General features: G+C 71.5%; 49 protein-coding genes and 1 pseudogene (2 of these 50 running past the window's edge). 35 read left to right on the forward strand and 15 right to left on the reverse strand.

Annotated features, from left to right (window positions below; genetic code table 11):
• The 4 genes from glgC to ACIRU3_RS07710 form a co-directional block, all read left to right on the forward strand.
• A protein-coding gene (gene glgC, locus ACIRU3_RS07695) for a glucose-1-phosphate adenylyltransferase (RefSeq protein ID WP_404052793.1) crosses the window boundary here: on the forward strand, nt 1–717 show its 3' portion. 504 nt of this gene lie to the left of the window's left edge; the window shows 717 of its 1,221 coding nt (coding positions 505–1,221); its start codon lies off the left edge, out of view; it ends in the stop codon at nt 715–717.
• A 135-nt stretch (nt 718–852) separates the two neighbouring features.
• Nucleotides 853–3,174 carry a GH92 family glycosyl hydrolase gene (locus tag ACIRU3_RS07700; RefSeq protein ID WP_404052796.1) on the forward strand — a complete coding sequence of 774 codons (2,322 nt, stop codon included), beginning with the start codon at nt 853–855 and terminating at the stop codon, nt 3,172–3,174.
• A gap of 144 nt (nt 3,175–3,318) precedes the next feature.
• Nucleotides 3,319–4,650, forward strand: a complete 1,332-nt coding sequence (locus ACIRU3_RS07705) for a wax ester/triacylglycerol synthase family O-acyltransferase (RefSeq protein ID WP_404052798.1) — start codon at nt 3,319–3,321, stop codon at nt 4,648–4,650.
• 99 nt (nt 4,651–4,749) lie between these two features.
• Entirely contained in the window at nt 4,750–6,252 is a 1,503-nt protein-coding gene (locus ACIRU3_RS07710) for an SDR family NAD(P)-dependent oxidoreductase (protein WP_404052801.1), read from the forward strand.
• Between the two features lie 157 nt (nt 6,253–6,409).
• Here ACIRU3_RS07710 and ACIRU3_RS07715 read toward each other — a convergent pair whose 3' ends face one another.
• Nucleotides 6,410–7,210, reverse strand: coding sequence for an SDR family oxidoreductase (locus ACIRU3_RS07715; protein ID WP_404052804.1), 801 nt, complete (start codon nt 7,208–7,210; stop codon nt 6,410–6,412).
• Between the two features lie 58 nt (nt 7,211–7,268).
• Nucleotides 7,269–7,691 carry a hypothetical protein gene (locus ACIRU3_RS07720; protein ID WP_404052805.1) on the reverse strand — a complete coding sequence of 141 codons (423 nt, stop codon included), beginning with the start codon at nt 7,689–7,691 and terminating at the stop codon, nt 7,269–7,271.
• 409 nt (nt 7,692–8,100) lie between these two features.
• Here ACIRU3_RS07720 and ACIRU3_RS07725 point away from each other — a divergent pair, with 409 nt between their 5' ends.
• From ACIRU3_RS07725 to ACIRU3_RS07735, 3 genes are all read left to right on the forward strand, one after another.
• Nucleotides 8,101–8,274, forward strand: coding sequence for a hypothetical protein (locus ACIRU3_RS07725; RefSeq protein ID WP_107407368.1), 174 nt, complete (start codon nt 8,101–8,103; stop codon nt 8,272–8,274).
• Nucleotides 8,275–8,331: 57 nt separating this feature from the next.
• Complete coding sequence (locus tag ACIRU3_RS07730) at nt 8,332–8,832, forward strand: GNAT family N-acetyltransferase (RefSeq protein WP_404052807.1); 501 nt, start codon at nt 8,332–8,334, stop codon at nt 8,830–8,832.
• 71 nt (nt 8,833–8,903) lie between these two features.
• On the forward strand, nt 8,904–9,449 hold the full coding sequence (locus ACIRU3_RS07735; RefSeq protein ID WP_404052810.1) for a hypothetical protein: 546 nt from the start codon (nt 8,904–8,906) through the stop codon (nt 9,447–9,449).
• Here ACIRU3_RS07735 and ACIRU3_RS07740 read toward each other — a convergent pair.
• Complete coding sequence (locus ACIRU3_RS07740; RefSeq protein WP_404052812.1) at nt 9,440–10,795, reverse strand: amidase; 1,356 nt, start codon at nt 10,793–10,795, stop codon at nt 9,440–9,442. The genes ACIRU3_RS07735 and ACIRU3_RS07740 overlap by 10 nt on opposite strands.
• A gap of 211 nt (nt 10,796–11,006) precedes the next feature.
• Between ACIRU3_RS07740 and ACIRU3_RS07745 the strand changes: the two genes are divergently transcribed.
• Nucleotides 11,007–13,343 (forward strand): alpha-L-fucosidase, encoded by a 2,337-nt coding sequence (locus ACIRU3_RS07745; RefSeq protein ID WP_404052813.1) that lies wholly within the window; start codon nt 11,007–11,009, stop codon nt 13,341–13,343.
• Nucleotides 13,344–13,389: 46 nt separating this feature from the next.
• Here ACIRU3_RS07745 and ACIRU3_RS07750 read toward each other — a convergent pair whose 3' ends face one another.
• Nucleotides 13,390–13,824, reverse strand: coding sequence for an Lrp/AsnC family transcriptional regulator (locus tag ACIRU3_RS07750; RefSeq protein WP_404052815.1), 435 nt, complete (start codon nt 13,822–13,824; stop codon nt 13,390–13,392).
• A 97-nt stretch (nt 13,825–13,921) separates the two neighbouring features.
• Between ACIRU3_RS07750 and ACIRU3_RS07755 the strand changes: the two genes are divergently transcribed.
• Nucleotides 13,922–14,854: an SMP-30/gluconolactonase/LRE family protein gene (locus ACIRU3_RS07755; RefSeq protein WP_404052818.1), complete on the forward strand. Its 933-nt coding sequence runs from the start codon at nt 13,922–13,924 to the stop codon at nt 14,852–14,854.
• 230 nt (nt 14,855–15,084) lie between these two features.
• Here the strand turns inward: ACIRU3_RS07755 and ACIRU3_RS07760 are convergent, their stop codons facing one another.
• Complete coding sequence (locus tag ACIRU3_RS07760) at nt 15,085–16,161, reverse strand: LacI family DNA-binding transcriptional regulator (protein ID WP_404052820.1); 1,077 nt, start codon at nt 16,159–16,161, stop codon at nt 15,085–15,087.
• A 237-nt stretch (nt 16,162–16,398) separates the two neighbouring features.
• Here ACIRU3_RS07760 and ACIRU3_RS07765 point away from each other — a divergent pair, with 237 nt between their 5' ends.
• From ACIRU3_RS07765 to ACIRU3_RS07795, 7 genes are all read left to right on the forward strand, one after another.
• The gene (locus ACIRU3_RS07765; protein WP_404052823.1) at nt 16,399–17,688 is read left to right on the forward strand and encodes an ABC transporter substrate-binding protein; all 1,290 of its coding nucleotides are present in this window, start codon (nt 16,399–16,401) and stop codon (nt 17,686–17,688) included.
• 6 nt (nt 17,689–17,694) lie between these two features.
• On the forward strand, nt 17,695–18,591 hold the full coding sequence (locus ACIRU3_RS07770) for a carbohydrate ABC transporter permease (RefSeq protein ID WP_404052826.1): 897 nt from the start codon (nt 17,695–17,697) through the stop codon (nt 18,589–18,591).
• Nucleotides 18,588–19,499, forward strand: coding sequence for a carbohydrate ABC transporter permease (locus ACIRU3_RS07775; RefSeq protein WP_404052828.1), 912 nt, complete (start codon nt 18,588–18,590; stop codon nt 19,497–19,499). The genes ACIRU3_RS07770 and ACIRU3_RS07775 overlap by 4 nt, the downstream gene beginning before the upstream one ends.
• Nucleotides 19,500–19,535: 36 nt before the next feature.
• Nucleotides 19,536–20,792 carry a glycosyl hydrolase gene (locus ACIRU3_RS07780; RefSeq protein ID WP_404052830.1) on the forward strand — a complete coding sequence of 419 codons (1,257 nt, stop codon included), beginning with the start codon at nt 19,536–19,538 and terminating at the stop codon, nt 20,790–20,792.
• Nucleotides 20,789–22,795: an endo-beta-N-acetylglucosaminidase gene (locus tag ACIRU3_RS07785; RefSeq protein ID WP_404052833.1), complete on the forward strand. Its 2,007-nt coding sequence runs from the start codon at nt 20,789–20,791 to the stop codon at nt 22,793–22,795. Before ACIRU3_RS07780 ends, ACIRU3_RS07785 begins: the two co-directional genes overlap by 4 nt.
• A 30-nt stretch (nt 22,796–22,825) precedes the next feature.
• Entirely contained in the window at nt 22,826–25,846 is a 3,021-nt protein-coding gene (locus tag ACIRU3_RS07790) for an alpha-mannosidase (RefSeq protein ID WP_404052836.1), read from the forward strand.
• Between the two features lie 303 nt (nt 25,847–26,149).
• A complete protein-coding gene (locus tag ACIRU3_RS07795; RefSeq protein WP_404052838.1) occupies nt 26,150–26,551 on the forward strand; it encodes a hypothetical protein in 402 nt (133 codons plus the stop codon).
• Here the strand turns inward: ACIRU3_RS07795 and ACIRU3_RS07800 are convergent.
• Nucleotides 26,541–27,242, reverse strand: coding sequence for a FadR/GntR family transcriptional regulator (locus ACIRU3_RS07800; protein WP_404052840.1), 702 nt, complete (start codon nt 27,240–27,242; stop codon nt 26,541–26,543). The two genes, ACIRU3_RS07795 and ACIRU3_RS07800, sit on opposite strands and share 11 nt — an antisense overlap.
• Nucleotides 27,243–27,406: 164 nt before the next feature.
• On the opposite strand from ACIRU3_RS07800, the gene ACIRU3_RS07805 reads away from it, so the two are divergent.
• From ACIRU3_RS07805 to ACIRU3_RS07840, 8 genes are read left to right on the forward strand one after another with little or no spacing between them, the layout of a single operon-like run.
• Complete coding sequence (locus ACIRU3_RS07805; protein WP_404052843.1) at nt 27,407–28,480, forward strand: sugar ABC transporter substrate-binding protein; 1,074 nt, start codon at nt 27,407–27,409, stop codon at nt 28,478–28,480.
• A complete protein-coding gene (locus tag ACIRU3_RS07810) occupies nt 28,477–29,976 on the forward strand; it encodes a sugar ABC transporter ATP-binding protein (protein WP_404052846.1) in 1,500 nt (499 codons plus the stop codon). The genes ACIRU3_RS07805 and ACIRU3_RS07810 overlap by 4 nt, the downstream gene beginning before the upstream one ends.
• Nucleotides 29,969–30,997, forward strand: a complete 1,029-nt coding sequence (locus ACIRU3_RS07815) for an ABC transporter permease (protein WP_404052849.1) — start codon at nt 29,969–29,971, stop codon at nt 30,995–30,997. The genes ACIRU3_RS07810 and ACIRU3_RS07815 overlap by 8 nt, the downstream gene beginning before the upstream one ends.
• A gap of 39 nt (nt 30,998–31,036) precedes the next feature.
• On the forward strand, nt 31,037–32,377 hold the full coding sequence (locus ACIRU3_RS07820; protein WP_404052851.1) for an L-fuconate dehydratase: 1,341 nt from the start codon (nt 31,037–31,039) through the stop codon (nt 32,375–32,377).
• The gene (locus ACIRU3_RS07825; protein WP_404052853.1) at nt 32,374–33,129 is read left to right on the forward strand and encodes an SDR family NAD(P)-dependent oxidoreductase; all 756 of its coding nucleotides are present in this window, start codon (nt 32,374–32,376) and stop codon (nt 33,127–33,129) included. The genes ACIRU3_RS07820 and ACIRU3_RS07825 overlap by 4 nt, the downstream gene beginning before the upstream one ends.
• A complete protein-coding gene (locus ACIRU3_RS07830) occupies nt 33,126–34,094 on the forward strand; it encodes an aldo/keto reductase (RefSeq protein ID WP_404052856.1) in 969 nt (322 codons plus the stop codon). Before ACIRU3_RS07825 ends, ACIRU3_RS07830 begins: the two co-directional genes overlap by 4 nt.
• The gene (locus ACIRU3_RS07835; RefSeq protein ID WP_404052859.1) at nt 34,091–34,408 is read left to right on the forward strand and encodes an L-rhamnose mutarotase; all 318 of its coding nucleotides are present in this window, start codon (nt 34,091–34,093) and stop codon (nt 34,406–34,408) included. Before ACIRU3_RS07830 ends, ACIRU3_RS07835 begins: the two co-directional genes overlap by 4 nt.
• Nucleotides 34,405–35,244, forward strand: a complete 840-nt coding sequence (locus tag ACIRU3_RS07840; protein WP_404052861.1) for an amidohydrolase family protein — start codon at nt 34,405–34,407, stop codon at nt 35,242–35,244. The genes ACIRU3_RS07835 and ACIRU3_RS07840 overlap by 4 nt, the downstream gene beginning before the upstream one ends.
• On the opposite strand, the gene ACIRU3_RS07845 is transcribed toward ACIRU3_RS07840, so the two are convergent.
• Nucleotides 35,232–36,653, reverse strand: coding sequence for a lipase maturation factor family protein (locus tag ACIRU3_RS07845; protein ID WP_404052864.1), 1,422 nt, complete (start codon nt 36,651–36,653; stop codon nt 35,232–35,234). The two genes, ACIRU3_RS07840 and ACIRU3_RS07845, sit on opposite strands and share 13 nt — an antisense overlap.
• A gap of 199 nt (nt 36,654–36,852) precedes the next feature.
• Between ACIRU3_RS07845 and ACIRU3_RS07850 the strand changes: the two genes are divergently transcribed.
• From ACIRU3_RS07850 to ACIRU3_RS07860, 3 genes are read left to right on the forward strand one after another with little or no spacing between them, the layout of a single operon-like run.
• Entirely contained in the window at nt 36,853–37,977 is a 1,125-nt protein-coding gene (locus ACIRU3_RS07850) for a DUF6777 domain-containing protein (protein WP_404052866.1), read from the forward strand.
• A gap of 50 nt (nt 37,978–38,027) precedes the next feature.
• Complete coding sequence (locus tag ACIRU3_RS07855; RefSeq protein ID WP_404052869.1) at nt 38,028–40,115, forward strand: SpoIIE family protein phosphatase; 2,088 nt, start codon at nt 38,028–38,030, stop codon at nt 40,113–40,115.
• Nucleotides 40,116–40,146: 31 nt separating this feature from the next.
• Nucleotides 40,147–41,010, forward strand: coding sequence for an Fpg/Nei family DNA glycosylase (locus ACIRU3_RS07860; protein ID WP_404052872.1), 864 nt, complete (start codon nt 40,147–40,149; stop codon nt 41,008–41,010).
• A gap of 7 nt (nt 41,011–41,017) precedes the next feature.
• On the opposite strand, the gene ACIRU3_RS07865 is transcribed toward ACIRU3_RS07860, so the two are convergent.
• From ACIRU3_RS07865 to ACIRU3_RS07875, 3 genes are all read right to left on the reverse strand, one after another.
• Nucleotides 41,018–41,671 carry a zf-HC2 domain-containing protein gene (locus ACIRU3_RS07865; RefSeq protein ID WP_404052875.1) on the reverse strand — a complete coding sequence of 218 codons (654 nt, stop codon included), beginning with the start codon at nt 41,669–41,671 and terminating at the stop codon, nt 41,018–41,020.
• Nucleotides 41,672–41,822: 151 nt separating this feature from the next.
• The gene (locus ACIRU3_RS07870; protein WP_404052877.1) at nt 41,823–42,338 is read right to left on the reverse strand and encodes a hypothetical protein; all 516 of its coding nucleotides are present in this window, start codon (nt 42,336–42,338) and stop codon (nt 41,823–41,825) included.
• 149 nt (nt 42,339–42,487) lie between these two features.
• Complete coding sequence (locus ACIRU3_RS07875; RefSeq protein WP_404052880.1) at nt 42,488–43,036, reverse strand: sigma-70 family RNA polymerase sigma factor; 549 nt, start codon at nt 43,034–43,036, stop codon at nt 42,488–42,490.
• A gap of 241 nt (nt 43,037–43,277) precedes the next feature.
• Between ACIRU3_RS07875 and ACIRU3_RS07880 the strand changes: the two genes are divergently transcribed.
• Nucleotides 43,278–44,429, forward strand: coding sequence for a CapA family protein (locus ACIRU3_RS07880; RefSeq protein ID WP_404052882.1), 1,152 nt, complete (start codon nt 43,278–43,280; stop codon nt 44,427–44,429).
• On the opposite strand, the gene ACIRU3_RS07885 is transcribed toward ACIRU3_RS07880, so the two are convergent.
• Together ACIRU3_RS07885 and ACIRU3_RS07890 are read right to left on the reverse strand one after the other, a co-directional pair.
• Complete coding sequence (locus tag ACIRU3_RS07885) at nt 44,430–45,854, reverse strand: amino acid permease (protein ID WP_404052884.1); 1,425 nt, start codon at nt 45,852–45,854, stop codon at nt 44,430–44,432.
• Nucleotides 45,855–46,378: 524 nt separating this feature from the next.
• Nucleotides 46,379–46,849, reverse strand: a complete 471-nt coding sequence (locus tag ACIRU3_RS07890; protein ID WP_404052886.1) for a universal stress protein — start codon at nt 46,847–46,849, stop codon at nt 46,379–46,381.
• A gap of 89 nt (nt 46,850–46,938) precedes the next feature.
• Here ACIRU3_RS07890 and lysX point away from each other — a divergent pair, with 89 nt between their 5' ends.
• Both lysX and ACIRU3_RS07900 read left to right on the forward strand, forming a co-directional pair.
• On the forward strand, nt 46,939–50,217 hold the full coding sequence (gene lysX, locus ACIRU3_RS07895) for a bifunctional lysylphosphatidylglycerol synthetase/lysine--tRNA ligase LysX (RefSeq protein WP_404052888.1): 3,279 nt from the start codon (nt 46,939–46,941) through the stop codon (nt 50,215–50,217).
• Between the two features lie 103 nt (nt 50,218–50,320).
• Nucleotides 50,321–51,157: a polysaccharide deacetylase family protein gene (locus tag ACIRU3_RS07900; protein ID WP_404052891.1), complete on the forward strand. Its 837-nt coding sequence runs from the start codon at nt 50,321–50,323 to the stop codon at nt 51,155–51,157.
• Between the two features lie 30 nt (nt 51,158–51,187).
• Here the strand turns inward: ACIRU3_RS07900 and ACIRU3_RS07905 are convergent, their stop codons facing one another.
• Nucleotides 51,188–51,874 (reverse strand): class F sortase, encoded by a 687-nt coding sequence (locus ACIRU3_RS07905; protein ID WP_404052894.1) that lies wholly within the window; start codon nt 51,872–51,874, stop codon nt 51,188–51,190.
• Between the two features lie 681 nt (nt 51,875–52,555).
• Here ACIRU3_RS07905 and ACIRU3_RS07910 point away from each other — a divergent pair.
• Nucleotides 52,556–52,951, forward strand: a pseudogene (locus ACIRU3_RS07910) (hypothetical protein); the annotation flags it as partial.
• Between the two features lie 135 nt (nt 52,952–53,086).
• On the opposite strand, the gene ACIRU3_RS07915 reads toward ACIRU3_RS07910, so the two are convergent.
• The gene (locus ACIRU3_RS07915; protein ID WP_404052897.1) at nt 53,087–53,851 is read right to left on the reverse strand and encodes a hypothetical protein; all 765 of its coding nucleotides are present in this window, start codon (nt 53,849–53,851) and stop codon (nt 53,087–53,089) included.
• Between the two features lie 31 nt (nt 53,852–53,882).
• On the reverse strand, nt 53,883–54,011 hold the full coding sequence (locus ACIRU3_RS07920; RefSeq protein ID WP_404052900.1) for a hypothetical protein: 129 nt from the start codon (nt 54,009–54,011) through the stop codon (nt 53,883–53,885).
• A gap of 79 nt (nt 54,012–54,090) precedes the next feature.
• On the opposite strand from ACIRU3_RS07920, the gene ACIRU3_RS07925 reads away from it, so the two are divergent.
• The 4 genes from ACIRU3_RS07925 to ACIRU3_RS07940 form a co-directional block, all read left to right on the forward strand.
• Complete coding sequence (locus tag ACIRU3_RS07925; protein ID WP_404052902.1) at nt 54,091–54,537, forward strand: hypothetical protein; 447 nt, start codon at nt 54,091–54,093, stop codon at nt 54,535–54,537.
• Nucleotides 54,538–54,758: 221 nt separating this feature from the next.
• The gene (locus tag ACIRU3_RS07930) at nt 54,759–55,730 is read left to right on the forward strand and encodes an SCO0930 family lipoprotein (RefSeq protein ID WP_404052904.1); all 972 of its coding nucleotides are present in this window, start codon (nt 54,759–54,761) and stop codon (nt 55,728–55,730) included.
• 295 nt (nt 55,731–56,025) lie between these two features.
• Nucleotides 56,026–56,838, forward strand: a complete 813-nt coding sequence (locus ACIRU3_RS07935) for an SAM-dependent methyltransferase (RefSeq protein WP_404052907.1) — start codon at nt 56,026–56,028, stop codon at nt 56,836–56,838.
• Nucleotides 56,835–57,671, forward strand: partial view of a putative bifunctional diguanylate cyclase/phosphodiesterase gene (locus tag ACIRU3_RS07940; RefSeq protein WP_404052910.1) — the beginning only. 1,308 nt of this gene lie beyond the right edge of the window; 837 of the gene's 2,145 nt are visible here — the first part of the coding sequence; its start codon is at nt 56,835–56,837; the stop codon falls past the right edge of the window. Before ACIRU3_RS07935 ends, ACIRU3_RS07940 begins: the two co-directional genes overlap by 4 nt.

A 57,671-nucleotide genomic window follows, 5' to 3' on the forward strand; every position in this document is an offset into this window, starting at 1 on the left:
CCGGGCTCGGACGGCCGCAGCGTCGAGCGTTTCCTGGAGAAGCCCGCCGACCCTCCCGGGCTGACGGACGACCCCGAGTGTGTGTTCGCCTCGATGGGCAACTACATCTTCACCACCAAGGCCCTCATCGAGGCACTGCACCGCGACGCCGAGGACGGGCAGTCCGTGCACGACATGGGCGGCTCGATCCTGCCCCAGCTCACCGGTCGCGGCGAGGCCCGGCTGTACGACTTCAGCGACAACCACGTGCCCGGCGAGACCAGCCGCGACCAGGGCTACTGGCGGGACGTCGGGACCCTGGACGCGTACCACGAGGCGCACATGGACCTGATCGCCGAGCGGCCCGCCTTCAACCTCTACAACCGCCAGTGGCCCGTCTACACCCACTCCAACCAGCTCTCCCCGGCGCGCTTCGGCGCCGGCGGCATCGCGAGCGAGTCCATCATCAGCGCGGGCTGCCTGATCCGCGGTCAGGTCACCCGGTCCGTGCTGTCCCCGGGCGTGCGGGTCGACCCGGGCGCGGTCGTGCAGGGCTCGGTGCTGCACGACAACGTGCGGGTGGGCCGGGGAGCCGTCGTCCGCGGTGCCGTGCTGGACAAGAACGTCGAGGTACCGCCCGGGGCGACGATCGGCGTCAACCCGGAGCGGGACGCCGAGCTGTACACCGTCTCCCCGGGCGGGGTGATCGCCCTGGGGAAGGGCCAGCGGGTGTCCTGACAAGCCGTGCCGCCGCCCCGTTCCGGGCGGCGGCCGCCGCGACGCGCCGACACATTCCGCCCGGGATGCCCGAGTTCACGTCGTTCGCCCCGCACGATGCAGGCAACGATGTCGAACCTTCGGAGGTCATCCGAGATGAGAGGGACCCGGCGCACGCGGCTGTGCCTGGCCGGGGTGATGGCAGCGTCCACGCTGATCGCCACCCCCGCCGCACGGGCCGCCGAGCGGACCGACGGCCACCTCACCGACCTGGTCAACCCGTTCATCGGGAGCCAGAACGAGGGCAACACCTTCCCCGGCGCGACCGTGCCCTTCGGCATGGTGCAGCTCTCCCCGGACACCGGGCACAGCACCGGCTACGACTACACGCAGAACCGCATCCGCGGCTTCTCGCTGGTCCATCTCTCGGGCGTCGGCTGCCGGATCGGCGGCGACCTGCCCGTACTGCCCACCACGGGCGAGGTCACGCGGACGGACTACGCCAAGTACGCCGCCGGTTTCTCGCACGCCGACGAAGAGGCGAGCCCCGGCTACTACCGCGTCGGCCTCGACTCCGGCATCCGTGCCGAGCTGACCGCGACCGAACGCACCGGAGTGCAGCGCTACACCTTCCCGGCCACCGACAAGGCCAACGTCCTGCTGAACGCGGCCCAGTCGCTGCACAAGCCGGTCGGCAGCGCGGTCGAGATCCTCGACGACCACACCGTGCGCACCGAGATCTCCGGCCACGGCTTCTGCCGGGACACCGGCCCCTACACCGTGTACACCATCACCCGCTTCAGCCGCCCGTTCACCGCGTACGGCACCTGGAACGGCTCCACGGTCAGCCCCGGCGCCCGCACCGGCCCCGGCGGCGCCTACGTCCGCTTCGACACGACGAGGGACCGTACCGTCGAGGCGACCACCGCCCTGTCGTACGTCGACGCGCGCGGCGCCGCCGTCAACCTGCGGGCCGAGGGCCGCCGGTCCTTCGACGCCGTACGGCAGCGGGCGCGCGAGGAGTGGGAGCGACGGCTCGCCGCCGTCCAGGTCCAGGGCGGCGACCCGACCCTGCGCCGCACCTTCTACTCGTCGCTGTACCGCTCGTTCCTCGCTCCCAACATCGGCAGCGACGCCGACGGCCGCTACACCGGCTGGGACCGCCGGATCCACCGCGCGGAACGGTTCACGTACTACCAGAACTGGTCGCTGTGGGACACCTACCGCACCCAGGCCCAGCTGCTCGCCCTGCTCGCGCCCCGCGAGGCACGGGACATGGCCCGGTCGGTGGTGAAGGTCGCCGAGGACGGTGGCTGGCTGCCGAAGTGGGGCTACGGACCGATCGAGACGAACGTCATGAGCGGCGATCCGGTCACCCCCTTCCTGACCACCGCCTATCAGATGGGCCTCCTCAAGGGATTCGAGGAACGGGTCTACCAGGCGCTCCGGAAGAACGCCGACGGGGTGCCGCCCGCCGACTACCCGGGCATCGGCCGCGAGGCCAACGCCGAGTACATCGCGGACGGCTTCGCGCCCTACGTCAAGGGCCGCCCCTTGGCCAAGATGGGTGACTCCGACTACCACCACGGCGCCTCCGTCACCCTGGAGTACGCCCTCGCCGACGCCATGCTCGCCCAGATGGCCCGCGGTCTCGGCCACACCGAGGACGCCGCCCGCTACGCCGCCCGGGCGCAGAACTACCGGCACATCTTCGACCCCTCCACCGGCTTCTTCCGCGCCCGGGACGCCGCCGGGACCTTCACGGGCGAGGCCGACCCGGCCCGCGGCATCGGCTTCCACGAGGGCACCGCCTGGCAGTACCAGTGGCTGGTCCCGCAGGACCTGCCCGGCATGATCGGCCTGATCGGCGGCGAGCGGGCGGCCAACGAGCGCCTGGACTCCTTCTTCGCCTACGACCGGCTGCTGGCCGACCCCGGGAAGACGGCACGCGAGGTGTGGGTGCACGGGGGCGCGTACGACTACTACAACGCAGACAAGTACAACCCGATGAACGAGCCCGACCTCATCGCGCCCTACACGTACCTGTCCACCGGCCAGCCCTGGAAGACCACCGACGTGGTCCACGCGGCGCTGACCCTGTTCACCGACGGCCCCGCCGGCATGACCGGCAACGACGACCTCGGCACGATGTCCGCCTGGAACGTGCTGTCGTCGATCGGGCTCTTCCCGATCCAGCCCGGCTACGACACCTGGGGCCTGTCCACCCCGGTCTTCGAGCGCGTCGACCTCACCCTGGACCGCGGTTTCTGGCCGGGCGGCCGACTGACCGTCAGTGCGCCCGGCACTTCGGCGGGCGAGCGCTACGTCCAGAGCGTCCGCACGGACGGAACAGCGCACGCACGGACCTATCTGACGACGGATGCGCTGCGCTCCCTGCGCACCCTCGCGTTCACGGTCGGCCCGCGCCCGTCCGAGTGGGGTACGTCACCCCAGGCGGCACCACCGGTGCTGAAGTGACCTCAGAAGTCTCCTGAGTCCCGCCCCTCTCGCAGGGGCGGGACTTAATCTGCTGTTAACTGAGCGTAGCCTGATCGTACTTGACCGTAATCGTCTCTCGGGGATTGACTGCTCATCCACCCATCGCCGACGCGAGGCAAGCCCTTGACTTCCGATCTGCTCGCTCCCCTCGACCTCGCCTTCTGGAACATGGAGTCCGACCGGCACCCGATGCATCTCGGCGCGCTCGGCGTCTTCACCACGCACTCGCCGACCGCGGGCGCCCACGCCGCCGACCTGCTCGCCGCGCGGGCCGCCGCCGTGCCCGGCCTGCGCATGCGCATCCGGGACGTCTGGCAGCCGCTCTCCTTCGGCGGCGCCGCCCGTGAGCCGGACCCGGACTTCGATCCGCTCAACCACGTACGGCTGCACGCCCCGACCGGCGACTTCCACGCGGCCGCCGGCCGGCTGATGGAACGTCCGCTGGAGCGCGGCCGGCCGCCGTGGGAGGCACATGTGCTGCCCGGCGAGGACGGTGTCTCCTTCGCCGTGCTGTTCAAGTTCCACCACGCCCTCGCCGACGGACTGCGCGCGCTCAAGCTCGCCGCCGGCGTCCTGGACCCGGTCGACCTGCCCGAGCGCGGCCCCCGTGCCATCGAGCCGCCGCGCAGCCTGCTGTCCGACGTGCGCCGGCTGCCCGGTCAGTTCCCCGAGCTGGTCAGGGGTGCGCTGTCCGACGTCGGCCGGGCCCTCGACATCGGAGCCTCCCTGGCCCGGTCCACGTTCGGCATGCGCCCTTCGTCCGCGCTGACCTCCGCGCCCAGCGGCACCCGCCGCACGGCCGGGGTCGTCCTGGACATCGACGACGTCCACCGGGTCCGCAAGAGTGTCGGCGGCACCGTCAACGACGTCCTCATCGCCGTCGTCGCCGGCGCCCTGCGCCGCTGGCTGGACGAACGCGGCGACGGCAGCGACGGCGTCGCCCCCCGCGCCCTCATCCCCGTCTCGCGGCGCCGCCCGCACACCGCCCACCCACAGGGCAACCGGCTCTCCGGGTACCTGATACGGCTTCCGGTGGACGACCCCGACCCGCTGCGCCGCCTCGACACCGTCCGCACCGCGATGATCCGCAACAAGGACGCGGGCCCCAACCGGGGCGCCGGCGCCGTCGCCCTGCTCGCCGACCACGTGCCCGCCCTCGGCCACCGGCTCGGCGGCCCGCTGGTCGGCCAGGCCGCCCGGCTCTGGTTCGACATCCTTGTCACCAGCGTGCCGCTGCCCGGACTCGGGCTGAAGCTCGGCGGCCACCAGCTCACCGAGGTCTACCCCTTCGCCCCGCTCGCCCCCGGCCAGTCCCTGGCGGTCGCGATCTCCACCTACCGCGGCCGCGTCCACTACGGACTCGTCGCCGACGCGCGGGCCGTCCCCGACCTCGACGTGTTCGCACGCGCGGTGACGGACGAGGTCGGGACGCTGATCGCGGCCTGCCAGCCCTGATCGGGTTTGGCCCAGGGGCCGGGCGCTACGTAAGATTCCCCGTTCGAAAGCGGGCGCGAGTCGGAGCGCTGCGCGGGTGATCAGGGAAGCGGCAGCGCGATGACGGTGACAGAGGACGGCCCGACGGCCATGGACGAGGTGGTGTACGGCCCCGGCATCGACCCCGAGCGCCTGGCCGTCTGCCTCAGCGTGCTCGAGGAGCTCGACAAGCTGGAGGTCGACCACCCGGACGCCATCGCGGTGCGCCGGGCCACGGCCGGCATCTACCGCACGGTCAAGCAGCGCCGCCGCCAGGAGCGCCGGGCCGCCAAGACCGCGCACGACAAGGCGGTCACGGAGGCCACGGCGACCGGCTCCGCCCAGCGCATCGACGACGAGACCGAGGGCATCCTGCCGTCGTCGCTGACCGAGGAGGGGCAGATCGCGGGGATACTCCAGCGCCCGCGCTCCTGCTACACCTGCAAGAGCCGGTACGTGGAAGTCGACTACTTCTACCACCAGCTGTGTCCCGACTGCGCCCGCCTGAACCGCACCAAGCGCGACGCCCGCGCCGACCTCACGGGCAAGCGCGCCCTGCTCACCGGCGGCCGCGCCAAGATCGGCATGTACATCGCGCTGCGGCTGCTGCGCGACGGCGCGCACACGACGATCACCACGCGCTTCCCGAAGGACGCCATCCGCCGCTTCAAGGCCATGGACGACTCGGCGGACTGGATGCACCGCCTGGAGGTCGTCGGCGTCGACCTGCGCGACCCGGCGCAGGCCGTGGCCCTCGCCGACCAGGTCGCCGAGGCGGGTCCGCTCGACATCCTGATCAACAACGCGACCCAGACCGTACGCCGCCTGCCCTCCGCCTACGCCGCCCTGGTCGACGGCGAGAGCGCCCCGCTGCCCGCCGGGGAGCTTCCCGCCCACCACGTCATCGGCGCGTTCAATTCCGGCGCGGTCGGTGATCTCGGCGGGCCGGCCGCGCTGCCCGTCGGCAGCAGCGACCTCGACGCACAGAAGGTCGCCGACCTCGCGCTCGTCGCGGGCAACGCGAGCGTCGCCCGGCACCTCGACGGCACCGCCATCGACGCGGGCGGCCTCGTGCCCGACGTCGTCGACAGCAACACCTGGGTGCAGACGATCGAACAGATCTCCCCGGTGGAGCTCCTCGAGACCCAGCTGTGCAACTACACGGCGCCGTTCATCCTGATCAGCAAGCTCCGCCCGGCCATGGCCGATGCCGCTCGGAAGGCGACGAGCGGACGTGCCTACGTCGTGAACGTCTCGGCGATGGAGGGCGTCTTCGGCCGCGGCTACAAGGGCGCGGGCCACCCGAACACCAACGCTGCCAAGGCGGCGATGAACATGGTGACGCGGACCAGCGCCGACGAGATGTTCGAGAGCGACGGCATCCTCATGACCTCGGTCGACACCGGCTGGATCACCGACGAGCGCCCACACTACGACAAGCTGCGCCTGGCCGAGGCCGGTTTCCACGCGCCGCTCGACCTGGTGGACGGCGCGGCCCGCGTCTACGACCCGATCGTGCGCGGCGAGGTGGGCGAGGACCTGTACGGCGTCTTCATGAAGGACTACGCACCCGGCAAGTGGTGACCCGGTCGACGGAAAGCGGTGGCCCGCCCGGCCACCGCTGATCCACGGTCGGACGACGGTGCCCGAGTGCCCGGTGCGCAGGTGAAGCGTTCTTCGTGGTTCGATCCCGTACAGGTCCCCGGGGGCCTGTCGCCCGTCGCGGGCACCGCGTGGCCGCTCAGATCTCGGGCACCCGGCGTAACCGCTCGTGCACGGCATAGGCCCCGGCCCCGGACGCGGCCCGCACCCTGGTCCCGCCGTCCACCAGCAGATCGGCCCCCGTGATCCACTCGGCCGCGTCGGAGACGAGCCACAGCACGGCACGCGCCACGTCCTCCGGCTCCCCGATCCGGCCGAGCGGCAGCCCCGCCGCCACCTCGGCCTCGCCCGGCTCCCACACGAACCGAGCCATCTCGGTGCGGACCAGTCCGGGGGAGACGGAATTGACCCGCACCCGGGGCGCCAGCTCGCCCGCGAGCTGGCGGGTCAGATGCAGCAGGGCCGCCTTCGTGGTGCCGTAGGCGCCGACGTGGGGCCCCACATGGGCGGCGCCCTCCGTGCACACGTTGACGACGGCTCCGCCGCGCTCGCGCATCCACCCACGCCAGGCGCACTGCACCAGCCGCAGCGGCGCCTCGACATTGACGGCGAAGGCGTCCCGCCATGCATCGGCGCCGGCCTCCATCAGCGGCCCGTAGGGCAGGTTGGTCGCCGCGTTGTTGACCAGGACGTCCAGCCGCCCGAACTTGCGCAGCACGAGATCCGTCAGCTCCTCGGGATGCCCCGGGTCGGCGACGTTCCCCGCCAGCCCGATCCCGCCCAGTTCGGCGGCCGTGCGCCGCACTTCGGCCGCGTTCCGCGCGGTCACGCACACCAGCGCGCCGGCCGCGGCGAGCGCGCCCGCGACGGCGCGCCCGATCCCACGCGTCCCGCCGGTGACGACGGCAGCCCTGCCCCTGAGCCCGTACGACGAGGTCATCGCCGTACCGTCTCATGACGGACCGTCAGGCGACAGGGTCGCGACCGCGGTCCGGTGCTCAGTCGACGGCGCCGAGCCGCGAGTGCCGGGCCGCGACCAGTTCCAGTACGGTGCGCCAGTCCTCCAGCACGCCGGCGTCGAAGCCCGCGGTGCGGCCTTCCTCGGCGGCCTGGCGCAGCCGCAGCAGATCGTCGTCGGCGGGAGCGGCGGGAGCGGCGGGAGCGGCGGGATGGGAGTCCCCGCGCACCAGCCGGAACACCCGCTCGCCGAGCAGCGGGCGCACCGCCTCGGCCGCGCTCCGGGCCCGCCCCGCCTCGTCGCCCGGGCACAGCACCGGCCCGATGCCGCGGACCAGCCCCGCCACCTGGAGCTCCTTGTCGGCGGGGCGGCCGCGGCGCAGCAGCGCGGCGGTTCGCAGCGCGTGCTGGTGCCGGCCGGCATGCAGCAGATCCATCAGCTCCTCGACGCTGCGCAGCTCCATGCGTCAGTCCTTCCGGGAGACGGCTGTTGCCGCCCGCCACCAGATCATGGCGAGCTTGCGACCCGGCCAACGGCACCTGAATTGCGCCGCGTGTAGGCCGAGTGGGTGATTCACTCCGACGGTCGAGTGATGCGCTTTATGGCAAATAGCAGCATATTTAGGGGCATTAGGGGGTCATATGACGTCCGATAGTTACACCTTGTTTGCACTCCCTATCGAGCGGGTGTCCGCTCATTTGGTTAATCTGGTGGGGACGGACAGCAGTACAGGGTCCCACCCACACCCATCGTCCGTACCGGCGCCACCGCGTCCGAACTGGCCTTCCATCCAGACCCGAGCGGGCGACGAGTGCCGGAGCACAGGCTGTCCGGTATGCCCCAAGGGTGACCCGACACATAAGGAGTGCGCGGTGACACCGGAGAAGACGAATCGCGACGAACGCCCCAAGGAACGCACGGAGCGCGGGCGCCGGCGGCCCGGGGAACTCGGCAGCCTCGACGTGTGGGCCCGGTCCGCTCCGATCCGCCTCGCGGGTTACGAGGACGACCTCGCCGAACCCCACATCCTGCCCAGCGTGGACTGACCCGCCGGGCCGGACCGCCCCGATCGCCGCACGCATGGGCGTGGCAGACTCACGCCCATGCTGATCAGAGAAGCCGTGGCCGAGGACTGGCCGCGGATCTGGCCTTTCTGGCACCGCATCGTCGCTGCGGCGGAGACCTACGCCTGGGACCCCGACACCTCCGAGGAAGCGGCCCGCGGCCTGTGGATGAGCCCGGCCAAGCGTGTCTACGTGGCCGAGGACCCCGCCGGGACAGTGGTCGGATCGGCCTACCTCACCCCGAACTACGGCGGCCCCGCCGCGGGCGTCGCCAACGCGGGCTTCATGGTCGACCCGGACCACACCGGCCGGGGCATCGGCCGGGCCCTCGCCGAGCACATCCTCACCGAGGCCAAGACCCACGGGTACCACGCGATGGTCTTCAACGCCGTGGTGGAGACGAACCCCGCGGTCGGTCTGTGGACCTCCTTCGGCTTCACCGTCCTGGGCACGGTCCCGAACGCGTTCGACCACCCGCGCCACGGCAGGGTGGGGCTGCACGTCATGTACAAGGCGCTCGACCAGCGGGGGGCATCCTGACGACGGGGGAGTACAGCGCCGCCGCCATCAAGGTCATCGAGTTCGACGAGCACGTACGGCGGACACCGGTGATGTACTTCGGCGTCCCCCGCGACCATCCCGCCCTGGCCACCCGCGTACTGCGCCGCGTCCTGGCGCATGCGCTCCATCCGGCCGCCCGTCTCGCCCCGAACCACAGCCGGCGGATCACGGCGGTGATCCATGGAGACCTCGCCTTCACCGTCACGGACGATCTGCCCGACGCCCTGGACGACGGCCCGGACCGACCGCGTCTCGGGTACTACGGAGCACTGCTCGGTCCCGACCGCTGGGCCGGTGCCGCCGCGGCCGCGCTCAGCACACGGGCCTTGGTCGAAGTGTGGCGGGACGGCCACGGCATCCGCCAGGAGCTCGTGGGAATCCGCCCGACGGCGCAGCCCGCGGGGTTCGCGCCGCCCGCCGGGGCGGGGACCCGGGTCGCCTGCACGCTGGACCCCGCCTGCTTCGCGCCCGGATCGGCGATCACCACCGACCTCGACGGCCTCGACCTGCACGGCCCGTACTGCGAGGAACCGCCCGGACCGGGCGCCGTCACCCTTCGGGACCTGCGCGACGGACGTGAGGTCCGCTACCGCTGATCCGCCGGCGGCGCCGTCCGCCGCCATGGGTGCAGGCGCTCCAGTTCCTCCGCCAGGGCCAGCAGGTCCTCCTCCGTGCCCGGGCGGCCCACCAGCTGTACGGCGCAGGGGGCCCCGGAGGGGAGCGCGCCGAAGGGGATCGACATCGCGGGCCAGCCCGTCAGGTTCCACGGTGGGGTGAAGGGTGAATAGGCGGTGTTGGCCAGGATGTTGCGCAGCCAGCCGCGCTCGTGCCAGGGGGCGGCCCGGGGGGAACGGCGGGCGAGGGACGGGGTGAGCAGGATGTCGTGCTCGGTGAAGAAGGGGGTCAGGCGGGCACGGAGGTGTGCACGCTGGTCGCCGGCACGGACCGAGTGGAGGAAGCGGCGGCCCACGGCCGCGTGCACGCGGGTCCGCCGGGCCAGCCGCGCCGGGTCGAGGTCCTGCGCGTCCACCGCGGTACCCGCCGTCCAGTGCTGGAGCGAGGTGACACCCAGGGAGAGCGGGTAGGGCGGCTCGGCCCGCCGGACCCGGTGCCCGGCCTTGGCCAGCACCCCGGCCGCCTGCCGGACCGCGGTCGTGTACGGCTTGCTCACGCTGACGCCGGCGAGCGGGCTGCGCAGGGCGACGGCGATCCTGCGGGGTGAGCGCTCCCCGTCGCGGCGGGCGAAGTCGGCGTCCGCCAGGACGCCCAGCATCAGCCGGAGGTCCTCGACCGTGGTGGCCAGCGGACCGTTCTCCGACATCCCGAACCAGTCACCGTTGCCGATCCCCGCCGGCACCACCCCGTGCCCCGGCTTGAGCGTGACCAGCCCGCAGTTGGCCGCCGGGATGCGCAGCGACCCCATGCCGTCGTTGCCGAGGGCGAGCGGAACGAGCCCCGCCGCCACCGCGGCCGCGCTGCCGCCGGACGAACCGCCCGCCGTGCGGGAGGTGTCCCACGGATTGCGGGCGGTGCCGTGCACGCCCTCCGTGGTGCCGAAGACGCACAGTTCCGGCACGTTCGTCAGACCCACGACCACCGCACCGGCCGCCCGCAGCCGGGCCACCGTCACATGGTCCTCGGCGGCCGGAGTGTCCGGGGTCGCGGCGGAGCCGTTGCGGTGCGACTCGCCGCGCACCGCCAGATTGTCCTTCACCGCCACCGGCACGCCGGCGAGCGGCAGTTCGGCCAGATCGGCACGGGAGGCCACCGCGTCCGCCTCCACGAGCGCCGCCGCTGCCCGGACCGTACGGAACGCGCCGACCCGGCTGTCGAGCCGCTCGATCCGCGCGAGGTGATCGGCCAGCACCTCCCGTGGCGTGACCTCCTTCTCGCGTACGGCGGCGGCGATCTCGGCGGCGGTCCGGCCGGCCCAGCTGGTCACGGGCACTCCTTGGCTACTCATCGGTATGAATCGAGGCGCGTAGGGAGAACTGTGCACGGTCGGGCGCGGCACGTCGAGGGGCCGACGGTAGACATGGGATCTGTCATCCGATCTATGGCTCAACTACCGCCCTTTGCAGCCCCGTTGACAGTCCTGCAATCCCACCACAATCATCAGACGTCCGATGAATCGGAAGGTATGGGAGCCGCTCATGAGCACGTATCCCAGACGTCGAATCCTGGGCGCGGCAGCCGGCGTGACCGCCGCGGCCGCCCTCCCCCTCACCACGGTCACACCCGCACGGGCCGACACACGCCAGGGACCGTGGGCCGCCGTCCCCGACCCCGTGCCCGTCCCGCTGGACGCCCTCCACGACAACGACGGCATCGACACCGCCTCCGCACGCGGCGGCGACTTCGACGGCTCCGGTTACACCTTCCCCGGCGAGGAGCTGCCCGCCGGCCGCGTCGAGGTCGAGGGCGTGCCCTTCCTCTTCCCCGCCTCGACGGCCGGTGCCCGTAACAACGTCGTGGCCCTCGGCCAGCGCCTCGACCTCCCCCAAGGCCGCTATCTCTCGGCCTTTTTCCTCACCGCCGCCAGCTACGGCAACGCCTCCGGCACGGCCACCGTCCACTACGCCGACGGCAGCACCAGCACCGCCGGCCTCGGCGGCTCCGACTGGTACGCGGCGGGCGGCCCCCTGTCGGCGCCGTACCGCCACCGGCCCGACGGCGGCAGGGACGAGCACAGCGTCGGCATCGGCGTCGCCGAGGTGTGGATCGACCCGGGCCGGGAGGCGGTCGCCGTCACGCTCCCCGTCACCAATCCGGCCGAGGCGAACAAGGCGTCCCTGCACGTCTTCGCCCTCACCCTCCAACCGGCGGCCGCCGGAAGGGCGTTGGCCCTGCGCGCCCCGCACTCCACGCCCTTGCTGCTCGACCCGTCCGGTGCGCAGAGCGTGGAGGCCACCGTCATCAACGCGGGCGCGGTCGCCGTACTGGCCGCGGACGGCGTGTCGGTGGCGGTCGACGTCCCCGGCGCCCGCACCGTCCAGCCCGCCCGCATCCGCCGTCTCGACCCCGGCGAACAGGCCCGCGTCCGTATCGGCATCCGCAACCGCCCGGGCACACCGCCGGGCACCCGCCGGGACGGCACCGTCACGGTCACCGGCCGAGGCGCACGGGCGGCATCGGGCAAGGCCCCGTTGACCCTCGGCACGGCCGACTACGACCCCACCGAGACCTCCCTCTCCGCGCACCGGGCGCCGTACTGGTTCCAGGGAGCCAAGTTCGGCATCTTCATCCACTGGGGCGTCTACTCGGTGCCCGCCTGGTCACCGGTGGGCAAGCAGTACGCGGAGTGGTACTGGAACCACATGCAGGACCCGGCCAACGCGGTGTACGCCTACCACCGGGACACCTACGGCGAGGACTTCGCCTACGACGACTTCATCCCCCGTTTCACCGCCGAGCGGTTCGACCCGCGCGCCTGGGTGGAGCTCTTCCGCGACGCGGGCGCCCAGTACCACGTCCTGACCTCCAAGCACCACGAGGGCTTCGCCCTGTGGGACACCAAGGTCTCGGACCGCAACGCGGTACGGATGGGCCCGAAACGGGACCTGGTCAAGGACCTCTTCGAGGCGTCACGCCGCTACGCCCCCGAACTCCACCGCGGCCTCTACTTCTCCATGCCCGAGTGGTTCAATCCGGACAACCCGTGGATGGGCCACGCCCCGCGCAACCCCTACACCCTCCAGCCGCTCCCGTACACCGGCTACACCCCGGGCAAGGACTACGTCCACGACCTCCAGGCACCGCAGATGCTCGAACTGATCCACGGCTACGATCCCGAGATCATCTGGTGCGACATCGGCGGCGCGAACGACAGCCTCCACGTCCTCGCCGAGTACTTCAACCACGCCAAGAACCGCGCCCGCCCGGTCGACGTCACCGTCAACAACCGCTCGGGCATCGGCTTCCACGACTTCACCACCCCCGAGTACACGACGTACGACAACACGGTCGTCGCCCCATGGGAGTCCAGCCGGGGCCTCGACCCCTTCAGTTACGGCTACAACCAGGCGACCCCCGACTCGGCCTACATGAGCGCCGAGGAGGTCGTGCGCAGCCTGGTCGACATCGTCTCGAAGAACGGAAACTTCCTCCTCGACATCGGCCCGCGCGCCGACGGCACCATTCCGGAGATCATGCAGACGCGGCTGCGCGAGACGGGCGACTGGCTGAAGGTCAACGGGGAGGCGGTGTACGACACCACGTACTGGTCGCGGATGGCCCAGCTCGGGGACGACCTGCGGTTCACGGTCCGCCCGGACGAGGCGTTCTACATCCACTCCCTGGCCCGGCCGGGGGCGAAGCTCATCGTCGCGGCGCCGGTGCCCGTGCGGGCCGGGGACAAGGTGACGATGCTCGGCCATGACCGTCCCCTGCCCTGGACCGTCAGCGGCGGTTCCCTGGTCGTCGACGTGCCGGAGGCGGCCCGGAAGGCGGGCCGGCACGTATGGGTCTTCAAGGTGGACCGGCGGGCCTGAACCGTCGGCACGAGCCGGGCCGCGCCGTGCGACGACCGGCCCGGCTCTACGGAGCGACAGGGCGTTCGAAGAAGGTCTCCAGCACGACGGTGGCCTGAGTGCCGCTGACTCCTTCGATCGCGTAGAGCCGGCGCAGTACGTCCTGGAGCTGCTCCGTCGTCGAGGTCCTGACCTTGACCAGGACCGAAGCGGTGCCGGCGATGACGTGCGCCTCCTGGATCTCCGGGATCGCGGCGAACAGGTCGCCGGAGTCGCCCACCCACCGTGTCGAGTCCACCATGACGAAGGCGAGCACCGGCCGTCCGATCGCCGCCGGATCGACGTCGACCGACGTCCGGCGGATGACGCCTCGCTCACGCAGCTTGCGCACGCGTTCATGGGTCGCCCCCGCGGACAGTCCGACGGCCTCTCCCAGCGCCGCGTACGACCTTGATGCGTCCTGCTGGAGGAGGGTGAGCAGCTGCCGGTCGACGTCGTCCAACGGATCTCCTTCGGGTATGAGGTTGATATGCCGAATCTCATTCTGCATAGTTTGAGTTCGTCAGATCAAGATTCTGTTCGATGGTGAAGGTGGCGACATGCCGGGCGAGCGACCGCAGTTGTACGAGATCCTCGATGACCGGTTCCGCACAGGCAGGTGCCAGGCGGGAGACTCGAAGCTGGAGACCCTCTTCGAGGGCTGCCGCTGGGCCGAGGGCCCCGTCTACGTCCCGGCCGGGCGGTACCTGGTGTGGAGCGACATCCCCAACGACCGTCTGCTCCGCTGGGACGAGACCACGGGGAAGGTCGGTGTCTTCCGCTCACCCGCCGGCCACCCCAACGGCAACACCCTGGACCGCGAGGGCCGCCTCATCACCTGTGAGCAGGGCAACCGCCGTGTCACCCGCACCGAGCACGACGGCTCGGTCACCGTGATCGCCGACCGCTTCGAGGGCAGGAGGCTGAACAGCCCGAACGACGCGGCCGTGCGGTCCGACGGCTCGATCTGGTTCTCCGACCCCGATTTCGGGATCACCAGCGACTACGAGGGCCACCGTGCCGAGAGCGAGATCGGCGCCTGCAACGTCTACCGCGCGGACCCCGGCACCGGCGAGGTGCGGCTCGTCGCCGACGGCTTCCGCGGCCCCAACGGCCTCGTCTTCTCCCTGGACGAGCGCCGGCTGTACGTCTCGGACAGCAGGGCCAACCACATCCGCGTCTTCGACGTCCAGGACGACGGCACCCTCACCGGCGGCGAGGTCTTCGCCGAGTGCAGGATCGGGAACTTCGACAACATCCGCTTCGACGACGAGGGCCGGCTCTGGGCCGCCGCCATGGACGGCGGCGTGCACTGCTACGACCCGGACGGAACGCTCCTGGGCCGCCTCCTGGTCCCCGACGTCGTCGCCAACATCCGCTTCGGCGGCATCAAGCGGAACCGCATGTTCATCGCTGCCGACACCGCGCTCTACTCCCTTGTCATGTCGGTCACCGGCCCCCCGCCGCTGCCCGCCGCCATCCACACGTCCTGACCCCATCCCTGCTGAAGTCAGGAGCGACCATCACCGACCCGGTGGCCATGGCGTCCCGGCCCCCGTCCCCGCGGCGGGAGATCGTCTGCACCTGCGGGTGAGCGCGGCACAGCACCGCAACGGCCGCGCTCTCCGTACCGGCGGCGGGACAAGTCCGAGCGGCCGATCCCTTCGTCCGGCCGGAACGGCACCGGCGCGGCTCGGTCAGCCGATGATCCGTCGGCCGCGCCTCAAGTCGACCGTCCCGCAGCCGAGTCGGTCCGGGGTGAGGCCGCCACCCCCGTACTGCCCCGCCCGGTGAGCCGCGGCACCGGTACCCCCACCGCCCGTGCCGCCTCCCCGTCCAGCAACGCCATCAGCTCCCGTGCCGCCGTCCGGCCGAACTCGGCGCTGTCGCGGGACAGGGCCGACAGGCGGGGCGTGACCATGCGGCACAGGGCCGAATCCTCCCAGGAGACCAGCGAGACGTCCTGGGGGACACGGAAGCCGAGCTCGGCCGCCGCCGCCAGGCCGGCCACGGCCATCACGTCGTTGTCATAGATCAGCGCGGTCGGGGGAGGGGAGCCGCGGAGCACCCGGCGGGTCACGGCGGCGCCCTCCGTGTCGGAGTAGTCGGTGGTCACCGAACGGACCTCGCCGAGGCCACGGCGCTCCGCCTCCGCACGCAGTGTGGCGACACGGCGCTGGGTGTGCGCCAGGCCGGGCAGCCCCGCGATGTGCACGATCCGGCGGTGGCCGAGCGCCGCCAACTCGTCCACCACGGAGGCCATCGCGCCGGCGTCGTCCGCCCACACCGTGGACAGGCCGGGATGGCGCACGTCCGGCGCGCCGCCGATCACCACGGCGGGCAGACCGAGTTCGTCCAGCAGGTCGGGCCGCGGGTCCTCGGCGCGCGGATCGACGACCAGGACACCGTCCACCCGGTGTTCCGCCCACCAGCGCCGGTAGACGGCGCACTCGTCGGCCACGTCCTGCGCCACCTGGAAGAGCAGGCCCAGGTGACGCTCGGCGAGTACATCCTGGATGCCGGCGACGAGCTGCAGGAAGAAGGAGTCGACGCCCAGCGTGTCCGCGGGGCGGGCCAGCACGAACCCGACCGTGGCCGCTCCCTCGCCGGACAGGGCGCGGGCCGCCGTGCTGGGGCGCCAGCCGAGCTGCTCGGCGACCCGGCGGACCCGGGCGCGGGTGGCCTCGGAGACGCCGGGGCGGCCGTTGAGGGCGAAGGAGACCGCGCTCTCGGAGACTCCGGCGCGGCGCGCGATGTCCTTCATCGTCGGCCGGCGCGCGGGTGATCGCTTCTCCGGCAACGCTGGGCCCCCTTCCGTACGGTCCAGTCCAGGCCAACAGCTAATGCGCTTGAGTGGCCTCACCCTAAAGCGCATTAGTGATCGACGGCAATAGGCCCGTGGTACCGCTGTGAGCAGGGGTTTTGAGTCACTAATGACTTTAGCTGGGTCGAATCCATTGACGCGTCCGGTAAAGGGTGGGCACAGTCTGGCCCGGCACCTTCGGCCACATCCCACTGCAAAAGGAGTCCAGTCGCCGTGCGCATCTCCCGCAGAACCTTCGCCGCCGCTGCCGTCGCCCTCGTCCTGCCGCTGAGCGCCTGCGGCTCGGGCGGGGACGACGGCGGCTCGACCGACGCCTCGGGCAAGGTCGAGGGCGACATCACCTTCCAGACCTGGAACCTGCGAGCCAACTTCAAGCCGTACTTCGACGGCCTGATCACGGACTTCGAGAAGAAGTACCCCGGCACCCATGTGAAGTGGATCGACCAGCCCGCCGAGGGCTACGCCGACAAGATCAGCGCGGACGCGGCCGGCGGCACCCTGCCCGACGTCGTCAACGTCTCCCCGGACCTGGTCGCCCCGCTCGCCAAGGCCGGCCTCGCCCTCGACCTCGACAAAGCCGCTGCCTCGTACAGGTCCGAGTACCTGGCCGGGGCCTGGGCCGGCCACAAGGTGCCGGGTCTGAGCGGCACGTACGCCTTCCCGTGGTACCTGAACACCGGGCCGCTGTTCTACAACAAGGCCCTGTTCAGGGAGGCCGGAATCGATCCGAGCACCCCGCCGGAGACCTACGACGAACTCTTCGCCGACGCCCTGCAGATGGCGAAGAAGAGCGACGGCAAGGTCGCCACGCTCGCCAACGTGCCCACCATCGAGGACTTCGGGCGGTACGGCGTCCAGCTGATGAACAAGGAGGGGACCGCGTTCGCCTTCAACGACGCCAAGGGGGTCGCACTCCTCACCAAGTACAAGGAGCTGTACGACGCGAAGGCGCTCGATCCGCAGGCACTGACCGCCACCCCGGAGTCCTCCGGGAAGAAGTTCCTCACCGGGGCCGTCGCCATGAACCCCGGCAGCGCCCTGGACCTCGGCAACTTCAAGAAGCAGTCTCCCAACCTGTACAGGAACATCGGGATCACCGACCAGATCACCAGCACCGGGCACGTCAACATGTACGTGATGGGCGTGATGGTCAATTCCCGCACCAAGCACACCCCGGCCGCGGTCGCCTTCGCGCACTTCGTCACCGACGCGCAGAACCAGATGTCCTTCGCCAAGAAGGTCGCCATCTTCCCGAGCACCGCCGGCTCCCTCGACGACCCGTACTTCACCAAGCAGGACGGCACCGACGAGACCCGCGTGCGCACAGCCGCCGCCAAGTCCCTGAAGAACGCGGTCAACTACACGCCGGTGCTGTTCAGCGAGCAGATGAAGACCGCGCTGCGCAACGAGGTCGCCAAGGCCCTGCAGGGCAAGGAGAGCCCCAAGGCGGCGCTCGACAACGCTGTCAAGGCCTGCGACCAGCTCCTGAAGCAGCAGGGCTGACCCATCATGGCCACTCCCACCGCTCCGTCCCGGGTGCGGCGGCAACTGCCCACCAGTCCCTGGCTGTTCGCCGCACCCGGGCTGCTGATCACCGGCGCCTTCGTGCTGTACCCGTTCGTGTCGACCGTGGTGAACTCCTTCACCGACCGCCGCACCCTGATCCCGGGCAGCTTCGTCGGTCTCGCCAACTTCCGCGAGCTGCTCCACGACGACATGTTCTGGATCGGCCTGCGCAACAGCACGCTGTACATCGTCGGTGTCGTACCGGCCCTGGTGATCCTGCCGCTGCTGCTCGCGCTGCTGGTGCAGAAGAACATCCCCGGCATCACCTTCTTCCGGTCCGCCTTCTACACCCCGGTCGTCGCCTCCATCGTGGTCGTCGGCCTGATCTGGGTGTGGCTGCTGGACGAACGCGGACTGGTCAACTCCCTGCTGCAGAGCGTGGGAATCGGGCGGGTCGGGTTCCTCAGCGACCAGTGGCTGCTGCTGCTCAGCGCCATGGCCGTGACGGTGTGGAAGGGCCTCGGCTACTACATGATCATTTATCTGGCCGCGCTGGCGAACGTACCGCGCGAGCTGCACGAGGCCGCCGCCGTGGACGGTGCGGGCCCGGTCCGCCGCTTCCTCACGGTCACCGTGCCCGCCGTGCGCTCCACCATGGTGCTGGTCGCCGCGCTCTCCTCGGTCGCCGCGTTCAAGGTGTTCTCCGAGGTGTACCTGATGGCGGGCCCCAGCGGCGGCCCGGCAGGCGAGGACACCACCCTCGTCATGCTCGTCCAGCGCACCGGCACCGGCCTGACCGGCCGGGTCGGCTACGCCTCCGCCCTCTCCGTCGTCGTGTTCGTCGTCACCGTCGCCCTGATGCTGCTCGTCCTGCGCGCCGACCGGAGGGAGGAGTCGTGAGCGTCCTGGAGAAAGTGCGTCCCGCGCGTCCCGCGAACCCGGCCGCCGCCCGGGAACCCCGGGTCACCGACGAGCACGGGCGGCGCATCCGGATCGGCGAGCTGATCCTGCGCTACCTGCTGCTGCTCGTCGTCCTCGCCCTGACCGTCGGCCCCTTCCTCTGGCAGCTGTCCACCTCCCTCAAGGGGCCCACCGAGGACATCTTCAGTTCACCGCCGAAGTTCCTGCCCGGCCGTCCCACCCTGCACAACTACGAGCGGGTCGCCGACACCATCCCCGTCTGGGACTACGCCCTGAACTCGCTGAAGGTCGCGAGCGCCAGCGTGGTCACCAACTGCGTCGGCTCGGCTCTCGCCGGGTACGCCCTGGCCCGGCTGCGCTACCGCGGCCGGGGCGTGGCCACGCTGGTCTTCGTGCTGGCGATGCTCGTGCCCGTGGAGGGCATCATCATCGCCCAGTTCACGACCATGCGGGAACTCGGCCTGAACAACACGCTCATCGGGGTCGTGCTGCCCGGCTCGATCGGCGCGATGAACGTGCTGCTGATGCGCAACGCCTTCCGCAACCTGCCGTACGAGATCGAGGAGGCCGCCTACGTCGACGGCGCCAACGCGTGGCAGCGGTTCCTGTGCGTCGCGCTGCCGTCGGTGAAGGGCACCCTCGCCGTCGTCGCGATCTTCGCCTTCATGGGCGCCTGGGACGACTTCCTGTGGCCGCTCATCGTGCTCAGCGACCCGTCCAGGTTCACCCTGACCATCGGCCTCAACTATCTGCACGGCACCTTCGCCAACGACGAACGCCTGGTGGCCGCCGGGACCGTCATCGCCGTGGCACCGCTCATCGCCCTCTTCGCCTGCCTGCAGCGGTACTTCTTCCGCGGTGTCGGCGAGGGCGCCGTCAAGGGCTGAAATCCGTACCCCGTCCGCAAGGAGCAAGGACACCGCATGCCCCCTGCCGTGCGCTTCGGCGTCAACTACACCCCGAGCGAAGGGTGGTTCCACCACTGGCTCGACTTCGACCTCGACTCCGTACGAGCCGACCTCGACGCGATCGCCGCCCTCGGCCTGGACCACGTCCGCGTCTTCCCGCTGTGGCCCTACTTCCAGCCGAACCGCACCCTGATCCGCCCGCGCGCCGTCGACCAGCTCGTGGCCCTCGCCGACGCGGCCGCCGAACGCGGCCTCGACGTCAACGTCGACGGTCTGCAGGGCCATCTGAGCAGCTTCGACTACCTGCCCGCGTGGACCCGCACCTGGCACCGGCGCAACCTCTTCACCGACCCGGACGTGGTCGACGGCCAGGCCGCCTATCTGCGCACCCTCGCCGCCGCGCTCGCCGACCGGCCCAACTTCATCGGCATGACCATCGGCAACGAGGTCAACCAGTTCGCCGCCGGGCCCCACCCCGATCCCGACCGGATCACCCCGGAGGACGCCGAGCGGTGGCTGACCCGGCTGCTCGCCGCCTGCTCCGAGGGCGCCCCGGACCGGCTGCACCTGCACGCCTCGTACGACGCCGCCTGGTACCAGGACGACCACCCCTTCACCCCCGGCCACTCGGCCCGCCTCGGCGCCGTCACCGCCGTGCACTCCTGGGTGTTCAACGGCACCGCCCAGCGCCACGGCCGTACCTCCGTACCGGCCGAGCACCACGCCGCCTACCTGGTCGAGCTGAGCAAGGCCTGGGCCGACGAGCCGCACCGGCCCGTGTGGCTCCAGGAGGTCGGCGCACCCGCGCCCCTCGTGCCGCCCGAGCACGCGGCCGCCTTCACCGAGGCCACCGTCCGCCATGTCCTGGACTGCCCCGACCTGTGGGGCGTCACCTGGTGGTGCTCCTACGACGTCTCCCGCGAACTGGCCGACTTCCCCGACCTCGAGTACGGACTCGGCCTGCTGACCAACGACCGGCGGCCCAAGGACATCGCGCACGTGCTGGCCGACGCGGCCCGCGCGCGCCATGAGCCACCCGCCGCCCGCGCCACGGCCCTCGTCGTGCCCGCCGACCCGGCCCACCGCTCCCGCTGCGCCCCCGGCGGGCCCGTCTTCGACGCCTTCTTCCGGCTCGTCGCCGACGGGGCCCGCCCCACCACCGTCCTGGACACCCGCGCGGACGACAAGGAACACCTCGCCGCGCGCGGCATCACCGAAGCCGTCACTCCCGATCAGGTACTCCCCAACCCACAAGGAGGCACCCGCTCGTGAACCCGACCCGACGCACCGTCCTCGTCGCCGGCGCCGCCGCGGCCCTGTTCCCGGCCGCCCCGGCCCTGGCCGCCGCCCGTCCGAAGGCCGCCGCCACCCCGCCGTACGCCTCGTACTGGTACCCGGACTCCTTCCCCGCCGGCAGCCCCGGCACCGGCATCACCTGGCGCAGCCTGAAGGCCTGGCGCGCGGCCGACGATGCCGACCTCGCCTTCAACGCCGCGTCCGTACCGCTCGCCGCCCGCTTCACCCCGACCCCGGCCAACACCACCGCCCGCTCGGGCCAGGCCCGTATCCAGTCCCTGGTCTCCTTCGGGCCCACCGCCGGCAACCCCTCCCAGGGAGCGGCCACCGCCGACTACTACGCCCTCACGCACTGGGCCTACCTCGACGAGCTGGTGTTCTGGGGCGGCTCGGCGGGCGAGGGGCTGATCCTGGCGCCGAACGCGCCGATCGTGGACGCGGCCCACCGGCACGGGGTGCCTGTCCTCGGCAACATCTTCCTGCCGCCCACCGCCTACGGCGGCCGGCTCCAGTGGACCCGCGACCTCGTCCAGAAGGACTCCTCCGGGCACTACCCGCTCGCCGCGCAACTCGTCGCGGTGGCGGCCGCGTACGGCTTCGACGGCTGGTTCGTGAACGCCGAGACGGGCGGCGGGAACACCGCGCTCGGCACCGCCATGCTCGGCTTCATGAAGGAGCTGAAGGCGCTCGCGGCGGCCAAGGGGCAGCGGGTGACCTGGTACGACGCGATGACCGTGAACGGGACGGTCAGCTGGCAGGGCGCGCTGAACAGCCAGAACCAGGCCTTCTTCCAGACCGCCGACGACATGTTCGTCGACTTCCGCTGGAGCACGTCGACGCTGGCCGCCTCGGGTACCAAGGCCGGACAACTGGGCCGCAGCCGCTACGAGTTGTGGGCGGGTGTCGATGTCGAGTCGAACGGGTCCGGCTCGTCGGTGAACTGGGACGCGATAGTGCCGACCGGGAAGCCCCATGTCACCTCGATCGGCTTCTACCGGCCCGAGTGGACCCGCAACCACCTGCCTTCCGGGCAGCGCGCACCGGAGGACTTCCACGCGGCCGACGACCGGTTCTGGACCGGGCGGTCCCTCGATCCCGCGCGGCCGGACGGCAGCGACCCGTGGCGGGCGCCGGCGGTCTCGGTGGCGGACCGGTCGACGGTGTCCTCGGTGCCGTTCGCCAGCGTGTTCAACACCGGGCAAGGGCTGCGGTGGTACGAGCAGGGAGCCGTCACCTCGGACGTGCCCTGGAACCACCTCGGGCTGCAGGACCGGCTGCCGTCCCGGCGGTGGGTCGTGCGGACGGAGGGGCAGCGGCCGGCCGTCTCCTTCGACTTCGCGGACGCGTGGCGGGGCGGCAGCAGTGTGCTGGTGGCGGGTGAACCGGATCGACCGGTGGTCCTGGACCTCTACGCGACCCGGCTGCCGATCACCGCCGGCACGGTCGTCGAGCTGACGCACCGGACCGACGCGGGGAGTGTGAACGTCGAACTGGCGGTCGCCACCGCCGAGCCGAGCGGTGCCGGTGAGACACCGCCGTACACCTATCTGCCGGTGAACTCGGTCAACACCTGGCAGACGTCGACCGTACGGCTCACCGGTCTGTCCGGCACGGTGCACGCTCTCGGCGTCCGCCTGACCGCACCCGACGGCGGACCGGTGCGCTGGCGGCTGGGCGGCCTCGCTGTACGCGACACCGCCCCGGCCCCCGCCGCCCCCACCGGCCTGCGGATCACCGCCGCTTCCGGGGGCGACCTGCGCTTCGCCTGGAGCGCCGCGCCCGGTTCCGTACGCCACTACGAGCTGCACCGTCTGCTGCCCGACGGCAGTCGTCGCTTCCTCGGCGGCACCTGCCAGCGCGCCTGGTTCGCGGCCGGCCTGCAACCCGCCCCGGGAGAGACGGCCGCACGATTCGAAGTGCGCTCGGTGGGGGAGCTGTACAACGCCTCGCCACCCGTGACCGTCACCCACACCTGGTAGTCACCCGGAACCCAGCAGGGAGCACCCCGCATGCATGACGACCGCAATCTGGTCGAAGCCCGCCTCCGGCGCGTTCTCGACGAGCGCATCCGTCCCGCCGTGTACCCCGAGTCCGTGCCGCTGCAGGTCGCGGTCTGGCACGCGCCCGGCGAGCCCGTGCCGGTGACGGAGGGACTGTCGGCCGAGCCCGTGCCGATCGAAGTGGGCGCCCGGTGGGGTGCTCCGTGGGGCACCAGCTGGTTCCGGGTCACCGGGACCGTGCCCGAGGCCTGGGCGGGCCGGACCGTCGAGGCCCTGCTCGACCTGGGCTTCGACGAGAACATGCCCGGCTTCCAGTGCGAGGGCCTGGTCTACCGGCCCGACGGCACCCCGGTGAAGGGACTCAACCCGCGCAACCAGTGGGTGCGCATCGGCGCGCCCGTCGCGGGCGGGGAGGAGGTGCGCCTGCACATCGAGGCCGCCTCCAACCCGGTCGTCCTCGACTACCACCCCTTCCGGCCCACCCTGCTCGGCGACAAGGACACCGCCGGGCACGAGCCGCAGTACACGCTCACCCGCATGGACCTCGCCGTCCTCGACGAGACCGTGTGGCAGCTGGTGCTGGACCTGGAGGTGCTGGGCGAGCTGATGGCCGAGCTGCCGGTGGACTCCGCGCGTCGCTGGGACATCCTGCGCGCGCTCGACCGGGCCCTCGACCTCGTCGACCTGCAGGACGTGGGCGGCACGGCGGCGAGGGCCCGCGCGCAGCTCGCCGGTGTGCTGTCCGCCCCGGCCGTGCCCTCCGCCCACCGGATCAGCGCCGTCGGGCACGCGCACATCGACTCCGCCTGGCTGTGGCCGCTGCGCGAGACCGTGCGCAAGGTGGCCCGTACGACGTCCAACATGACCGCGCTCCTCGAGGACGAGCCGGAGTTCGTCTTCACCATGTCCCAGGCGCAGCAGTGGGCGTGGGTGAAGGAGCACCGGCCCGAGGTGTGGGCGCGGGTGAAGAAGGCCGTGGCGGAGGGCCGGTTCGTGCCGGCCGGCGGAATGTGGGTGGAGTCCGACACCAACATGCCGGGCTCCGAGGCGATGGCCCGTCAGTTCGTGCACGGGAAACGGTTCTTCCTCGACGAGTTCGGCGTCGAGAACGAGGAGGCCTGGCTGCCGGACACCTTCGGATTCGCCGCCGGACTCCCGCAGATCATCAAGGCCGCGGGTGCCAAGTGGCTGCTGACCCAGAAGATCTCGTGGTCGCAGACGAACAAGTTCCCGCACCACACCTTCCAGTGGGAGGGCATCGACGGCACCCGGATCTTCACGCACTTCCCGCCCGTCGACACCTACAACTGCTCGATGAAGGGCAGCGAGATCGCCCACGCGGCCCGGAACTTCAAGGACAAGGGCAGGGCCCGGCACTCCCTGGCGCCGACCGGCTGGGGCGACGGAGGCGGCGGCACGACCCGCGAGATGGTCGCCAAGGCGGCCCGGCTGCGCGACCTCGAAGGCTCGGCCACCGTCACCTGGGAGACACCCCGGGCGTTCTTCGAGAAGGCCGAGGCGGAGTACCCCGAACCGCCCGTCTGGGTCGGCGAGCTGTACCTCGAACTCCATCGCGCGACCCTCACCAGCCAGGCGAAGACCAAGCAGGGCAACCGCCGCAGCGAACACCTGCTGCGCGAGGCCGAGCTGTGGGCGGCCACCGCGGCCGTGCGCACCGGATTCCCCTACCCCTACGAGGAGTTGGACCGCATCTGGAAGACGGTCCTGCTGCACCAGTTCCACGACATCCTGCCCGGCTCGTCCATCGCCTGGGTGCACCGGGAGGCCCGGGCCACGTACGAGCGGATCGCCGCCGAGCTGACCGGGATCGTCGAAGCCGCCCAGCAGGCCCTGGCCGGCGGGGGCGAGACGCCCCTCGTGTTCAACGCCGCCCCGCACCCCCGCGCCGGCGTCCCGGCCGGAGGGGCGGCGACACCGCGCACGGGAGGTGCCACGACGCTCGCGCAGCGCCCGGACGGCGGGCATGTCCTGGACAACGGCCTGCTGCGGATCGGGATCGACGCCCGGGGCCTGGTCGTCTCCGCCCACGACATCGAGGCCGACCGCGAGACGATCGCCCCGGGCACCGCGGCGAACCTGCTGCAGCTCCACCCCGACTTCCCGAACATGTGGGACGCCTGGGACGTGGACGAGTTCTACCGGAACACCGTCACGGACCTCACGGACACCGACTCGGTGACGGCGGGGGAGGACGGCGCCTCGGTGCGGATCGTACGGTCCTTCGGCGCGTCCCGCGTCACCCAGGTGCTGACGCTGCCGCCGGGGGAGCGGCGCCTGGTGCTCGACACGGAGGTCGACTGGCACGAGACGGAGAAGTTCCTGAAGCTGGCCTTCCCGCTCGACCTGCACGCCGAACGGTACGCGTCGGAAACCCAGTTCGGGCACTTCCACCGGCCCACGCACACCAACACCTCGTGGGAGGCGGCCAAGTTCGAGGCCTGCAACCACCGTTTCGTGCACCTGGCCGAACCCGGCTGGGGCGTCGCCGTCGTCAACGACTCGACGTACGGCCACGACGTGACCCGCACGGTCCGCAGCGACGGCGACCGCGGCACGACCACCACGCTCCGGGTGTCCCTGCTGCGCGCCCCGCGCTTCCCCGACCCCGAGACCGACCAGGGCGTCCACCGCTTCCGGCACGCGCTGGTCCCCGGCGCCCGGATCGCCGACGCGGTCCGTGAGGGCTGGCGGATCAATCTGCCCGAGCGGCGCACGAACGGTGCCGGAGAGGTCGCCCCGCTGGTCACGGTGGACAACGAGGCGGTCGTCGTCACGGCCGTGAAGCTGGCCGACGACGGCAGCGGTGACGTGGTGGTCCGCTTCCACGAGGCCCATGGCGGCCGGGCCCGGGCGACGCTCACGACCGGCTTCGCCTGTACGGGTGTCACGGGGACGGACCTGCTGGAGCGGCCGGCCGGCGACGGCGAGCCGCCGGTGCGGGACGGCGACCGGATCACCGTACGGCTGAGGCCGTTCGAGCTGATGACACTGCGGCTGCAGCGGGCCTGAGCCGCGGCCGAGGGCCGACGTCCGGGCCGGGGCGCCGGTTCGGGCCCCGCTGGGCGGCGTGCCCCGGTCACGAGCGGATCAGATCGAGCGGCCGGCCGGTGACCGTCCGGGCCGGACCGCTGATCGCCCCCAGGAGCAGAGCCCGCGCCGGCGTCCCCGTCCGGCACGCGTGGTCCGGTCGCGGAGGCGACGAGCGCGGGCGGGACTCGGCATCCGTGCGGGTCGGCCGCACGGGGGGCCGGCCCCGGCCGGTCCCGGCCGGGGCGGGCCGGGGCCGACGAGGCCATCACCTGGTACCGGCACGTGGCCGAGCGGGGCGACCTCTGTGCGGCCCGCGAGGCCGCGGACATGTTCGCGCGGGCCGGCCGCCCGGAGGACGCCCTCGACCGGCTGCGGGACCACGCGCACGCCACCGGGGACGTCAACTGCCTGTGGAAGGGCGCCGGAATACTTCTGGACCCGGGCCGCGCCGACGAGGCCGTGACCTGGTACCAGCAGGCCGCCGACTGCGGCTACCCCCTCGCCCTGCCATACGCGGTCCAGTTGCTGCACACCGCCGGCCGGGTGGACGAGTGCCTGCGGCTGCGCCGGTTGGGCTGGGAACCGGACGGCTCCATCGCCGGGCCCCGGCAGGTGCGCGCCGCCGAGGAGGCACCCGTGCGCAGCGCCGCCGCGGGACCTGTCCGGGACCCGGTCACATACTGAGCTGAGCCCGCAGCCACTCCTCCACCTCGCCCACGTGTGCGGCCGCCGCCGCCCGGGCCGCCTCCGGGTCGCGGGCCGCCAGGGCCCGGTGGATCGCGGCGTGCTCGCGGCGGGTGCGGGTGAAGGCGCCCTCCTCCTGGTAGCCGCGCCAGACGCGGGCCCGGAAGGTGCGGGAGGACAGGCCCTCCAGGATGGCCGCCATCGTGTCGTTGCCCGCGGCGGCCGCGATCTCGCGGTGGAAGGCCAGGTCGTGGGCGAGGATCTCCTCGGGATCCTCGGTGGCGTTCATCGCCGCCAAGTGCTTCTCCACCTCGGCGAGTCGGTCGTCGGTGATGCGTGCCGCCGCTAGTGCGGTCGCCGTGGACTCCAGGATCCGGCGCACCTCCAGCAGCTCCACCAGCCGTGGCCCCCGGGACAGATCGGCGACCACACCGAAGGTCTCCAGCAGGTCACCGGCCTCCAGCGCGGTCACGTAGATGCCGGAACCGTGCCGGGCCTCCAGGACGCCCAGGACCGTCAGCGCGCGGATCGCCTCGCGCATCGAGCTGCGGGAGATGCCCAGTTGGGCGGCGAGATCCCGCTCGGTCGGCAGGCGCTGGCCCGGCTCCAGCGCGCCCTCGCCGATCATCGCCTTGATCCGCTCGATGGCGCGCTGGGTCACCGTGCCCTTCTGCGGGGCTGCCTCGTCCACGCCACTCCTCCAGTCGCTGGGTGCGTCGCAGTCTAACCAGCGCAGTGGTCCGACCACTATGGCTCTGGGAGTGGAAAACTTGGCGCCGGAGGGTGTTCTGGCGGGTGAGTGGTCTGATAAGTATCCAGGCATCTGCTCGAACACGCTCGACGAGGAGCCGCGAGATGCCCGCCAGAACAGCGAGGAAGCAGAACAGGTCACGGATCACCGGCGTGGCGGCCCTGGCCGCCTGTGCCTCGCTGCTGCTCACCGCATGCGGCAGCACGAAGGACACCGGAGCCTCCAGCGCCGGAGGCGGGGGCGGTACGGGCAAGGTCGGGGTGATCCTGCCCCTGCTGACCTCGCCGTTCTGGCAGTCCTACAACGACTATGTGCCCAAGATGGCCAAGTCCGAGGGCGTCGAGACGCTGAAGACGGTCAACTCCAACAGTGACCCCTCACAGCAGATCACCGACATCAACAACCAGCTCAATCAAGGCGTGAAGGGCCTGGTCGTGGCCCCGCTGGACAGTGCCGCCATCGAGGCCGGCCTGGACCAGGCCGACCGCAAGGGCGTACCGGTCGTCGCGGTCGACGTGGCGCCGGACAAGGGCAAGGTCGCGATGGTCGTACGCGCGGACAACGTCGCCTACGGCGAGAAGGCCTGCGAATACCTCGGCCGGCACATCACCAGTGGCAAGGTCGTACAGATCATGGGCGACCTCGCCTCGGTCAACGGCCGCGACCGCTCCGAGGCCTTCCGGGCCTGCGTGAAGAAGAGGTACCCCAAGCTCAAGGTGCTGGAGATCCCCGCCAAGTGGGAGTCCGACACCGCGGCGTCCAAGCTCGACACCCTCCTCAACGCCAACCCCGACATCAAGGGCATCTACCTGCAGGCCGGCGGTGTCTACCTCGCGCCCACCCTGCAGACCCTGAAGTCCAAGGGAATGCTGAAGAAGGCCGGCACCGCTGGCCACATCGCCATCGTCTCCAACGACGGCATCCCGCAGGAGTACGACGCCATCCGCAAGGGCGAGATCGACGCCACCGTCTCCCAGCCGGCCGACGCCTACGCCAAGTACGGCATGTACTACATCAAGGCGGCGATGCAGGGGAAGACCTTCGAGCCCGGCCCGACCGACCACGACTCGACCATCGTCAAGCTGCCCAGCGGCATCCTCGAGGACCAGCTGCCCGCGCCGCTGGTGACGAAGGACAACGTGGACGACCCCGACCTGTGGGGGAACACGGTCAAGTGAGTACGCCACTCGTCGAGGCCCGGGGCGTCGTCAAACGCTACGGCCCCACCACCGCCCTCGCGGACGGCCGGCTCACCGTGCTGCCCGGCGAGTCCCACGCCCTCGTCGGCCGCAACGGCGCCGGCAAGTCGACCCTGGTCAACATCCTCACCGGACTCCAGGCGCCCGACGAGGGCACGGTCCGCTTCGACGGCGAGCCTGCGCCGCCGCTCGCCGACCGCGACGCCTGGCGCCGCAGGGTGGCCTGTGTCTACCAACACCCCACGGTCGTGCCGGAGCTGACGGTCGCCGAGAACCTCTTCATCAACCGCCAGCCGCGCCACCGCGGTCTCATCAGCTGGCGCAGGCTGCGGAGCGAGGCCGCCGACCTCCTGCACACCTGGGACGTGCACGTCGACCCCGAGGCACGCACCGCCGACCTCAAGGTCGAGGACCGTCAAATGGTGGAGATCGCACGTGCGTTGAGCTTCGGCGCCCGCTTCATCGTCCTCGACGAGCCGACCGCTCAGCTCGACAACCGCGAGATCGAGCGGCTCTTCGGCCGGATGCGCGGCCTCCAGGACTCCGGTGTCACCTTCCTGTTCATCTCGCACCATCTGCAGGAGGTGTACGAGGTCTGCCAGACCGTCACCGTGCTGCGCGACGCCCGCTGGATCACCACGGCTCCGGTCGGCGAGCTGCCGAGGGCAGCGCTCATCGAGGCGATGGCGGGGGAGTCCATCCGGACGATCGCCCAACAGGCCGTGCGGGACAGGGCCGTCGACGACGGCGCCCCCGTCCTGCTCGACGCCCGCGGGCTCACCTCGGACGCCTACGAGAACGTCGACCTGACCGTTCGGAGCGGCGAGGTCGTCGGGCTCGCCGGCTCCAGCGCCAGCGGAAAGATCGAGCTGGCGGAGGCCTTCGCGGGCCTGCGCACACCCACCGGCGGAACCGCCCTGCTCGATGGCGAGCAGCTGCCGTTCGGCTCGGTGCAGGCAGCCCTCAGGGCCGGCGTCGGCTGCGTCCCGCGCGACCGGCACGAGCAGGGCCTGGTCCGCTCCATGACCATCGGCGACAACGCCACCATGACCGTCCTCGACCGGCTCGGCCGCTTCGGCTTCATAGGCACCGACCGCAGAAGCGGCTTCGCCGGCGAGCTGATCGACCGCCTCGACATCCACACCGAGGGCCCGGAGCAGCCCGTCTCCGACCTGTCCGGCGGCAACGCGCAGAAGGTCGTCATGGCCCGCGCCCTGGCCTCCGACCCCAGGCTGCTCGTCCTGATCAACCCCACCGCCGGCGTCGACGTGAAGTCCAAGGAGTCGCTGCTCGCCCGCGTGGACACCGCCCGCGAGGACGGCACGGCCGTGCTCGTCGTCTCCGACGAGCTCGACGACCTGCGGCGCTGCGACCGCATCCTCGTCCTCTTCCACGGCCGCGTCGTCGCCGAGCACCCGGCGGGCTGGCGCGACCACGAGCTGATCGCCTCCATCGAAGGAGTGGACCATGGCTGACACCAAGGCGGCCGAACCGCTCGCGCCGCCGAGCGCCCCCGCCGCGCGGTCGGCCCGCACGGTACTGCTGCGCCGGGCCCGCGAACTGGCCCTCGTGCCCGCCCTGTTGCTGCTCATGGTGCTCGGCGCGGTGGTCAACGACTCGTTTCTCACCGAGCGCAACCTGATCTCCATCCTGGGCGCGTCCGCCGCCCTCGCGATGGTCGTGCTCGCCGAGTCGCTGGTGCTGATCACCGGCAAGTTCGACCTGTCCCTCGAATCGGTGGTCGGTATCGCCCCCGCCGTCGGAGCGCTCCTCGTGCTGCCCTCCGCACAGTCCGGCTGGGGCGCCGAACTCCCGCCCGGCCTCGCCCTGTTCGCGATCCTGCTGGTGGGCGGGGCGGTCGGCGCCTTCAACGGCATCCTGGTCGTCAAGTTCAGGCTCAACGCGTTCATCGTGACGCTCGCGATGCTGATCGTCCTGCGCGGCCTGCTGGTCGGCGCGACCAAGGGCAAGACGCTGTTCGGCATGCCCGACAGCTTCTACTCCCTGGCGACCACCACCTTCCTGACCGTGCCGATGTCGGTGTGGCTCGCCGCGGCCGCCTTCGCCGTCGCCGGGCTGGTCCTGAAGTACCACCGCATCGGCCGCGCGCTGTACGCCATCGGCGGCAATGCGGACGCGGCCCGCGCGGCGGGCATCCGGGTCGAGCGCGTGATGCTCGGGGTCTTCGTGGTGGCCGGTGTCCTCGCTTCGGTGGGCGGGCTCCTGCAGACCGGATACGTCGGCGCGATCAGTGCCAACCAGGGCAACAACATGATCTTCACCGTGTTCGCCGCGGCCGTGATCGGCGGCATCAGCCTGGACGGCGGCAGGGGCACCATGTCCGGCGCCCTCACCGGTGTCCTCCTGCTGGGCGTCGTACAGAACCTGCTGACCCTCGCGCAGGTGCCGTCGTTCTGGATCCAGGCCATCTACGGCGGGATCATCCTCGTCGCCCTCATGATCGCCCGCGTGACGACGGGCCGGGCCCAGGACTGAACCCTGGTCCCCAACCGCCCATCGACCGAAAGGACTTCAGTGTCCCAGGCCCACGCCCGCATCACCGCGGTCGACACCCATGACATCCGTTTCCCCACCTCGCGCGAGCTGGACGGCTCCGACGCGATGAACCCGGACCCCGACTACTCGGCGGCCTACGTCGTCCTGCGCACGGACGCCGCCGACGGGCTCGAGGGGCACGGGTTCACCTTCACCATCGGGCGGGGCAACGACGTCCAGGTCGCCGCGATCGACGCGCTCCGGGGCCATGTGCTCGGCCGTCCGGTCGAGGAGCTGTGCGCCGACCCCGGCACACTCTTCCGGGACCTGATCGCCGACAGCCAGCTGCGCTGGCTCGGCCCCGAGAAGGGCGTGATGCACATGGCGATCGGGGCCGTCGTCAACGCCGTCTGGGACCTCGCCGCCCGACGGGCCGGCAAGCCGCTGTGGCAGCTGCTCGCCGACGCCGAACCCGAGTGGCTGGTCCGGCAGATCGACTTCCGCTACATCACCGACGCACTCACCCCCGAGGAGGCCCTCGACCTGCTCGGACGCGGCAGGCAAGGCGCCGAGGAACGCCGGGCCCGGTTGCTGGAGCGCGGCTTCCCCGCCTACACCACCTCCCCGGGCTGGCTCGGCTACGACGACGACAAGCTCACCCGGCTCGCCGCCCAGGCGGTCGCCGAGGGCTTCCGGCAGATCAAGCTCAAGGTGGGCGCCGACCTGGAGGACGACGTCAGGCGCTGCCGGGTCGCCCGCGCCGTAGTAGGACCGGACGTCCGCCTCGCCGTCGACGCCAACCAGCGCTGGAACGTGGACGAGGCGATCACCTGGACCAAGGCCCTCGCCGAGTTCGACCCGTACTGGATAGAGGAGCCCACCAGCCCCGACGACGTCCTCGGCCATGCCGCGATCCGCCGGGCGGTGACACCTGTCAAGGTCGCCACCGGCGAACACGTCCACAACCGCATCGTGTTCAAACAGATGCTCCAGGCCGGCGCCCTGGACATCGTGCAGATCGACGCGGCCCGGGTCGGCGGCGTCAACGAGAACCTCGCCATCCTGCTCCTGGCCGCCAAGTTCGGCGTCCCCGTCTGCCCGCACGCCGGCGGGGTCGGCCTGTGCGAACTCGTCCAGCACCTGTCGATGTTCGACTACCTCGCGGTCTCCGGCACCACCGAGGACCGGGTCATCGAGTACGTCGACCATCTCCACGACCACTTCCTCACCCCGGTGGTGATCCGGAACGGCCACTACACGGCCCCCACCGTGCCCGGCTTCTCGGCCGCCATGCGCCCGGAGTCCCTCGCGCGGTACACCTTTCCCGGCGGCACCTTCTGGGCCGCCGACCCCGACACCCGGAAGGGACAGGCGGCATGAGCGACTTCGAGGGTCTCAGGGCTCTGGTCACCGGAGGCGCCTCCGGGATCGGTCGGGCCACCGCCGAGCTGCTCGCCGAACACGGTGCCCAGGTCGCCGTGCTCGACCTGGACCCGGCCTCGGTGCGGAAGCCGCTGCTGGCGTACCGGGCCGATGTCACCGACGACACCTCGGTGCGTACCGCGGTGGACCAGGCGGCCGAGGCCCTCGGTGGGCTCGACGTCCTGGTCAACAACGCGGGCATCGGCGCCCAGGGCACCGTGGAGGACAACGACGACGAGGAGTGGCGGCGCGTCTTCGACGTCAACGTCCTCGGCATGGTCCGCACCGCCCGCGCCGCCCTTGCCCACCTGCGCCGCTCCCGGCACGCGGCGATCGTCAACACCTGCTCCATCGCGGCCACCGCGGGTCTGCCGCAGCGCGCCCTCTACAGCGCCACCAAGGGAGCCGTGTACTCCCTGACCCTGGCCATGGCCGCCGACCACGTCCGCGAGGGCATCCGCGTCAACTGCGTCAACCCCGGTACGGCGGACACCCCGTGGATCGGCCGCCTGCTGGACGCGGCCCCGGATCCGGCCGCCGAGCGCGCCGCCCTGGAGGCCCGCCAGCCCACCGGCCGGCTCGTCTCGGCGGCCGAGGTCGCGGGCGCCATCGCCTACCTGGCGGGCCCCCGGTCCGGTGCCACCACCGGCACCTCCCTCGCCGTCGACGGCGGCATGCAGGGCCTGAGGCTGCGACCGGCGGGCCGGTGAACCGCCTGGGCCGCAGCGGCGTCGAGGTCAGCCCGCTGGGCTTCGGCGCCGCCGGGATCGGCAACCTCTACACCGCCCTGGACGACGAGCAGGCGTACGAGGCCGTGCGGGCCGCCTGGCAGCGGGGGATCCGCTACTTCGACACCGCACCCCACTACGGCCTCGGCCTGTCCGAACGCCGCCTGGGGGCGGCCCTGGGCGAGTACGACCGCGCCTCGTACACGCTCTCCACGAAGGTCGGCCGCCGTCTGGAACCCGCCGACGGCACCGGAGACGACCTGGCGAACGGCTTCGCCGTCCCCGCCGCCCACCGCCGCGTCCGGGACTTCAGCGCCGACGGCGTCCGCCGCACCCTGGAGGCGAGCCTGGAGCGGCTCGGCCTCGACCGGGCGGACGTCGTCTACCTCCACGACCCCGACGACCACGCCGAACAGGCGTTCCGCGAGGGCTATCCCGCCCTGGAGAAACTCCGCTCCGAGGGCGTCGTCGGCGCGATCGGCGCGGGCATGAACCAGGCCGAGATGCTCACCCGGTTCGTCCGCGACACGGACGTGGACGTGGTGCTCTGCGCGGGCCGGTACACCCTGCTCGACCGGAGCGCGGCGGCCGAGCTGCTGCCCGAGGCCGCCGCGCGCGGTGTGTCGGTCGTCGTCGGCGGCGCCTTCAACTCCGGCCTGCTGGCACATCCGACCCCCGAGTCGACGTACGACTACACCCGTGCACCACAGGAGTTGCTGGACCGCGCGCTCCGGCTGCAGGCGGTCGCCGGCCGGCACGGCATCACCCTGCGGGCCGCCGCCCTGGCGCACTGTGCCGCGCACCCGGCCGTCGCCTGCGTCCTGGCCGGCGCCCGCTCCGCCGCCGAAGTGCACGACTGCGCCGAGCAGTTCGGGACCCCCGTCCCGGCCGCCTTCTGGCAGGAGCTGCGCGACACCGGCCTGCTGCCACCCGAGGAGCCGTCATGAGAGTCGCCCTGCACACCAAGGTCCGCGCCGACCGGATCGCCGACTACGAGGCGGCCCACCGCGAGGTCCCGAGGGAGCTGACCGACGCCATCCGTGCCGCCGGAGCCACCTCCTGGACCATCTGGCGTGGGGGAGGCACCGACCTCTTCCACCTCCTCGAATGCGAGGACTACGGCCGTCTTCTCGCCGAACTCGAACAGCTGCCGGTCAACGTGGCCTGGCAGGCCCGCATGGCCGAGCTGCTGGAGGTCGTGCACGACTACTCGCGCGACGGCGCGGCCGCCGGGCTGCCCGTCGTCTGGGAGCTGCCGTGACCGTCGACGCCCACCACCACGTCTGGGACCTGTCGGTCCGCGACCAGGACTGGATCAGGGGTGCCGAACTCCGGTCGCTGAGACGGAACTTCACCCTCGCCGACCTGGCGCCCGAGGCGCGGGCCGCAGGCGTGGACCGTACCGTCCTCGTCCAGACGGTCACCGTCGCGGAGGAGACTCCCGAGTTCCTGGCCCTGGCCGCCGAACACGAGCTCGTCGCGGGCGTGGTCGGCTGGACCGACCTCACCCGCCCCGGCATCGCCGACGAACTGGCCCGCCTGCGCGAACTCCCCGGCGGCCGCTTCCTGAAGGGCATCCGCCACCAGGTGCAGGGCGAGCCCGACCCGGAATGGCTGCTGCGGGCCGACGTACAGCGGGGTCTGGCAGCCGTCGCCGGGGCGGGCCTGGTCTACGACCTGGTGGTCCTGCCCCATCAGCTCCCGGCCTGCGCCAAGGCGGCCGCCGGTGTCCCCCGCCTCACCTTCGTCCTCGACCACCTGGGCAAGCCCCCCATCGCCTCGGGAGAACACGAACCCTGGGCGACCGCCCTGCGCACCCTGGCGGCCCTCCCCAACACCGTCGCCAAACTCTCCGGCCTGGTCACCGAGGCCGACCCCGCCTCCTGGACCACCGACGACCTGCGTCCGTACACGGACACCGCCCTGGAGGCCTTCGGCCCCGGCCGCCTGATGTTCGGCTCCGACTGGCCGGTGTGCACGCTGGCGGCCACGTACTCACAAGTGAGTGAGACGACACGGGAGTTGACGTCAGGTCTCAGCGCGGCGGAGCGGAGCGCCGTGTACGAGGGCACCGCGAAGCGGGTCTACGGTCTCTGAGCCACGCTCGCCAGCCGCGTGGGCGGCAGATACTCCCGTACGTACACCCGCTCCCAGCACGCCCTCGTCTCCCGCAGCTCCCGCCAGGTGGTGTAGCGGTAGCGGAACAGACGGGCGCGGACGTAGCGGGGCGGGGCGTCGGGCGGGAAGGGGGAGCGGCGCAGCAGCTTCAGGGTGTCGCGGTCGTTCTCCAGCAGCCGCTCCACGAGGCCGCCGAACCATTCGCCGGCGTAGCCGGGGGACAGCGCGGCGAACCACATCAGCCAGTCAAGGCGCAGATGGTAGGGCGCGAACGGGCGTGGCCAGTGCCGGGGATCGCCGGGCTTGCCCTTGAACTCGTACTCCCGCCAGTCCGAGTCCTCCCGCGGCATGTCGTCCAGCGTGCCCTCGACCACCACCTCGTAGCGGGTCCGGCTGACGCTGCCGAACGCGCCGTAGGTGTTCACCAGGTGCAGCGGGTCGAAGGAGCGGTTCATGACCTGGCGGCGGGAGATCATGTTCACCACGGGGTGGTAGCTCAGGAAGACCAGCAGCGCGGCGACCGCGAGCACCACGATCTCGTACCAGAGCGGTGCCCCGGGCACGGGCGGTGCCGTCGTGGGCAGCCGCAGCGCGGACAGGGCCAGCACGATGGTGATCCAGTTCAGCCAGGAGAAGTTGCCGGACAGCACCAGCCACAGCTGGGTGACGATCATCAGCGCGGCGGCGGCCGAGGCGATGGGCTGCGGAGTGAAGAGCAGGACGGGCACGACCAGTTGGGTGAAGTGGTTCGCGGCGACCTCCACCCGGTGCAGCGGCTTGGGCAGGTGGTGGAAGAACCAGCTCAGCGGGCCCGGCATCGGCTGGGTCTCGTGGTGGTAGTACAGGCACGTCAGCTGCCGCCAGCACGCGTCGCCCCGGAGCTTGATCAGCCCGGCTCCGAACTCGACCCGGAACAGGATCCAGCGCAGCAGGAACAGCACCACGACGGGCGGCGCGACCTCGTCGTTGCCGACGAATGCGGCCAGGAAGCCGACCTCCAGCAGCAGTGACTCCCAGCCGAACGCGTACCAGGTCTGGCCCACGTTGACGATCGACAGATACAGCGCCCAGGGGACCAGCCACAGCAGGATCCCGGCCCACAGCGGCAGCAGCGAGTCCGCCCCGGCGAGCAGCGCGGCCGACACCGCGCAGCCCGCCCAGGCGATGCCCGCGAAGAAGCGGTCCGAGTAGTGCAGATGGAACAGGCTCGGAGCGCGTCTGAACGGTATCCGCGCCGTGTAGTGGGGGATCGGGAGCATCCCGCGCTCGCCCAGCAGGGCCCGGAACTGCAGGGCGGCCACCAGGAACGCGACGAGGTACACACCGGCCAGAGCCCGCTGGAAGACCAGCCGGCTCAGCCAGTAGTCGGGTGCGGTGAACCAGTCCACGGCCGTGCGCTCCTGCCTCCATTGTCGCCACCGTGACGATGGTGCCCCCACGGGCGGCGGAAGTGCCTGTCACTCCGGGTACCGCATCGTTCCGCTTGCGTAACCCCGGAGAGCGAAGCAGACAATAGCGGATGAATCGGCCGCCGAGATGATGCGGGAGAACGCGGTGCGGAGACCCCGACGGATACCCGCCGGACCGATGGCCATGGCGTGCGCGCTCTCGGTCGTGTTTCTCGTCGCCGCCTGCGTCGGCAGCACGGTCCGGGAGGTGCGCCCGCGCGTTGCGGTCTTCCTGCTGCCGGCGACGGCCCCGGGACCCGACCCCTTCATCGACTCCACGGCCGCCACGCCCTCGGCCACCCGGGTGTCGCCGTCGGCACAGCTCGCCGACCCCACCCCCGCGCCCCCGCATTCGATGCGCGCACTGTCCGGCGCCACCCCCGGTCTCTACGGCGGCACGGCACATGTCGCCGGCTGCGACGTCGAGCGGCAGATCAGCCGCCTCACCACCGTCCGGGTCAAGGGTGACGCCTTCGCCCGGACGGCGGGCATCTCCCGTGCGGCGCTCCCCGGCTATCTGCGCGGCCTGACCCCGGTCGTGCTCCGCGTCGACACCAGCGTCACCAATCACGCCTACCGGGACGGGCGCGCGAGCGACTTCCAGTCCGTCCTGCAGGCCGGCACCGCCGTCCTCGTCGACGACCGGGGCGTGCCCCGTGTCCGCTGCGCATGCGGCAATCCGCTCGCGCCGCCCCAGCCGCCGCCCGGCGCCCCCGGCACCCGCGGTACCGCCTGGTCCGGATACCGGCCGACCGGGGTGATCGTGGTGACCCCGGCACCCCAACGCGTCACCGCCTTCACGATCATCGACGGCAGGACCCGGACCTGGATCGAACGCCGGCTCGGTCACGACGTCCGCCGCGACCGCGTCGTGCCGCCGCCCGCCCCGGCGAGCCGGCCCCCCGGTGGCACCGAGCCCCCGCAGGCCACCACGCCCGTCCAGAGCCCGCGGCCGAGCCCCAGCCCGCAGGCCACCCGCCCGAACGACGCCCAGGGCGAGACGGGCCGGGTGCCGAGCGGGGCCGCCGCGGGCCGGTCCGAGGGCGACTGTGCGACCCTGCCGGCGGGCGGTCCCGTCGGCTGCCTCCCGCTGGAGCCGTCGATCGCCGCACCGGAGGCCCTCCCGGACATCCCCGACGGGATCGGGCAGCCGATCGTCCCCGAGGTCCTCGACCCGCCCGACGAAGGCGGTCGGCCCCCCGACGAGGCCCCCACCTCTCTCGATCATATGCTCGACATTCCCGACGATGACCCTGGCGGCTGAACCCACGGGGCCCAGTCGAAGAATCGGACAAACCCTGGCAAGGTGGCCCCATGGCTGATCGGGGAGCGAGTGCCCTGTCACTCCCGGAGGACTGGCCCGCCCACCCGGATCCGATCCTGGCGCTCAACCGCATGGGCAGCTTCGACTGGGACCTGGACACCGGTCTGTTCAGCATGGACGCCCAGGCGCACGAGATATTCGACCTGCGCCCCGACGAATACGACGGCCGCCCCGAGAGCCTGACCATTCGGGTGCCCCGCGCGGAAGGTCACCGCCTCGACACCGTGGTGGCGCAGGCCATCAAGGACGGCCGGGAGAACTACGGCGCGTACTTCCGCGTCCGCCGCCGCGACGGGACCCTGCGCTGGACCCACACCCAGGGCTACATACGGCGCGACGGGACGGGCCGCCCGCGCCGGATCATCGGAATCGTCCGGGACGCCACCGACGAGCTGAGCGAGAGCGCGGACCGCCGGGACGCGGCCGCCCAGGACGCCGCCCGGCGCGAGCAGACCAGCGTCGTCCAGATCGCCACCGCCGCCCTCGCCCATGCCCGCACCGTCCAGGACGTCATCGACGTCGTCACCGACACCCACGGCCTGACCCTCCTCGGCTCCACCAGCCTGGTCCTCGGCCTCGTCGAGGCCGGCCGCATCCGACTGGTCGCCGAGGGCCCCGCGGGCAGCTTCGTGCCCGGCACCCGCATCACCCGGATCGACGAGGTCTACCCGATGAGTGAGGCGGTGCGGACCCTCAGCCCGTGCTTCATCGAGTCCCCGGAGGAGTTCGCCGAACGCTTTCCCCTCCTGTGGCCGCACATCACGGACCTGGACATCACCTCCGCGGCCTATCTGCCGCTGATCGCCCAGGCCCGCCCGATCGGCGCCATGGGCCTGCTCTACAGCAACCGGCGCGGCTTCTCGCCCGAGGAGCGCAATGTGCTCGTCGCCCTCGGCAGCAGCATCGCGCAGAGCCTGCAGCGGGCCATGCTCTACGAACAGGAGAAGGACCTCGCCCAGGGCCTGCAGCAGGCGATGCTGCCCCGCACCATCCCCAGCGTCCGCGGCGCGGACGTCGCCGTCCGCTACCGCGCCGCCACCGCCGGGGGCGGCCTCGGCAGGGACATCGGCGGCGACTGGTACGACCTCATCCCGCTGCCCGGCGGCCGGGTAGGCGCGGTCATCGGCGACGTCCAGGGTCACGACACGCACGCGGCGGCCGTGATGGGACAGCTGCGGATCGTGCTGCGCGCCTACGCCGCCGAGGGACACACCCCGGCCACCGTGATGGCCCGGGCCTCCGTGTTCCTGCACGAACTCGACACCGACCGCTTCGCCACCTGCCTCTACGCGGAGGCCGACCTGTCCACCGGGGTCGTCCAGGTGGTCCGCGCCGGGCACATCGACCCGCTGATCAGGCACGCCGACGGCACCTGCCACCGGGTCCCCGTCGAGGGCGGGCTCCCCCTGGGGCTCTCCGCGGAGTTCGGCGGCCTCGAGTACCCGGTCTCCACCCTCGAACTCGACCCCGGCCACACCCTGCTGCTGTGCACCGACGGCCTGGTCGAGCAGCCCGGCGCCGACCTGGACGACGGCATGCAGGCCCTCACGACCCTCATCGCCAAGGGCCCCGACGAGGTGCGCGACCTCGCCACACTGCTGATCGAGGTGGCCGAGGAGCGGGGCGGCGACGACGACGTCGCGCTGCTCCTGCTGCGCCGCTGCGCCCCGGAGGCCCCGCGGCCCGGCGGCCGGCTCCAGCAGCACGTGGCCCCCGGCGACCCGGAGGCCCTCATCCAGGCCCGGCACATGATCCGCGCCGCGGTCCGCTCCTGGGGCGCCCGGGACCGGGCCGACGAGATCGAACTGGTCGCCGACGAACTCATCACCAACGTCCTGATGCACACCGAGGGCTCGGCGATCGTCACCCTGCGGGCCCTGCACGGCAGCGGCCGCCGGCTGCGCGTCGAGGTCGAGGACTCCTCCAGCGCCCTGCCGCGTCGCCGCGAGGCGGGGGAGGACGGCGTCTCCGGACGCGGACTGCTCCTCGTCGACCGGCTCGCCGACGTGTGGGGTGTGGAGGCGCGCGGCGGCGGCAAGGCGGTGTGGTGCGAGTTCCGGGTCTCCGCGCACGCCTGACCGCACGGGCCCCGGATGGCACTCTGGACGTATGCCGGAACTGCCCGAGGTGGAAGCCCTCAGGGACTTCCTGACCGAGAACCTGATCGGCCACGAGGTCGTACGGGTGCTGCCCGTCGCGATCAGCGTCCTGAAGACGTACGACCCTCCTGTCGGCGCGTTCGAGGGCAACGAGATCACCGCCGTGCACCGGTACGGGAAGTTCCTGGACATCGAAGGGAACACCGGCCTGCACTTCGTCACCCATCTGGCCCGCGCGGGCTGGCTCCAGTGGAAGGACCGGCTGCCGGACGGACCGCCCCGGCCCGGGAAGGGCCCTCTCGCCCTGCGCGTGGCCCTGGAGACCGGCGCGGGCTTCGACCTCACCGAGGCCGGCACCCAGAAGAAGCTCGCCGTGTCCATCGTCCACGACCCGCGGGACGTGCCCGGAGTGGCGCGCCTCGGCCCGGACCCGCTCTCCGCCGGCTTCGACGAGGACCGCTTCGCCGCCCTGCTGAAGGACGAGCGGCGCCAGATCAAGGGAGCCCTGCGCGATCAGAGCGTGATCGCCGGGGTGGGCAACGCCTACAGCGACGAGATCCTCCACGCGGCGAAGATGTCTCCCTTCAAGCTCGCCGCGTCCCTCACCCCGCAGGAGACCCGAAGTCTCTACGAGGCGCTGCGCACCACGCTCACCGACGCGGTCGAACGCTCCCACGGCCTCGCCGCCGGACGCCTCAAGGCGGAGAAGAAGAGCGGTCTGCGGGTCCACGGCCGCGCCGGCGAGCCCTGCCCGGTCTGCGGCGACACCATCCGTGAGGTCTCCTTCAGCGACTCCTCGCTGCAGTACTGCCCCACCTGCCAGACGGGCGGCAAGCCGCTGGCCGATCGCAGGATGTCGCGGCTGCTGAAGTGAGACGCGCCTACTCCTGCGGCAGCGACACCAGCCGCTGTCCGTCCGCGGTGCGTACCTCGTAGCGGGCGATCTCGTCCCGGTGCATCGTCGTGCCGGCCAGGGTCATGGTCGTACCGGTGTCGTGCTCATCCACGGTCCAGCCGCTGACGACCTGCTCCGAGCCGTCACGGCCGACGACGACGAGCCGGCAGGTGTGGGGTCCGGAGGCGTCCTTGACCTCCAGCCGCATCCGGCTGCCGTTGTCCTCGTCCTCGGTGGTCACCTGGGCCCACACCCCGGTGCCCGGGTCGGTCGCCGCGGTGACCCGGTTGGCGGGCTGATCGTGCCCGGCATAGACCATGATCCCCGGTCCGGCCACGGCCAGCACCACCGAGGCGGCCAGACCGTACAGGAAGCGGCGGCGCCGTGCCCGGTGCCGGTGTGCGAGCTCGCCCAGGAGCCGGTCCAGCAGTCGCGGACCGGGCTGGGCCATGGGGTGCACGAAGCGCGGCGTGGCCCGCCGGTACAGCATCAACTGCCGTGCCGCGGGGCCGAATTCGGTCACGTGTGCCGCGCACTGAGGGCACTCCATGAGGTGGTCCTCGAAGCGGAAGGCCTCCGCCTCGTCCAGCACGCCGAGCGCGTATGCGCCGACGTCGCGATGCCTCTCCAGGGACCTCATGCCGAATCCTCGTGCCGATGAGTAGGGGTGGGGTTACTCCTTGCTCCCATCCGTACGCAGCGGACAACCGAATCACTCAAGGCGCACACCGAATCGTGACCAAGAGATTCGGAGCCGCCCGGCCCGCGGATTGGTCCGATTTCCAGACAGCTCAAAAAAGGTGGATGGCCAGATGCCCGAGGGGCAGTCCGAGCCGCCAGGCCGGGGTCCACACCTTCGGTCCGTCGTCCTCGCCGAACACCGCTCCGCCGCCCGGCACCGCGTCCAGGTCGGGTGCCAGCAGCTCGGTCTCCTCCAGCCAGCGCCAGGCCTCGGCCGCCAGGGCGAGGTCCGGCGACGGCGTCCCGGCCCGGGCCTCATCGCCGGCCAGCTCGGCCATCCGTTCACGCACCCACTCCTGCCACGGCTGGTCGTACGCCGTCAGCGACAGCCAGGTCTCCAGCTGGGAGATCACCCGGATGCCGGAGAGTTCGCCGTCGGTGTCGGAGAGGAAGACGGTCAGCGCCAGCGCGTCCCGGCCGGCCCGGAACTCGAAGGACGTCGGCGGCATAAGATCGCCGGTGCGCAGCAGCTCGTCCGCGATGTACTCGGCGTACAACCAGGCCATGGGGACGGCCAGTTCACCGCCGTCGGTGCCGTCCGAGCTCTCGTGCCCTCTGTGCAGCATCCCTTCCTGCCTTCCTCCGGTGCCTGCGCGTCGCCCGAACCCCTGGACCCGATACCGGCCCCTGTCCGGAAACGCGGATGAGGACAGCTGATGGCCCGAACGGGGGTCACAGCAAGGCGCTTTACCGAGGTTTGACCCGACCCTCGGTTTCATCGCAGGTCGGCTGCATAACCCGGAAGGACCCGGCGCAGGGCGCGCAGCGCGTAGTACGCGCGCGACTTCACGGTACCGGGTGGAATTCCGAGGGTCTCGGCGGCTTCCGCCACACTGGCCCCGCGGAAATACACCAGTACCAGGACGTCACGGTGCTCCGGCGTGAGTGTCTTCACAGCCTCCCGGACATCGAGCGTCGCGGCGGCCCGCTCGGCGTGGTCGGCGGTCACCCGCGCGTTCTCGGGCACCTCGTCGCCGACCTCGGGCGGTCGCGCCTGCCGGGCCCGGCGTGCGTCGATGGCCAGCCGGCGGGCGACGGTCAGCAGCCAGGGCCGTACCGAGTCGAAGTCGTCGGCGTGCAGGGCCTCGGGGTGCTGCCAGGCGCGCACCAGGGTCTCCTGCACGAGGTCCTCGGCGCGCTGGCGGTCTCCGTCGCTCAGCCTCAGCAGCAGTGCGAAGAGGGGGCCGCCGTGCTCGCGCTGGAGTTCGGCCAGCTCGTGCTCGGCGGTCGTCGCCCCGTGGGTGGGTGAAGTTGCGGCCGTCATGGCCGTATGGCAGCGCAGGGCGCCGCCCGGGGACAGGGGGCGCACACGGCTCTGCGACGGACGGTCGATCGTGTCGGCGAACGGCAGTACGGGCGGCCCGCGAGTGGACGAGGCGACGCCGGATGGGCTAATTCGGGCCACTGCACTGTTTGCGCCAAGAGCCGGATTCATACCCATATGGCCATAAAACTTTGTCCGTAAATACGACGCCGATGGATACGAAGATCCCTGGGGTGAGCTGATGATCGCACGCAGGCATCAGGTGGCGCTGGCCCTGACCGCACTGCTCGTCGCCGGGGCAGCCTGCCAGAACCAGGAGCGGCAGCCGCCCGCCCGGCCGGCGCCTCCCGCGCCGGCCGTCGCCCGGAGTTTCACCCTCGTCGCCTCCGGCGACGTGCTGCCGCACGCCTCCGTCATCGAGCGTGCGGGCTTCGACGGCAACGGCACCGTCTACGACTTCCGGCCGATGCTCTCCGGTATCGAACCCGTCGTCCGCCGCGCGGATCTGGCGCTGTGTCACATGGAGACCGTCTACGGCACCGACGGGGACTACTCCGGCCACCCCGTCGTCAAGTCCCCGCCGCAGATCGCCGACGCCCTCGCGGCGGCCGGCTACGACGGCTGCTCCACCGCTTCCAGCCACGCCCTGGACGACGGCGCGCCGGGCATCCGGCGCACTCTGGACGGCATGGACCGCGCCGGTCTCCGCCACGCCGGAACCGCCCGCAGCGAGGCCGAGGCCCGCTCGGTCACGACGTTCCAGGCGGGACCGGCGAAGGTCGCGCACCTGTCATACACGAACGGCACCGGCAGCAAGCCGCTCCCGTCCGGACAGCCCTGGGCCGTCAACCCGATCGACGCGAACCGGATGATCTCCGACGCCCGCGCCGCCCGGCTGGCGGGCGCCGACGTGGTCGTCGTCTCCGTGGACTGGGGCACCGAGTGGCAGGACGCCCCCGACCAGCTGCAGCTGGCCCTCGCCCAGCGCCTGACGGCCTCGGAGACGAACGGCCGCCCGGACATCGACCTGATCCTCGGCAACCACGCCCACGTCCCGCAGGCGTACGAGAAGGTCAACGGCACCTGGGTGGTCTACGGCATGGGCGACCAGATCGCCGGCGAGATGTACAACGCCAAGGGCGTACAGGACTCGCGCGCCAACGACTCCACCATCGGGCGCTTCACCTTCACCCGGCCGACCCGGCCCGGCGAGCGCTGGCAGGTCACCGGGGCCGAGTTCATCCCGCAGATGTACGACCTCGACTCCGGCCGGGTCCGGGACCTCAATCAGGCGATCGCCGGCGGAGCCGAGCTGGAGGGCGTGCGCGACCGCATCACGGAGGTCGTCCTCAGCCGCGGCGCCGCCGCCGCCGGACTGGTCATGGGGGAGTGATCACTCGGCGGGCTGCCGTCCGGCCAGCGCGGACCGGCGGTAGGAGTAGCCGAAGTAGATCACGCAGCCGACCACGAACCACACGGCGAACCGCACCCAGGTCTGCCACTCCAGGTAGGTGATCAGCCAGATCGAGAAGACGACACCGAGCGCGGGCACGACCGGCATCCACGGCGTGCGGAAGGAGCGCGGCAGCTCCGGCTGCCGGTAGCGCAGCACGATCACCGCCACGCACACCACCACGAACGCCAGCAGGATGCCGATGTTGGTCAGCTCGGCCGCCTCACCGATCGGCAGGAACCCGGCGATGAGGGCCGAGGCCACCCCCACGATCCACGTCACGCGCGTCGGCACGTGCCGCGTCGGGTGCGTCTTGGCGAACCAGCGGGGCAGCAGACCGTCACGGGACATCGAGAACCACACCCGGGTCACACCCAGCATGAAGGTGAACATCACCGTGAGGATGCCGATGATCGCGCCCACCGCGATCACATTGGCGAGCCCGCTGAGCCCCACCGACTCGAACGCCGAGGAGAAGCCGCTCTCCGGGTCGATGTCCTTGTAGTTCTGCATGCCGGTCAGCACCAGACAGGCCGCCACGTACAGCACCATCGAGATCGCCAGCGAGTAGATGATCGCCTTCGGCATGTGCCGCTGCGCGTCCTTCGCCTCCTCGGCCGCGGTCGACATGGCGTCGTAGCCGAACACCGCGAAGAACACCGTCGCCGCACCGGTGAACGCGCCGCCGATGCCGAAGGGGAAGAAGGGATTGTAGTTCGCGCTGTTGATGTGGAACACGCCCACCCCGATCACCAGCAGCACCACCAGCACCTTCAGGGCGACCACGACCGTCTCGAAGCGGGCCGCGCTGCGGATGCCCAGGTTGAGCAGCCAGGCGATCAGCAGACACAGCACGGCCGCGAACAGATCGACCCGGTGTCCGTGCCCGGTGCCGGGCGCGCCCAGCATCCAGGAGGGCAGATTCGCGCCCATCTGTTCGACGAGGAAGCCGAAATACCCGGAGATGCCGATCGCGACCACCGCGACGATCGCCGTGTACTCCAGCAGCAGGTCCCACCCGATGAACCAGCCCGCGAACTCGCCGAGCACCGCGTAGCCGTACGTGTACGCCGACCCCGCCTTCGGGATCAGCCCCGCGAACTCGGCGTACGACAGCGCGGCGCACGCGCTGGCGACACCGGCGACGAGGAACGACACCAGCACCGCCGGCCCGGCCTTGCCATTGGCCACCGTGCCGGCCAGCGTGAAGATGCCGGCGCCGATGATGCCGCCGACACCGATCGCGGTGAGCTGCCAGAGACCGAGCGACTTGTCCAGCCGGGGGCCCTCGGCGAGTTCGGTCTCCTCGATGTGCTCGATGGGTTTGCGGCGGAGAATTCCTTCACCCGCACGGAGCTTGGCCATGCGTCTCACCTCTTAGCCGACGGCAAATGGCTGACGGCGGATCATGATGGCTCAGGGGAGTCCCGGACGGAAGACGCCACGCACGGGCGCGACGGGCTCGCTCAGGGCCGGAGCGCTCGTGGTCCTCATGCCCCGCCCGCTCGGCTTCGTGCCCCGGAGTACGGCCTCGCCTTCGCCAGGCCCTGCCGGGGCGGCCTGCTCGGCTGCTGCTCGGCTCCCGGTCGGGCCGGCCCTCGTCCGCCCCGGTGTGCCCGGCCTGGTCCCGGTGATGGTGATCGAGCTGCGACTGATCACTTGCGCGGGCGTGTGCACCCCGGTCTTCACCGCCGAGCGCCTCGAACCGGTCCCGGGCGACCGAGTGGCCCGTACGCTCGCCGCCCGGCCACCGGCAAGGCCACGACCGCCGCCCTGACCGGCCCGAGCGCCCTGTGGGGCCCGCCGTCCCGCCGTCGCCGGCTCGCGCACCGCGATCGCCCTGGCCGGAACCCCGCTGCCGGCGATCCCGCCGCTGCTGCGGGGCGCGGCTACGGAACGACCGTCACCGGCCAGCGCCCCGCCTTCACCAGCCGGATCGCCACCGACCCGATGATGCGGTGCCCGGCCTGTTCCGAGGCACCCACCACCACCGCGTCCGCCTTGAGTTCGTCGGCCGCCTTCACCAGGCCGTTGTAGGGGTCGCCGCGGAAGGTGTGGAACTCCCAGCGCACCTCGAATATCCCCTTGAGCCGCTCGGCGGCCTCCCGGATGTAGGCGACCAGGTCCTCGGCGATCTCGTCGGTCGTCTCCGCCACCGGCGCCCCGAGCGCGGCCCCGGCCGCGAGCACCGGCTGCACGTACACCACGGCCAGCAGCGCGTGCTGCCGCCGGGCCAGTCCGCCCGCGTACGCGGCCGCTCGCAGCGAGGAGTCGGAACCGTCCACCCCGACCACGATGACCTTGGGTCCGTCCGTGCCCCGCTCGAACTGATGCGCGTGCTGTTCGTGCTGCTCCGTCACATCCCGAGGTTATCGGAACCTGCGCTTCCAGCCGAGGCCCGGCCCAACTCGACGGGCGAGCGGCGCCGGCCCTTCCTAGAGTCGGAACCATGACTGCCGCCGCCGATCCGTCCGCACGGAGGGATGCCACGGGCCCGATACGCCCGCCCGCCGCCGGACGCCTCGGCTGGGTGCCCGAGGCCTGCGCGACCGTCCTCGCCGCCCTCGCCCTGCTGTGCGCCCTGCTCGCGTTCGTCGCCCCGCTGCGCCGCGTCCTGCGCCCGGTCGTCCGCACCCTCGACCTGCTCCTCATCCCCATCAGCGCCAATCTCGCCTACGCGGTGTTCCTGTTCCTGCTGGCCGCCGCCACCGCGGCCCGCAAGAAGGTCGCCTGGTGGCTGGTCGTCGTCTACCTGGGCCTGCTGGTCCTCACCGACCTCCTCGGTGTGGCCCTCGGCCAGTACCTGCAGTCGGTGCCGTCCCTGGTGCTGTGCGCCCTGCTGCTGCTCCTGCTGGTGGTGGCCCGCAAGGAGTTCTACGCCGCCTCCCGCCGCGCTGCCGTGTGGCGGGCGCTGGGCGTGCTGCTGGCCGGGCTCGTCGTGGCGATCCTGGCCGGCTGGGGCCTGGTCTCGCTCTTCCCGGGCACCCTTCCGCAGGGCCAGCACCTGGCCTGGGCGGCCGACCGGGTCTGCGGCGGGCTGGTGGCCAACAGCGCCTTCGACGGCCGCCCCCCGCGCCAGGTCACCTTTCTGCTCGGTCTGTTCGGCGCGCTCGCCCTGCTGAACGCCGCCGCCACCCTGTTCCGTTCACAGCGCCTGGAAGCGGCCCTGCACGACGACGAGGAGGCCCGGATCCGTGCCCTGCTGGGTGCCTACGGCGAACGGGACTCGCTCGGCTACTTCGCCACCCGCCGCGACAAGGCCGTCGTCTTCTCCTCCAGCGGCAAGGCCGCCGTCACCTACCGCGTCGAGGCCGGCGTGTGCCTGGCCAGCGGCGATCCCGTCGGCGACCCCGAGGCCTGGCCGCACGCCATCGCCGCCTGGCTGGAGGTGGCCCGCCGCCACGCCTGGGCACCCGCGGTGATGGGCGCCTCCGAGGACGGCGCCCGCGCCTACGCCCGGGCCGGACTCGGCGCCCTCCAGCTCGGCGACGAGGCCATCCTGCACGTGCCCGGATTCGACCTCGACGGCCGGGAGATGCGCGTCACCCGGCAGGCCGTGCACCGCGTCCGCCGCACCGGCGCCACGACCCGCATCCGCCGGCACGCCGCCCTCACCGACCGGGAGATGGAGGAGATCGTCGACAAGGCGGACGCCTGGCGGGACACCGAGACCGAACGCGGCTTCTCCATGGCCCTGGACCGGCTCGGGGACCCCGCCGACGGCGACTGCCTGCTGGTGGAGGCCCTCGGCGAGGACGGCCGGCTGCTCGCCCTGCTCTCCTTCGTGCCCTGGGGCCGCGACGGCGTCTCCCTGGACCTGATGCGCCGTGACCGCGCCGCACCCAACGGGGTCATGGAGTTCATGGTCGCCGAACTGTGCGCGGCCGCTCCGAAACTGGGGGTGCGCAGGATCTCGCTGAACTTCGCCGTCTTCCGCTCCGTCTTCGAGGAGGGCGCCCGCATCGGCGCCGGACCCGTCCTCAGACTCTGGCGCCGGCTGCTGCTGTTCTTCTCCCGCTGGTGGCAGCTGGAGGCCCTGTACCGCTCCAACGCCAAGTACCGCCCGGAGTGGTATCCGCGCTTCATCTGCTACGGAGAGACCGCCTCCCTCGCCCGCATCGGCCTCGCCTCCGGCATCGCCGAGGGATTCGTCTCCGTACCGTCCCTGCGCAAACTCTGGGGAAAGGGGCACCCGAAGACGGGGCAGCGGCCCGCCACCACCGAGGGCCTGCCCTCCCTGACGGCGCTCGGCCTCGATGGAGGGGACGAGGCCGGGACCGTCGCCCCGGGCGCGGGCCTGTCCGACCAGGTCCGCGTCCGGCACCGCACGCTCGACCGCCTGCGCGCCACGGGCACCGACCCGTACCCGGTCGGCGTGCCCGCCCCCACCCACGCCCTCGCCGGCATTCCGCAGGGCCAGGACGTCACCGTGGCCGGCCGCATCATGCTGGTCCGCGACTTCGGCGGCATCGTCTTCGTGGTCCTGCGGGACTGGTCCGGGGACCACCAACTGGCCCTCACCCGCGAGGGCTCCGGGGCCGCCCTCGACCGCTTCCGGGACGGCACCGACATCGGCGACCAGATCACCGCCACCGGCCGTGCGGGCCTCAGCGACAAGGGCGAGCCCACCGTCTTCGTCACCTCCTGGCAACTGACCGGCAAGTGCCTGCGCCCGCTGCCCGACAAGCACCGCGGCCTCGCCGACCCGGAGGCCAAGGTCCGCCGCCGCTACCTCGACCTGGTCACCAGCCCCGACGCCCGCCAGGTGATCCGGGCGCGCTCCGCCGCCGTCCAGGCCCTGCGCCGGGGGCTGCTGGACCGCGGCTTCCTGGAGGTCGAGACCCCGATGCTCCAGCAGATCCACGGCGGCGCCAACGCCCGGCCCTTCACCACCCACATCAACGCCTACGACCTCGACCTCTACCTGCGCATCGCCCCCGAGCTGTACCTGAAACGGCTGTGCGTCGGCGGTCTGGAGAAGGTGTTCGAGCTGGGCCGCACCTTCCGCAACGAGGGCGTCTCCTACAAGCACAACCCCGAGTTCACCATGCTGGAGGCCTACCAGGCGTACGCCGACTACGACGTGATGCTCGACCTGACCCGCGAGCTGATCCAGGGCGCCGCGACCGCGGCCTTCGGCTCCCCGGTCGCCCGCAAGGACGGCCAGGAGTACGACATCTCGGGACAGTGGCCGGTGAAGACAGTCTACGGGGCGCTCTCCGAGGCACTCGACGAGGAGATCGGCCCCGGCACCGAGCTGCTCAGGCTGCACCGGCTGTGCGACCGGGCGGGGGTGCCGTACACCGCCGACGACGGCCCCGGTGACGTGGTCCTGGAGATGTACGAGCGGCTGGTCGAGGAACGGACCCAGCTGCCCACCTTCTACAAGGACTTCCCGACCGACGTCTCCCCGCTCACCCGGCAGCACCGCACCGACCCGCGACTCGCCGAACGCTGGGACCTCGTCGCCTTCGGCACCGAACTCGGCACCGCCTATTCCGAGCTGACCGACCCCGTCGAACAGCGCCGCCGGCTCACCGAACAGTCCCTGCTGGCCGCCGGCGGCGACCCCGAGGCCATGGAACTGGACGAGGACTTCCTCGACGCCCTCGAGTACGCGATGCCCCCGACCGGCGGACTCGGCATCGGCGTCGACCGGCTCGTCATGTTCCTCACCGGGCTGACCATCCGGGAGACCCTGCCGTTCCCGCTGGTGCGCCGTCGCTAGGACCTGGACCAAGACGCCCGGGGTTGGGCCGACCGGGTGTATTCCCGCTGCCGTGCCGGTGTCGCTGTGGTGCGCCGGAGGCCCGCCGGGCGACTGATGGGTCATGCAGAAGGATCAGTTGTTCACGCGGCGCCGGATGCTGCTTGCATCCATCGCCGCTCTGGGGGCCACGGGTACCGCGGGAATCGTCAGGACGGGCGGTGACGACAAGGCGCTCCGCGCCGCAGCACCCGCCGCCGGCCCACAGGTGCGTCAGCCGCTCAAGTCCTCCGTCTACCGTCTCCAGCCGCTCACCGGATACGGTCCGCCGCGCACCGGGCCACGCAGGCTCAAGGTGCGGCACGAGCCCATCCTGCGGATCTCGGGACGCGGTCGGCAGATGATGCTGACGTTCGACGACGGCCCGAACCCGGACTACACCCCGCACATCCTGGACACCCTCGCCGAGTACCACGTGCGGGCGATGTTCTTCGTGTGCGGGGCGTGCGTGGTCGGCAACAGGGAACTGCTGGCCCGGATGGCCGTCGAGGGACATGTCGTCGGCAACCACACGTGGACGCATCCGCTGCTGAGCACCCTCAGCCGCAAGGAGATCCGCTCCGAGATGAAGCGGACCAGCGAAGTCATCGAGGACGCCTACGGTGAGCGCCCCCAGTGGTTCCGCGCACCGTACGGTGCCTGGAACCGCGCGGCCTACCAGATCGGCGCCGAGCTGGGCATGGAGCCGATGGCCTACACCCTGGACACCGGCGACTGGACGGAACCCGGCACGAGGACCGTCGTCGACCGGGTGGAGAGCGGAGCCGCCCCCGGGGTCGTGGTGCTTTCCCACGACGGCGGGGGCGACCGTTCACAGAGCGTCCGCGCGATCCGCGCATATCTGCCCCGTCTGCTCGACTCCGGCTATCAGCTCACCGTGCCGCGCCGCCGTTTCGCGTAAGGGCGCTTTCGCCCGCCCGGTGACGGCGGTTCATCCGACCGCGACCAGGCGGGCGAAGACGACGACATTCCCGTCGTATCCGTTCTGCTTCGAGAAACCACCGCCGCAGGTGATCACCCGCAGTTCCGGCGTGCCCTTCGAGCCGTAGACCCGGTCGCTCGGGAAACTGTTCTTCGCGAAGACCTCGACGCCGTAGATCTCGAACATCGCGGTCCTTCCGTCCTTGCGCAGGACGTCGACCCGCTTTCCCTTGTCCAGGGACCCGAGTCCGAAGAACACGGCAGGCCCCTTCTTGTTGTCGACGTGCCCGACGATGACCGCGGTGCCCTTCTCCCCGGGGGAGACCGCACCGGTGAACCAGCCCGCCAGGTTGGGGTCGTCCGGCGGCGGGGCGCCGACCCAGCCCTTGGAGTCCAGGCCGACGGCCGTGACCGGTGCGTCGACCTGGATCGCGGGGATCCGGATCCTGTCGGCCGCGGAGAACGGCAGCGCGACGGCGGGCGCGAACGTGCTCGGGGTGTCCCGGGTGTCCCGGGTGTCCCGGGTGTCCGGGGCCGCCGCCGACGCGGGCTGCGGCGGCCCGACGTCGAATTCGCCCGACCCGTTTCGCATGAGCGCCAGGCCGGTCAGCAGAACGAGCGCTATCACGCCCCATGGGGCGCGCTTACGCCGCCGCTCCTCCTCTTCGGCCAGTTCGGCCAGCTCGGACGCAGACATGTGCCATCCCCTCTCGACGCGGCCCTTACCACGTCCCTCGCGCTTGGGAAAACGCTAAGTCCCTCGCGAGCGGTGGGCGACGGGACGGCGGGCGAACGGGTGGCCCGTCACCCCGTTGGTGAGCCATCCGAGTTGCAGCAGAAAGGAATTTTCTGACGGTCCGTGACCTGCGGCAATATCCGATTGTGTGGTTTTCTCTCGGCGTGTCAGATCACCAGGACGGACCATTCTCGACATGCGGGCGTGTTCCGGGCGTCTGAGGGTCTTGTCGGGAGGCGCTTTCTCGCCGATAGACCGGGGACGGGCCCCGGGGCGTCTCCCGCGGAGGATCACATGCGAAATCAACGTGCCCTGGCGGCCGCGAGTGCAGCGGTCGCCGTGCTCGGGCTCGCCGCTCCTGTGGCCGTCGCTGACGGCATGGGCAACGGGGGCGGCCCGTCCGACAACTCCAACACCTACGTCCAGCCAGGCACCGGAAACGTCGGGAGCGGAGTCGGCGGAGTCGGCGGAGTCGTGATCGGCGGAGTCGGGAACGGACTCGGCAACGGGTTCGGGAACGGATTCGGCAACGGCAATCCCTGCCGGAACGACAACTTCGGCCAGGGGAACAATTTCGGTCAGGGAAATAACAACAACAACAACTTCTGCCGGAACGACAACTTCGGCGGCCATGGCGACGGCAACCCGCGCAACATCGTCGTCTCGCCCAGCGTGGTCGCCGCCGGCGGACGCGTCACCGTCAGTGTGGACGGCTGCCGCGGTGGCACGGCGTTCTCGCGCGCCTTCCTCCGCTCCGTCGAGCTGAGGCCGGACGGGGACGACACCTCGCGAGGCGTCGCGACGGTCGACAGCGACGCCCGCTCCGGCCGCTACGACGTCACGGTCAACTGCAACGGCCGTAACCTGACCCGCCCGGGGGCCTTCGCCGTCCTCGGCGCCGTCCAGGGCGGTATCGGCGGCAGCATCACCAGCGGTGCCACGCCGGCCGACATGGCCATCGGTGGCGGACTGGTGGCCGCGGCGGTGATCGGGGGCGGTGTCTTCTGGCTGCGTCGTCGGCACGAGAAGCGGATCTGACCGGCGCCCCGGAACCCTCTCACCGGAGCACGGGGCACGTGGTCAGGCCTTCGCCCCGATCCCTGGCGGGAACCGGGGCGAAGGCCTGCGGACGAGGTGCGGCCGTTCTGGCGCGCACGGGGCACGATGCCGCGGCTATCCCTTGATGTTCGGGAACAGGTTCAGGAACGGCCCGGCGTTCGCCGCGATGCCCCGGCTGTAGGGGGCGTCGAAGTCCCAGATGAGGAAGAGCATGAAGGCGATGGTCGCGGAGAACAGCCCGGCCAGGATCAGCTCGCGCCGGGTGCGCTGGATCTGCAGCGCGAAGACCATGCCGATGGTGATGAACGCCCCGGCGAGCAGCCCGAACCACACCACGTGCGGCATCGTCGCCCCGGTCGAGTCGGCGCGCGCGTTGCGCGCCTGGTCGGCGGCGGCCATCTGGTCCAGCACCGGCTGGTAGGCCTGCGCCTCGAAGTCGTTCTTCGGCCGGTAGTCCGTGACGTCGTGGCGAATCCGCGCCAGCAGGTCGGCACCGTACGAGGTGACATGCTCGTGGTCGGTCATCGCCTTCCACTCGGTCGTCACGACGTGTCCGACATAGGCGTTGACGTCGTCCCGAATACGGTCACGGACGTCCGGCGGATAGACCCGCACGCGTTCGGAGATCTCGTGCAGCGCCTGGGCCTCGGCCTGCACATGGTCCTCGGCGGCGCTGCGTGCCTCCCACACGCCCGCGATGGCCAGGCCCAGGACGATGGCGTACACGACGCCGATCCACATCGTCATGTACTCGATGACGTCCGGGGTCTCGCTGGGGTCCTCGTTCTCGGGAGCCCTCTTGTGCCGTACGACGGTGATGACGACCACCACGGCACAGGCCCCCAGCATCGCGAGGACGAGAACAAGCCAATCCGACAACAGGTGCCTCCTGAAGTGAGCCGCCGGCGCGTCAGCGCGGGCGCAGCGCCGCGACCGCGACGATCGCGGGAACGGTGATGAGCAGGACGTAGGTGACCGGCGAGGTGTGCTCGGGTGCGGTGTGGCTGGTGGGCCTGGGGTGGTAGGCCGGGTAGCTCACCGGGGGCGCGGGCCGCGGCCGGGCCTTGGGCGCCGGGGTGGGCTTCGGCTTCGGCTTCGGTGCGGGCGGCGGAGTCGGCGTGGGGACCGGCCGGGGCGCCGGTGGTGCCGGGGCGGGCGGCCGCGGTTTCGGCGGAGCTTTCGGCGGGGGCGTCGGCCGTGGCTTGGGCGACGGCTTCGGCGGCGGTGCGGGGGTCGGCGTAGGGATGGGCGTCGGAGCCGGGGTGGGTGTGGGCGTCGGCGTGGGAGTGGGCGTCGGCGGCGTGGGCTTCGGGCACGGCGGGGGCGTCGGCCAGCGGTATGCGTCTCCCGCCATGGCCACGGCCACCGCGCCGTCCGGGCCCGCCGAGGCGGACGCACAGGCGTCGGCCGACGCTGTCCCGACCGGGCAGCCCACCAGGGTCCAGGTCAGTGCCACCAGGGCCAACACCCGGGTGGCGGGCGCACATCGGGTCACTTCGGGTCCATGCACGACGGAGATCATGAGGCCCGGAGCGCGTTCGTACTCCGGAGTGTGCCGGGATTGATCCGAAGGGGGGACAAAAGGCGATCAATGGTTTGACGGATCGAAGTGACCTGAGTGACCGATATGTACACTCGTGCGACCCCGCGGATCCGGACGTGCCACAGGTTCCGGAAAGATTTTCGCGCCTCCGTTGAACACTCCTGCCCCTCCGCTGCGTACCCATGGCCGTGCGGCGGCTTCAGCAAGGCGCTGCAACATTCAGGCGATATTGGGGAGTTGACGATGAAGACCTCCTGGCGGACCGCCTCACTGGTGGCCACAGCCGCTTCGGTGCTGGCGCTGACGACGGCGTGCGGTCAGGACAACACCACGACCCCGGCGTCGGCGGCCCAGAACGTGGGGGCCACGGCCGCGGCGGGTGACTACGGCAACCCGGGCACGGGTGCCGGTACGGGCACCGCTGCGGGCAACGGATACGGTGCCGACGGCAATCAGAGTTCCGGCTCCCCGAGTCCGGCCGCCCCCGCGGGCAAGCTGACCGTGGCCAGCAACCCCGATCTGGGCAGTGTGCTGACGGACGGCTCGGGCCTCACCCTCTACCGGTTCGACAAGGACACCGCCAATCCGCCCAAGTCGAACTGTGACGGCGACTGCGCCACCACCTGGCCGCCGGTGCCCGCCGACGACGCCTCCGCGGGCGCCGGCATCGACAAGGCGCTCCTCGGCGAGGTCACCCGCGCCGACGGCACCAAGCAGCTGACCGTCGGCGGCTGGCCCGCCTACCGGTACGCCAAGGACGTCAACTCCGGTGACGTCAACGGCCAGGGCGTGGGCGGCAAGTGGTTCGCGCTCGCTCCCGACGGCAAGAAGGCCTCCACGTCCGCGCTGCCCGGTCTGTCCGTCCGCAAGGACCCCAAGCTGGGCGACGTCGTGGTGGACAAGAACGGCATGACGGTCTACCGCTTCATGAAGGACCAGGCCTGGCCCAAGTCCGTCTCGAACTGCACCGGCGCCTGCCTGGAGAAGTGGCCCGCCGTAGGCCCGGTCGGCGCCGACGACACCAAGGGCGTGAAGAAGAAGGGCCTCATGCCGTTCACCCGTCCCGACGGGGAGAAGCAGATGACGGTGAACTGCTGGCCGATCTACACCTTCGCCGGTGACAAGGCCCCCGGTGACACCAACGGTCAGGGCGTGGGCGGCACTTGGTACGCCGTCTCGCCCGACGGCAAGCCGGTCGGCGCGCCGGGCAAGTAGGAGATCACCTCCCCAGGGTCGATCACCCCGCCCGCCGGCGCCCGACCGAAGGTCCGCCCCCTCCGCACCGCACGGAGGGGGCGGACCGTTGTCGTGCGGACCGTCGAGTCGTCCGGACTCTTCCGTCATGCCGGGACAGCCATTACGGAGCGGGGTCGCATGGGCACTTGCCGCAGGCAGTGACCGGGAACGGACGGTCAATTTCCGGTTCGGGTCGCCCGTTTGGCGGGCGATCAGTAGCCTCAGCTCGAACACCGGATCGCCTGCATCTGTCGCCTACGCCATGGAGAGATACATGGAGCGTCCCGCCTGGGCCCCACGGAGCATCGACATCTCGGTGCCGAGCGTTTCGCGTATCTACGACTTCTACCTGGGCGGTTCGCACAACTTCGAGGTCGACCGGGAGGCGGCCCGCAAGGCCATGGAGTTCATGCCGGGCCTGCCGAAGATCATGCAGGCGAACCGGGCGTTCATGCGCCGGGCCGTGCGTTTCGCGGCCGAGGCGGGCATCACCCAGTTCCTCGACATCGGCTCCGGCATCCCGACCTTCGGCAGCGTCCACGAGGTGGCCCAGGCGGCGGCACCGGGCGCCCGTGTCGTCTACGTCGACCACGATCCGGTGGCGGTGGCACACAGCCAGGCGGTGCTGGCGGGCAACGACGGGGCCGACGTGATCGCCGCGGACCTGCGCAAGCCCCAGGAAATCCTCTCCAGCCCCCAACTGGAGCGCCTCATCGACCTGAACCGGCCGGTGGCCCTGCTCCTCGTTGCCATACTGCACTTCGTGGAAGACGCGGACGACCCCTACAGTGCGGTGGCCGAGCTGCGCGAGGCGCTCGCGCCCGGCAGCCTGCTGATCCTCACCCATGCCTCGTACGAGGGAATCCCGTTGCCACCGGAGCGGGCCGGGGGTGCGGTGGACGTATACAAGGACATTCGCAACCCGCTGATCATGCGCTCGCGCGACGAGATCGCGCGGTTCTTCGAGGGGTACGACATGGTGGAACCCGGACTGGTGCCGATGCCGCACTGGCGGCCGGAGTCTGCACCGGAGGACGAGGATCCGTATGCCTTCTCCGGATTCGCCGGCGTGGGGCGCACGGCGTGAGCGCGGAGCCGGACGGGCCGGAGGACAGACTGCGCCGGCTGACGACGATCTGGAGCCGGGCGGTCTTCCCGGTCACCTCCACGTCGCTGACCCGTGCGGAACTCGCGGAGCAACTGCACCCGCTCGCATGCCGGTTGAGCGAGCAGTTGCGGGCCCGCAGCTTCGACGCCGAGGCGGCCAAGGCGGTCGGCGCCGCGCTCGTCGAGGCGCACTGCACCGATCCCGAGACGCTCACCCGCACCCTGGACTGCGTAGACGCCTATCTGGTCCTCTACTGCGGCGAGGACGGCCCGCAGGACGAACTGCGCATGCGGTCCTCGCGGTTGCAGCACGCGATGGCCGCCGGGTACGCGCAGGCGCTGCGCGAGCGCACCCTCGCCGAACAAGAGGCGATCGCCCAGGCGGCGTTGCAGGCCCAGGGCGTGGTGGCGCAGGCGCTGCACGCCAGCGAGGCCCGCTTCCGTGCGGTCTTCGAAGGCGCCGCCATAGGCATCGGCATCGCCGACCTGGACGGGAACGTGCTCCAGGTCAACGAGGCGCTGCTGCGCATGTTCGGCGGCTCCGAGCCGTCCGTGCGCGGCCGCAACGTCATGGAGTGGACGCACCCCGAGGACGCCCCCCAGACCTGGCGGCTCTACGACGAGCTGGTCCGCGGCGACCGCGAGCACTACCACGTCGAGAAGGCCTTCAACCGCCCCGACGGAACGGTCCTGTGGACCAACCTGACGGTCTCCCTGCTGCGCGACGCCGACGGCAACCCGCAGTACCAGCTCGCCCTCATGGAGGACACCACCGAGCGGCGCCTGCTCAACCTCCGGCTGCGCTACGAGGCC

Source organism: Streptomyces sp. NPDC101151 (genome assembly GCF_044768335.1).
Classification (GTDB): domain Bacteria; phylum Actinomycetota; class Actinomycetes; order Streptomycetales; family Streptomycetaceae; genus Streptomyces.

Bases quoted from the DNA above. Each gene is read 5' to 3' on its own strand.
- ACIRU3_RS07715 (WP_404052804.1), bottom strand. From the start codon at position 7,210: ATGACCTCGTCGTACGGGCTCAGGGGCAGGGCTGCCGTCGTCACCGGC.
- ACIRU3_RS07780 (WP_404052830.1), top strand. From the start codon at position 19,536: ATGCCCCCTGCCGTGCGCTTCGGCGTCAACTACACCCCGAGCGAAGGG.
- ACIRU3_RS07755 (WP_404052818.1), top strand. From the start codon at position 13,922: ATGCCGGGCGAGCGACCGCAGTTGTACGAGATCCTCGATGACCGGTTC.
- ACIRU3_RS07720 (WP_404052805.1), bottom strand. From the start codon at position 7,691: ATGGAGCTGCGCAGCGTCGAGGAGCTGATGGATCTGCTGCATGCCGGC.
- ACIRU3_RS07875 (WP_404052880.1), bottom strand. From the start codon at position 43,036: ATGACGGCCGCAACTTCACCCACCCACGGGGCGACGACCGCCGAGCAC.
- ACIRU3_RS07855 (WP_404052869.1), top strand. From the start codon at position 38,028: ATGGCTGATCGGGGAGCGAGTGCCCTGTCACTCCCGGAGGACTGGCCC.
- lysX (WP_404052888.1), top strand. From the start codon at position 46,939: ATGACTGCCGCCGCCGATCCGTCCGCACGGAGGGATGCCACGGGCCCG.
- ACIRU3_RS07900 (WP_404052891.1), top strand. From the start codon at position 50,321: ATGCAGAAGGATCAGTTGTTCACGCGGCGCCGGATGCTGCTTGCATCC.
- ACIRU3_RS07860 (WP_404052872.1), top strand. From the start codon at position 40,147: ATGCCGGAACTGCCCGAGGTGGAAGCCCTCAGGGACTTCCTGACCGAG.
- ACIRU3_RS07805 (WP_404052843.1), top strand. From the start codon at position 27,407: ATGCCCGCCAGAACAGCGAGGAAGCAGAACAGGTCACGGATCACCGGC.
- ACIRU3_RS07790 (WP_404052836.1), top strand. From the start codon at position 22,826: ATGCATGACGACCGCAATCTGGTCGAAGCCCGCCTCCGGCGCGTTCTC.
- ACIRU3_RS07865 (WP_404052875.1), bottom strand. From the start codon at position 41,671: ATGAGGTCCCTGGAGAGGCATCGCGACGTCGGCGCATACGCGCTCGGC.
- ACIRU3_RS07870 (WP_404052877.1), bottom strand. From the start codon at position 42,338: ATGCTGCACAGAGGGCACGAGAGCTCGGACGGCACCGACGGCGGTGAA.
- ACIRU3_RS07880 (WP_404052882.1), top strand. From the start codon at position 43,278: ATGATCGCACGCAGGCATCAGGTGGCGCTGGCCCTGACCGCACTGCTC.
- ACIRU3_RS07835 (WP_404052859.1), top strand. From the start codon at position 34,091: ATGAGAGTCGCCCTGCACACCAAGGTCCGCGCCGACCGGATCGCCGAC.
- ACIRU3_RS07815 (WP_404052849.1), top strand. From the start codon at position 29,969: ATGGCTGACACCAAGGCGGCCGAACCGCTCGCGCCGCCGAGCGCCCCC.
- ACIRU3_RS07825 (WP_404052853.1), top strand. From the start codon at position 32,374: ATGAGCGACTTCGAGGGTCTCAGGGCTCTGGTCACCGGAGGCGCCTCC.
- ACIRU3_RS07700 (WP_404052796.1), top strand. From the start codon at position 853: ATGAGAGGGACCCGGCGCACGCGGCTGTGCCTGGCCGGGGTGATGGCA.
- ACIRU3_RS07935 (WP_404052907.1), top strand. From the start codon at position 56,026: ATGGAGCGTCCCGCCTGGGCCCCACGGAGCATCGACATCTCGGTGCCG.
- ACIRU3_RS07850 (WP_404052866.1), top strand. From the start codon at position 36,853: ATGGCCATGGCGTGCGCGCTCTCGGTCGTGTTTCTCGTCGCCGCCTGC.
- ACIRU3_RS07710 (WP_404052801.1), top strand. From the start codon at position 4,750: ATGACGGTGACAGAGGACGGCCCGACGGCCATGGACGAGGTGGTGTAC.
- ACIRU3_RS07735 (WP_404052810.1), top strand. From the start codon at position 8,904: ATGTACTTCGGCGTCCCCCGCGACCATCCCGCCCTGGCCACCCGCGTA.
- ACIRU3_RS07745 (WP_404052813.1), top strand. From the start codon at position 11,007: ATGAGCACGTATCCCAGACGTCGAATCCTGGGCGCGGCAGCCGGCGTG.
- ACIRU3_RS07770 (WP_404052826.1), top strand. From the start codon at position 17,695: ATGGCCACTCCCACCGCTCCGTCCCGGGTGCGGCGGCAACTGCCCACC.
- ACIRU3_RS07885 (WP_404052884.1), bottom strand. From the start codon at position 45,854: ATGGCCAAGCTCCGTGCGGGTGAAGGAATTCTCCGCCGCAAACCCATC.
- ACIRU3_RS07730 (WP_404052807.1), top strand. From the start codon at position 8,332: ATGCTGATCAGAGAAGCCGTGGCCGAGGACTGGCCGCGGATCTGGCCT.
- ACIRU3_RS07930 (WP_404052904.1), top strand. From the start codon at position 54,759: ATGAAGACCTCCTGGCGGACCGCCTCACTGGTGGCCACAGCCGCTTCG.
- ACIRU3_RS07905 (WP_404052894.1), bottom strand. From the start codon at position 51,874: ATGTCTGCGTCCGAGCTGGCCGAACTGGCCGAAGAGGAGGAGCGGCGG.